Genomic DNA, 41049 nt, shown 5'->3' on the forward strand with positions numbered 1-41049 from the left:
CGTGCGCTCCCGCCGCGCGGGCCTGGTCGGCGGCAACGGCGTTGAGGGTCGTCATGACCTCGATCCCGCGCGCGACCAGGCCGGGCGACGCCAGGCCCCGTTTGAGCGCGGTGGCGATCGTCCCCGCGCCGAGCGGCTTGGTGAGGACGAGGATGTCGCCTGCCCGGCCGCCCGCGTTGGTCAGGATCGCCCGCGGGTCGACGACGCCGGTGACCGCGAGGCCGTACTTCGGCTCCGGGTCGTCGATCGAATGCCCGCCGACGATCGAGGCGCCCGCCGCCGCCACGGCGTCGGCCCCGCCGCGCAGGATCTCGCGCAGCACGTCCGGGCCGAGCGTGTCGAGCGGGTAGGCGACGAGGTTGAGCGCCGAGACCGGGGTCGCGCCCATCGCGTAGACGTCCGAGAGCGCGTTGGTCGCGGCGATCCGCCCGAACGCGTAGGGGTCGTCGACGATCGGCGTGAAGAAGTCGACGGTCTGCACGATCGCCAGCTCAGGCGTGAGCTGGACGACGCCCGCATCGTCGGCCAGGTCGGCCGCGACGAGCACGCGCGGGTCGGTGGGGCGGGGCAAATCGGCCACGATCGGACGCAGTTGCGCCGCCGAGAGCTTGCAGCCACAACCCGCGCCGTGGCTGAGTGAGGTGAGAGGCACGGCCATCGCGTTCGTATGATGGCCGTCAGTGGCTTCTGCCCCCCGCCGGGAATACACCGATGCCGAGATCGACGCGGCCGTTGCCGTCCTCTCCGATCCGGATCGGCTGGCCCAGGCCCAGCGCGTCGTCGAGCTGGGCGCGCCTGCGCTCCAGCGCATCCTCAACCAGGCCTTGCAAGAGGAGAGCTGGATCGACACCGCGCATCAGCAGCAGGTGCTCGAGGCGGCCGGCAAGGCCGACATCGAGGATCGCCTGACGGCGGTGCGGGTCCTGCTCGCCGAGGAGACGCGCGTCGCGATGCTGATCGGCGTCGCGGTCGGGTTCGAGCTGGCCCACGAGCTCATCGACAACGAGGAGACCTGAGACATGGCTGCGGACGTACGTTGGCTCGGACATTCCGCGTTCCACCTCTCCGGAGGCGGCGCGGACGTGCTGATCGACCCCTTCCTGACCGGCAACCCGAAGGCGGCGGTGTCGGCCGAGGACATTGCCGCGGACGTGATCCTGCTCACCCACGGGCACGGCGACCACATCGGCGACACGGTCGCGATCGCCAAGCGCACGGGTGCCAAGGTGCTGGCGATCGTCGAGCTCGCCGCCGAGATCGAGGCGGACGGCGTCGCGGACGTCGTCGGCTTCAACTACGGCGGCACCGTCGCTTTTGACTGGGGCTGGGTGAAGATGGTGCCCGCATGGCACACGGCGGTCTCGCCCAAGGGCACGCCGCACATGCCCGCCGGCCTGCTGATCAGCTACGACGGCCACCTGATCTACCACCTCGGCGACACCGCGCTCTTCAGCGATCTGCAGCTGATCGCGGGCCGTGGGGATCGCGTCGAGCTCGCGCTCGTCCCGATCGGCGGCCACTACACGATGGACCGCTTCGACGCCGTCACCGCCGTGCACTTCGTCAACCCGTTCCAGACGATCCCGATCCACTACGGGACGTTCCCGCTGATCGACACCGACGTCGCGGCCTTCAAGCAGGACGTCGAGCAGGCCGGCTTCAGCGAAGTGCTCGTGCTCGACCCCGGCGACACCCACACCATCCGATGACCCACGCCGTCGTCCTGATCGGCGCCTCGCGCGCCGCGCTGCCGAACCTGGGCGGCAGGCTCGCCGACGTCGAAGGCGTCGCCGAGGCCTACAGCGTCACCGGCGAGTACGACTTCGTGGCGATCCTGCGGGTGCGCAACCCGGAGGAGGTCGCACAGGTGGTCACCCACCGGTTCGCCGAGATCGAGGGCATCGAGCGCACCCAGACCATGGTCGCCTTCGAGGTCTTCTCCCAGCACGACCTCGAGGCGCTCTTCAGCATCGGCAATTGACGCTCGTCGCGCCCGAACATCGCCCGACGCTCCGCGAGGAGCTCGCACCGCTCCCCGCCTCCGCGCGGTGGGCGGTGTTCGGCGTGCTCGGATTGCTCGTGGTCGGCGCCCTCGTGGTCGCATTGGGGGGCTCCTCGACCGCCGACGGCGTGCGGATCGTCCGCGAGCGGCCGATCGCGTTCAACCTGCGCGTCGCTCCCGGCATGAAGCAGCTGGAGCCGGCGGCGGGCGAGTGGGTGCACCTGGAGCGCAAGAACCAGGACTCGATGGTGGTCGGGCCGCTGCAGCTGCCCGCGTACAAGGGCGACGTCGGCGGCATCCTGCCGATCGTCGCCACCCACGAGCTGGACGCCCTCAAGCAGCGCTTTCCGGAGCTCGAGCTGGTCGAGGAGGGCAAGGCGCGCATCAACACGGTGGCCGGCTACACGCTGGCCTTCCGCGTGAGCCGCAAACCGCGGCTGTACGGCCGGCTCACGCTCCTGCCGCAACCGGTGCCCGGCGCTCGCGATGGCGTGCGGCTGCTGCTGCTGTCCACGCCGGCCGGCGGGGCGGGCAAGGCGAGCGACGTCGGCACCAGCGGCCTCTTGAAGACCCCGTACCGCAGCTTCCGCTTCGGGACGGAGGCGCCGTGACCGAGGAGATCACCTTCGACCAGTTCCTCGCCGTCGACCTGCGCGTGGGGCGGATCGTCGCGGTCGAGGACTTCCCGGAGGCGCGCAAGCCGGCCTGGAAGCTGACGATCGACTTCGGCCCGGAAGTGGGTGTGAAGCGGTCGTCGGCGCAGATCACGAACTACTCGCGAGAGGAGCTCGAGGGCCGCCTGATCGTGGCCGTCGTGAACTTCCCGCCGCGGCAGATCGGCCCGGTGCGCTCAGAGGTGCTGACGCTGGGCGCGTCGGACACCGAGGGCCGCGTGATCCTGCTCGCGCCCGACGCCGACGTGCCGCTCGGCTCGCGCATCCACTAGGGGCGAACGCCAACTGCGCTCGCGACGCGAGCGTCGAGTTTCTCGCGCTCTGCTCACGAAAGTCGACGCTCGCTCACCATCCCACGGGTCAGCGTCCCGCTAGTTGCCGGACGGCGGCGCTTCGTCGCCCGAGGGCGTCGACTCGGGCGAGGGCGCCGGAGTGGTGCTCGGCGCCGGGGTCGGCGCGGGGGTGACGACCGGCTGCGGGGTGGGCGTCGGGGCCGGGGGAGCGGACGGGGTCGCGCTCTGCTCCGGTGTGGGCGACGGGGTCGTCGCGGGCTCCGGCGTCGGCTCCGACGGCTGGACGGAGGCGAGGATCGGGCCGGAGGAGGTCGGCGTCGGGGTCGGCTGCTCGTAGGAGCCGCTGCCCGGTTGGGCGGTGCCGAGCGTGTCGGTCGGCAGCGCGGTGGTGTCGCCGCCCTTGGCCTCGGCCGTGGGCGTCGAGGTCGACGTCGGGGTCGCGCTCGCGGCCGGGGTGCCGGTCGGCGTGGCCGTCGGCTTGTCCTTCGCCGCGGCGACCTTGCGCTCGGTCTCCTTGGTCAGCTTGACCTTGTGCGTGTTCGGCTCGCTCGACTGCGGCGCGGAGGCGGCCAGGACCGGCGGGCGCGTCGGGACGGCGGTCGGGGCCGGGGCGGCGGCCTTGTCGGCCGGGCGCAGCTGGGCGACCGCGGTGTGGCGATCCGTCCGCGGCTTGGCGGCATGCTGGACCTCGACGGCGCCCGCGGTGACGATCGCGGCAGCCGCCAGGCCCGCCGCGGCCTTCGTCGCGAACGCCGTGAAGCCGACCTGCAGCGCGGCACCCGCGCCCGCGGAGCTGGCGGCGGCGCCGCCGGCGGCCGCGGCCGAGCCGGTCGCCGCGCCGGTGCCGATGTGGGTGATCAGCAGCTTCTTGAGCAGGATCAGCGGACCGACCGGGTAGAGCGAGGCGAGCGCCTTGTTGGTCGAGCGCAGCTGCTTCTTGAAGGCCGTGCAGCGATCGCAGGTCCGCAGGTGCCGGCGCACCGGCGCGCTCGTGCGGGTGAGGCCCTCGGCGACCTCGCCGAGCTCGAGCCGCACCTCGTCGCAGGAGAGCAGGCGCGCCTCCGCCGCCTCGGCGAGCGACACGCGGGCGCGCACGAGCAGCGACTTCACCGACGGGACCGTGGTCTCCATCGCCTCGGCGATCTGGTCGTAGGAGAGCGCGTCGATCTCGCGCAGGAGCAGCGCGGTCCGCTGGGTCTCCGGCAGATCCTGGACGTCGGCGATGAGGAGCCGGAACTCCTCGCGCTTGTGGACCTTGTCCGCGGTCGTGAGGCCGCCCTCGGACAGGTGGATGTCCATCGAGTCCATGCCGACCGCCTGCGCGCGGCGCAGGTGGTTCAGCGAGCGGTTGCGGGCGATCCGGTACAGCCACGGCCGCACGTTGATCTCGCGCTCGTCGGCCAGCATCGCGTTGAACGCGGCGGCGAAGACCTCCTGCAGCACGTCCTCCGCGTCCTCGCGCGAGGACAGCATGTGCCGGCAGAACGCCAGCAGGCGCGACTGGTAGCGGGCGACCAGCGCCTCGAAGGCGTGATGGTTCCCGCGCCGGATGAGCGCGACGAGCCGCTCGTCGGACTGCAGGCGCAGCAACGGCGAGCGACCGTGGAGGCCGGCGGCGCCGGCGTGCTGTAGGGCGGAGGCTTCCATGCAGGGATCAGGCGCAAGGCCCACACGCGATAACCACCGGCGCGTAGGGAAGTTGCGGCGAATCCCAGGGTAGTCACCCGACCATCTACGATCCTCCGCTAGCCCGGGTGGCGGAACAGGTCAGACGCGATCGGTTTAAACCCGATTGTCCTTTGGGGCGTGTGGGTTCAAGTCCCACCCCGGGCACCTCTTCGAAGATGTCCCCACGATGACCGACGTCTCGGTTCGTTTACAGCCTCGCGCGCGTCGCGACGAAGTCGTCGGCGAGCGGGCCGGCGCGATCGTCATCCGCGTGACCGCGCCGCCGGTCGACGGCAAAGCGAACGCGGCGCTGTGCGCCCTCGTGGCGCGAGCGGCGGGGGTCCCGCCGTCGCGCGTCAGCGTGGTTCGCGGTCAGACATCGCGCGACAAGGTCGTGCGAGTCGAAGGCGTTGACGAAGAACTTCTTAAGAAGGCGCTACTGAGTCAGAGCTCGAACTAGGCGGCGGCCGAAGCTGCACGCGATCTTGCTTGCGAGAAGCCGTCGAGCACGGCGCCCGCCAGGCCTTCACGGCCCGTGATGATCAGTCCTTCGGTCGACCCGTCAGGGCCGAGTGCGCGGACCCAAGCCTGAACGGACCCGCGGACCGACGACGTCGGGGACGCCCCGCCGACCTCGGAGATCTCCGAGCGCCCGCCCGCGAACGTCACGAGGTACTGGCGCTCGGGCTGGTCGCCCTCGGCTTCCACGATCAGCTCGACCGTGCCTTCAAGGCCGGCCGGCGCCTCGAGAATGCCTGGAGCGAGCCGGAAGATGGCGCCGACATTGACGTCTTCACCCGGCCGTGGAGCACTCCACGTCCAGTCGTAACCCCAGCGCGCAAGCGCGCCCAGTACCGGAATCAGCTCCCGAGAGCGCTCCGTCAATTCGTAGTCCACCCGCGGCGGTACCTCCCGGTAGCGCTGGCGCGTCAGGAGGCCATCGGCCACCATCCGGTTCAACCGCGAGCGAAGTTGCTCGGTGGAAATACCGGGTAGTACGCGCTGAAGCTCGACGAACCGGCGCGGGCCGGCAGCGAGATCACGGATGATTAGAAGCGTCCATTTGTCGCCCACGAGATCGAGCGCGCGGGCATCCGGCGACCATTGATCGTAGGGGTGACGTTTGGGCGGTGGGACAGGTGGTATGAGAGGCCTCCCTGGTGCGGCCTGGCGGTTGCCGCAGGATACTCGCTTCTACAGCGGAAGGTTGCTGGTATCGACATATACGGCCGATGACATGGTTGTGATCACGAGCGCAAGTTCCGTACGAGTTGCACGTTGTATGGGTGCGACGCGGGCGAGCGCTCTCGCGTCAAGGGAACGACACGAGACTGAGGATGTTCGGAATGGGTGAGGTCATACGGTTGGAGGAGCGCCGTGCGCGTCTCCGGCCGGATGCAGTGGTGGGGGACCCGGTGCGTGCCGAGTTCTTGTTCGACCTCGCGTCGCCGTTCACGTATCTGGCGGCTGAGCGAGTGGACCGTGCGTTCGACGCGGTCGCGTGGACGCCTGCGTGTTCACGCACGCTGCGCTGCCGCGCGGTGCCGGCGAACGAGCGCGAGGCGGAGCAGATCATCGAGCTGGCCGAGGAGCGCGCCGCCGCGCTGCGCCTGCCGCTCGAATGGCCCGAGCGCTGGCCGATGCCGGTGCCGGCGGCGATGCGCGTCGCGCACTACGCCGCCAACGAGGGCCGCGGCGCGGCGTTCGTGCTGGCCGCGACCCGGCTCGCGTTCGCGGGCGGTTTCGACCTCGACGACCTCGAGATCCTGACCGAGGCCGCGGCCGCCGCCGGCCTGCGCCTCGACCACTGCCTGCGCGCCGCGCGCGAAGAGCGCCGCGACGGCGCGATGGAAGCCGCCGCACGCCGCCTGCTGGGCGCGGGTGCCGACCGGCTGCCCGCGCTGTGGTCGTCGCGCGGGGTGTTCTGGGGCGAGGAACGCGTCGCCGACGCGGCCACGACCGCCCGGCTCGCCGCCGCCGCAAATCGCTGAACCCCGGTCCCGGCGCGCCTTAAGGTCGGATGATCGGGGTGGGGCGGAGGGGCTGCCCGCCTTATTTACGGGGAAACGAGACCGGCGAGGATCAGCGAGTCCAGGGACTCGCGCGGCTCCTCCGCCGTGTCCGGGCGCGGCGCGCTCAGGATCGGGTCGTCGCGATCCGCTTCGCGCAGCAGCAATTCGAGGTCGGCGTCGGTGAACTGCGGTTTCGGTTCAGACATCGGTGATTCCTCTTCTCTCGAGCTGATCCCCGAAGTTAGACCTCGCGCGCGGGGGAGGCACCGGTCGTGGGCGGCGCGACCCCCCGGGCGGGGGGGATAGATTCCGCGCGGTCATGACTGATGAGCCGACCCGCCACCACGGCGGCCGCCTGATCGCCCAGCGTCTGAAGGCGCAGGGCGTGAGCCGCCTGTTCACGTTGTCCGGTGGCCACCTGTTCTCGATCTACGAGGGCTGCCGCCACGAGGGCATCGGGATCGTCGACGTCCGCCACGAGGCCACCGCGACGTTCGCCGCCGAGGGCTGGGCGAAGGTCACCCGCGAGCCCGGCGTGGCCGCGCTGACCGCGGGCCCGGGGATCACGAACGGGATGAGCGGAATGGCGTCCGCGCTGCAGAACCACTCGCCGATCGTCGTGCTCGGCGGGCGTGCGCCGGCGTTCCGCTGGGGTCAGGGCTCGCTGCAGGAGATCGACCACGTGCCGTTCGTGCGCCCGGTCGTCAAGCTCGCCGCCACCGCGGGAGCGACGCCGGAGATCCCCGGCCTCGTGGATGAGGCGTTCGCCGTCGCGCGCCGGCCGCACACCGGCCCGGCGTTCGTGGACTTCCCGCTCGACGTGGTCTTCATGGAGGCCGACGCGCCGGAGATCGTCGAGGTCGCGGCTCCGCGCGCGACGCTGGCCGACGGCGCAGCGGTCGAGCGTGCGCTGGCACTGCTCGACGACGCCGACCGCCCGGTGATCATGGCCGGCACGAACCTCTACTGGGGCCGCGGGGAGAACGCGCTCCAGGCGCTCGCCGAGGCGCGCGGGATCCCGGTGTTCCTGAACGGCCTCGCGCGCGGGTGCGTGCCCGCCGACCATGAACTGGCCTTCTCACGGGCGCGCAAGACCGCGCTGGGCGAGGCCGACGTCGCGCTCGTCGTGGGTGTGCCGATGGACTTCCGGCTCGGCTTCGGCGCGGCCTTCGCGCCCGACTGCGAGATCGTCGCGATCGACGTCGCGGAGCCGGCGCGCGAGCACCCGCGCGAGGTCGCGGCCGAGCTCTACGGCGATCTGACGTCGACGCTTCACGGGTTGAGCGGGACCGGGCCGGACACCAAGGGGTGGGTCGCGAAGCTGCGCGAGCTCGAGACCGCGCGGCGCGAGGCCGAGCGGGCCGAGCTCGAGGACCCGCGCGCGCCGCTGCACCCGATGCGGGTCTACGGCGAGCTCGCGAAGCTGCTGGACCGCGACGCGATCGTGATCGGCGACGGCGGCGACTTCGTGTCCTACGCGGGCCGTGTCGTCGATTCGTACGCACCGGGCTGCTGGCTGGACCCGGGGCCGTACGGGTGCCTCGGGAGCGGGCCGGGATACGCGCTGGCGGCCAAGCTCGCCCATCCCGGCCGGCAGGTCGTGCTGCTGCTCGGCGACGGCGCGTTCGGCTTTCACGGGATGGAGTACGACACGCTCGCGCGCCACGGCGTCGCCGTCGTCGGGGTGATGGGCAACAACGGGATCTGGGCGCTCGAGAAGCACCCGATGGAGTACCTCTACGGCGGGTGGTCGGTCGCCGCCGACCTGCGGCCCGAGACGCGCTACGACGAGGTCGCGGCCGCGCTCGGCGGGCACGGGGAGCTCGTCCGTACGCCGGATGAGCTCCGACCGGCGCTGGAGCGGGCGTTCGCGAGCGGCGCGCCGGCGCTGGTGAACGTCCTCACGGACCCGTCCGTCGCGTACCCACGCTCCTCGAACCTGGCCTGAGAAGATTTCGCCCAACTCGGGCTCGCGTGCTTACCCTCGGTCCTGCGGAGGGGATGCGGGTCAACGGACCCGACCCGGCAGGGCCGGGTCGGGGTCCTTAAAAGGCGCCGCCCGCGGCGGGGGCGGGCGGCTACCAAGTGGCCCCGTCAGGACGGGCAGGGGTACGTGCCTTGAGGGGCCTATTGAGTGGTCCAGGCGGCGGGAGGCGCCGATGATGCGGCATCGCCCGGACCTATGTGTCAGAGGACGGCGGCGGGAGGCACGACCGCCCTTCCGACAGGCGTGATTCTCCACCTTCGGCAGTCAGCGGAGCAATCGAACACATGTCCACCGGCTGACCGCTAAATCCTTGACTTCAGGTTCCCTCTGTGGTTGAGCGTGCGAGACCCCAAAGGATGTCGTGCTCGGAGGCTTCAACCTGATCGAGATCGAAGCAATCGATCACTTCTAGCAGGATCGCGATGCCGGCGACGATCACGGAGGCGCGTTCGGGGTCGAGACCCGTTATTCCACGCCGTTCCGCGAGCTTCAGGCCAGCAGTTTGCACGAGCAGTTCGCGCAGGCGTGACGCCGTCAGGATGTGGCCTTCGACGCGGTTCGGGTCGTACTCGTCCAGGCCGAGATCGATGGCCGCGGACTGGGTCGGCGTTCCCGCCACGGCGATCGCGTTCACCCGGATCTCACGCAAACGCACCGGGACGTGCGCCATGAGAATCTCGTGGACGTCGCGCGTGAGGTTTTCGAGCTCGGCGGCGGTCGGCGGGTCGCTGTGCAGATGTCGTTCGGAATGCCGGACCACGCCGATCTGCGTCGAGACATGGAAGCCGGTGCCGCCGAGGACGAGCTCCGTGGACCCGCCGCCGATGTCGATGACGAGAAAATCGCCGTCGCGGCCGTAGGTCGCGCCGGCGTAGGTCAGGCGGGCCTCCTCGTCGCCGCTGAGGATGCGCGGGGCGAAGCCGAGCGCCTCCTCGACGCGGGCGGCGAAGGCGCCGCCGTTGGCCGCGTCGCGGACGGCGGAGGTCATGGCGGCCGCCGCGTGCTCGCACCGGTGCTCTTCGATGGTGGCCCTGAAGCCGGCCAGCACGTCGAGGACGCGCTGCTGGGCGGCGTCGCTGAGCGTCCCGCTGCGGTCCACGCCCTCGCCGAGGCGGGTGACGATCGAGGCGCGGGCGCGTTCCTGGTCGCCCTCGGCGATCAGCAGGCGGGTGGAATTGGTGCCGATGTCGACCGCGGCGACCCGGCTCACGACGCCGGGTGCGGCATCGGCCGGCCGGCCAGCGCCGCGAGCAGGTTGTCGACCGCCATGTCCGCCATGCGCGAGCGGGTGCGGATCGTCGCGCTGCCGACGTGCGGCACCACGAGCAGGTTCGGTGCGCTGAGCAGCGGGTCGTCGGGCGGGAGCGGCTCGGGCACGGTGACGTCGAGGCCGGCGCCGGCGATCTCCCCGCTCGAGAGCGCCTCGCGCAGCGCCACCTGGTCGACCACGCCGCCGCGCGCGGTGTTGATCAGGTAGGCGCCGGGCTTCATCCGCTTGAACTCGGCCGCGCCCATCAGGTGCCGGGTCTCGGCGGTCAGCGGCGTGTGCAGCGAGACGTAGTCGGCCTCCTCGAGCAGCTCCTCGAGCGGGACGCCCGACGAGCGCGAGCTGTGGATGACGTTCATGCCGAAGCCCTCGCCACGGCGCGCCATCGCCTGGCCGATGCGGCCCCAGCCGACGATGCCGAGCGTCATGCCGGCGGTGTCGCCGCCGATCATGTGCGTCGGGTACCAGGGCGCCCATTCGCCGTCGCGGACCTGGCGCTCGCCCTCGCTGACGCGGCGGGCGAGGTTGAGCAGCAGCGCGAACGCGATGTCCGCCGTCGCGTCGGTCAGCACGCCCGGCGTGTTGCCCACGGCGATGCCGCGCTTCGCCGCTTCCTCGAGGTCGATGTTGTCGGTTCCGACCGCGAGGTTGGCGACGGCCTTGACCGACGGGGCGGCATCGAAGAGCTCCGCGTCGACCTTCTCGGTGATGATCGTCAGCAGCGCGTCGGCGTTCGCGGCGCGCTCGAGCAGGACGTCGCGCGGCGGCGGCGCGTTGTCGTCCCAGAGGTCGACCTCGTGCTCGGCTTCCAGTCGTTTCAGCGCGGCAAAGGGGAATGCGCGCGTGATCAAGACCTTTCCCACAGGGCGAATCATGGCGGTTAGGGTCGGCCAATGACCCTTCGCTCCCTCGCCGGTGTGCTCGTCACCGGCCTCGTGCTCGCGCTTGCCTCCCCGGCGCTCGGTGCGAGCGGCATCACGCCGCTGTCCCCGAAGAGTGGCTCCACCGTCCCGGTCGGGATCTCACCCACGTTCAAGATGCGCGTCAAAGGCGCGGGCCAGGTCTGGGTCCACGTCTGCAAGTCCAAGAAGAAGGACTCCGACGGCGTCATCTGCGACGACGAGTCGATCGGCCAGGCCAAGAAGAAGGGCGGCGTCTTCCAGTACAAGCCCAAGTTCTTCGACTACGACGGCTTCTGGCTCAACACCCCGGGCACCTACTACTGGCAGGCCCACCGCATCCAGTGCGAGAACGGCATCGACGACTGCCTCCAGGAAGGCCCGATCGTGAAGTTCAAGGTCGGGTAGGAGCGCCGAGGTCAGTACATCACCGAGCCGGCGGACACGTTGAGGTCCTCGCCGGTGATTGCCGCAGCTGCGTCCGAGCAGAGAAAGCGCACCGCGTTCGCGACGTCCTCGGGCGTCGCGAACCGGCGCAAGGGCGACGCGGAGAGAAAGCGCTCGCGGCCTTCGGGGCCTTGGGCACGGAGGACGCGCTCGAGGCGCTCGCCGTCGACCGGTCCCGGCGAGACGAGGTTGACGCGCACGCCCGACCCGCCGGCATCCCACGCGAGGGTGCGGACGAGGCCGATCAGCCCGGTCTTGGACGCGGCATACGGCGTGCGGCCGGGCAGCGGGCGCTTGCCGGTCATCGAGCCGATCACGACGACGCTCCCGCTGCCGCGCGCGGTCATCGACGGCAGGAACGCCCGGCAGGTCAGGAACACGCCGGTGAGGTTCGCGCGCACGGTCGCGTCCCAGTCCTCCGGCGCGAGCTCCCACAGCGGGACGGTCGGTCCTGCCACCCCCGCGGCCGTCACGACCGCGTCGGGAGCGCCCCAGCGCTCGACGGCGGTCGTGGCGAGGCGTTCCACGGCCTCGACATCGCCCACGTCGGTCGGCAGCGCGAGCGCCTCTCCTCCCGCGGCGCGCACCTCGGCGGCGACGGCCTCGAGCCGCTCGGGCGTCCGCGCGGCGAGCGTCACGCGCGCGCCCTCGCCGGCGAAGGCCAGCGCGATCGCCCGGCCAAGACCCTGCCCCGCGCCGGTCACGACGACATGGCTCATGCCGCGGCGAAGCATGCCACCTCGGCACACTGGTCCGACGATGGACGACGACATCCGCCACGTCCTGACCGAGTACCGCACATGGGCGGTGGTCGGGTGCTCGCCCTCGCCGTTGCGGGACTCCCATCGGATCGCCGCGCTGCTCAAGGCCCGCGGCTACCGCGTGATCCCCGTGAACCCGGCGTGCGACGAGGTCCTCGGCGAGCGCTGTCACCCCGCCCTGGCGGCCGACGAGGGCATCGAGGTCGTCGACCTGTTCCGCCGCTCCTCCGCCGTCTCGCGCCACGTCGACGAGGCGATCGCGATCGGCGCCAAGGCGGTCTGGATGCAACTCGGGGTGATCGACCACGACGCCGCCGAACGAGCCCGCGCGGCGGGCCTCCGCGTCGTGATGAACCGGTGCCCCGCCATCGAGCTTCCCCGCCTTGAAGGCCGTTAACCCGCTGCTATTGTCTTCTGTCCGCCGCGGGGTGGAGCAGCCAGGTAGCTCGTCGGGCTCATAACCCGAAGGTCGCAGGTTCGAATCCTGCCCCCGCTATTCGAAAGCCGCCTCTCGCCAGGCGGCTTTCGTGTTTCTCGGGACGGGCTACGGAGCCAGAAAGCGCGTTCGCACGCGCGCCGATCACCCCGCCCACGGCAACGCGGCACGTGGGATGGTGAGCGAGCGTCGACTTTCGTGAGCAGAGCGCGAGAAACTCGACGCTCGCGTCGCGAGCGCGAACCTGATCAAGACCCGCGCACGGGCCCTCAAACGCGCACGGTCGGCTATGGCGACGGGAACGAGTACGGGTTCGCCGGGGCGCGGTTCTCCGAGAGGGTGCCGCGGGAGCGCAGGACGAGGTTCTCGATCGCGTCGGCGACGTGGATCGGCAGGATGTTGCGGTCGCCCTGGTCGACGCGGAGCTTGTGCGCCTCGAACAGGACGTCGGCGTGGGTGTGGCCGGCGGGGGGCTCGAAGCGGTAGGAGGCGAGCTCGATCAGCAGGCCGAGCGGGTCCTTGAAGTAGATCGAGTCCATGAACCCGCGGTCCTTGACGCCGCTGTGGTCGATGCCGCGCTCGTCGAGGCGCTCGACCGCCTGGCGGAAGGTCGCGTTGGAGAGGGCGAAGGCGATGTGGTGGACGCAGCCCGGGTCGGTGGGGGTGCGGTCCGGGGTGCCGGTGCGGTCCTCGTTGGTGAAGATCGTGATCAGGCGGCCGTCGCCCGGGTCGAAGTAGAGGTGGCTCTCGGCGGCGTTGTCGAGGTTGGGCTGCTCGAAGATGAACGGCATCCCGAGCACGCCTTCCCAGAAGTCGATCGACGTCTGGCGGTCGGCCCCGACGATCGTGATGTGGTGCACACCCTGGCTCTGGAGCTTGCGCATTTGAGCGCGAAGGTACAGGGTCGGGTGACGCGGTTCACTCCGGAAGGTGGTTGACGACGGCGCCTCGCGCGCCGAGGATCATGGGTATGGGTGAGCGTGACGCGTTCGGACGTGAGAAGGGCGAGGATCCGCTCGCCGGTTTGGGCTGGAGCAGTTCAGCGGGAACCCCGACCCCGACCCCGGTGACGCCGACCCCGCAGCCGGCCTCGGTCTCGACGCCGGGCCCGACGATGACCGCGGGCGAGCCGCTGACCGGCGGCGACGCCGGCACCGGCGGCGCACCCGCCTGGACGCCCGGCCCGCAGGCGAGCTACACGCGCCGCCGCCGGCGCCGTGCGCGCGGGATCATCGTGCCGCTCGTGATCATCGGCTTCGTCGCGGTCGCCATCGGCGGCGCCACCACGGCGTTCAATGCCGGCAACGACGCGCTCAACAACTTCTCGAACTCGATCGAGCAGGCGACCAAGAACGATCCGACGAGCACGAGCAACTCGCCGTCCTCCCCCGGCACGTCGCTGACGCAGTCCGCCGCGCTGAAGGCCGCGCTCGCCAAGCTCCCCGCCGGCGACCTGCAGCTGCTGCGCCTGGCTCCCGACCGCATCAACGCCAACGTGATCGTCAAGGGCAAGCTGCACGTCGTCCAGGTCGACGCCGGCGGTGAGGTCAACGACGTCTCGACGCCGGCCACGGGCGGCGGCACCGGCACGATCAAGGTCAACAGCGTCGCGCCCAGCCGGATCATCAAGACCGCGACCAAGCGCACGGGCCGCAGGCCGTCGAGCGTCAGCTACCTGGTCCTAATCCACATCCTCGGCAAGGACGAGTGGCAGTTGTACTTCGACGACGGCACCCACTTCTCGGCCAGCGCGAACGGCAAGAAGGTCCATCGCGTCGGCTGATCAGCCCGGCGAGAGCGCGGTGAAGGCGCCGAGGCCCAGGTAGGCCACGCCGCTCACCCGCTTCAGCCGCGTTCCCCGCCGGGCCCGCGCCGCCACCGCCGCCGCGAGCAGCGCGTAGGCGCCGTCGCTGAGCGTCGCCAGCATGACGAAGCACAGCCCCAGTACGAGCGTCTGCAGCGCGACCGAGCCCGCGGCCGGGTCGATGAACTGCGGCAGGAACGCGAGGAAGAACATCGCGGTCTTCGGGTTCAGCGCGTCCACCAGGACGCCCTGGCGGAAGAGCCGGCGCGAGGATCCGCGCGTCGCACCCGCCTCCCCGACGCCGCCCCGCAACGCCCGCACACCCAGCACGAGCAGGTACGCCGCGCCCGCGAGCTTGACCGCCAGCAGCGCGTGCGGAGAGGCGGTGACGAGCGCGGAGAGCCCGGCGGTCGCGGCGAGCACGTGCAACAGCGCCCCGCTCTCCACGCCGAGCATCGACACGAGTCCGCCCCGGCGGCCGTGCTCGAGCGTCCGCGCGACGATGAACAGCACCGACGGGCCGGGGATCAACAGCAGCGCCATCGTGGCGGCCGCGAAGAAGGCGAGGGTCGAGGTGGCGGGCATGCGGACGATGCTCCGGTAGCCGCGCGGTCACCACATGAGTGAGGACCCTGAACCCGACCCCTAACCTGACCCCGATGGAGGATCTACTCGCGCTCGCGCGGACCCTTCCGGACGACGGCGACGTCGACCGGTTCCTGGAGGCGCTCGCGACCGCCGACGACGAGCGCTACGACGAGCTGCTGGACGCGCTCGACCGGTCGCGCACCGGAGAGATCGTCGCGCGGGTGATGCCCCGCCTCCCGGACGCTTCGCCGGACGCCCGCGTGGGCGCGGCGGAGCTCTTCGACAACCTCGACATCCCGATCAAGGCCTGCCTGATGGGCGAGGACCTCAACGTGATGCTCGCGTTCGACCTTCCCGGCGGCGTGATGTTCGTCCCGGAGGACTGGGGCGACGAGCGCTCGTTCATCGCCGCGCTCACCCGCGTGCGCACCGAGCCGGGGCTCCAGCTCGACCGTCACGAGGTGCAGCTCGGCGACGACGTCGCCCCGCTCTTCGTGCTGCACGGGCAGTCGTTCTTCACCGCCACCCACGCGCTGTGGGCGGACGAGTTCGACCCGCCGGCGGCGCCCTACGGCACGCTCGTCGCCGTCCCGACCCACCACGCCGTGCTCGCGCACCCGATCCGCGACGCGCGCGTGCGCGGTGTGATCGAGCCGATGCTGGAGCTCACCCGCTCCGCCGCCGAGCAGGGCGAGCCCGTCAGCACCCGCCTGTACTGGCTGCGCGACGGGCGCCTGGAGGCCGTCGACGCGACGGGCGAGTTCGCGGACCTACTCGAACGACTGTCGAACTGAGCGAAAGCGGCCTACCTTTCGGCCCGTGACCGCCTGGGCCACCGATCTCGAGTTCGCGTACGACCACGGTCACCTGTACGTGGTCGACGCGGAGAGCCACTGGAGCGAGGCCGAGGTCGACATGCGGATGCCGCGCAGCGCGAACTTCTTCGTGCCGCTGCGGGTGGAGGGCTGGGGCGGCCGGCCGCCGCTGGACCTCGACGCGTGGGACCACGTCACGGAGTTCTCGCTGACCGTGCCGTCCGGCAAGCTCGCGCTGGCGTCGGCGGGGATCGACGAGGTGACCGTCGGCATCGCGCCCGGCGCCTACCGGGCGCGCTGGAGCGGACGCAACCTGAGCGCCGCGGCCACGTGGGAGCGCCCGGACGAGAACGCGCCGGACGCCTACCGCCTGCAGATCTGGCCCGGGCCGAGCGAGGCGCCGCGCGCCGACATCAAGCACTGGGAGGGCGTGCGGCACAGCGAGCTGGGAGACCTCCCGGCGCTGTTGGCCGACGAGCAGCTCGACGCGCTCGGCGCGATCGTCGGCACCGACCGCACCGGCGACGGGCTCACGCTCAGCGTGCGCCTGGCCGGCTCCGGCCGCCGCGTGTGGGATCGGACGATCCGCGCCGACGGCGTCGTGCGCTGGGTCGCGTCCAGCAGCCGCTTCCACCGCGCCGGGCTGCACACCGAGCATCCCGGCCTGCTGCCCTACACCGACGACTTCGGCGGGCTGTCGTTCCGCGGCCGCGCTGAGGACCCGTCGCGGCTCGCCCACGCGCTGCGCGCCGCGCACGAGGAGCTCGCGGGCCGCTACGTCAGCTTCGAGTCCGTCGTGAACGCGTTCCTCGGCGTCGAGGCGCTGCTCGAGCTGGGCTTCGGCCAGCTCGCCAACGGCCCGGTCACGCTGCTGCGGCGCTACGCCGAGGTGGCGGAGGCGCACGGCGTCTCCACGCGGCTCACGCAGACGGGCCCGGGCCGCGGAGGCCTTTGCCTGCTCGAGCTCGGCGAGACCTACGTGGTCGCCGAGCGGTTCACCGCGTCCTAACTCAGTCCCGGTGCGTGCGCGCGAGGTCGTTCTCGCGCTTCTCGCCCCTGGCCTGGATGATCGCGTAGACGATCAGGCCCTGGACGAGCACGGGGAAGAGCACGACCCAGATGAACAGCGAGACGAGCGTGACGTTCAGCGCGTAATCGGCGAGCAGTGGTGCCATCGGGAGGGAAATCTAGCTCATCCGGCGCGCAGCTAGCGTCTCCTCAACGCGCGGAACTCGTCGAGGGCGATCGTGTCCGTGGACTGATCGGCGGTCTCGAAGCCTGCGGCGGCGGCGTCGGCCGACCAGAAGCCGGGATGGTCGGCGAGCCAGCGCTTGGCGTCGGCGCGTCCGGCCTGCAGCAGGCGCTCGATGAAGACCTCGTCGAAGAGCACGAACGAGAGCAGCTCGCCGCGCGACTGCGCGCGGCCGCCGCCCAGCAGCCGGGCCAGCAGCGCGAAGTCGGGGGAGCGCAACCCGCGCAGACCGCCGTAGCGCTCCTGGAAGACCGCCTCGGCCAGCGCGCCGATCTCCCCGCGACGCGACGGCGCCACCAGCGCGTAGGAGATCCGGCGATACGGCGGACGGCCGTGGGCCTCGCGGTAGGCGCGGGCGGCGCGCGAGGTGCCGGTGGTGGGCGACTCGGCGAAGAAGGCATTGACCGCGAGCATCCGGCGGACGTCGTGGGCGACCTGGTCCAGCAGCAGCCCGTCGAGGGCGTTGGCGGCGACGTCGGCCAGCCGTGGGAGGCGACCCGGCACCGCCGCGGGACGTTCCGCCGCGAGCGGCTCGTAGCCGACGACGATCACCCGCTCCGCGCCGAGCGCGAGAGCAGGGGCGATCGGCGCGTTCAGGCGGGTCGCGCCGTCGACGTAGTGGCCGCTGGCGCCGAGCGGCGCGGTCACCTCGACCGGCGGGAACAGCATCGGAATCGCCGCCGACGCGCGCACGTGCTGGCCCTCCAGGCGGGTGTGCACGTAGTGGATCTCGCGATCCGACCGCGGCGGCGCGGCCGCGCTCTCGACGAACCCGACGGGCAGCCCGCGCTCGAGCGACGTCGCGACGACGCAGACCGCGTGCATCAGGCCGCAGGCGACGTTGGCGTGCAGCGCATCCCAGTCGATCCAGCGCTCCAGGCTGCGCGCCAGCGGCGAGGGATCGAGCACCGACGCCGCGCGCATCCCAGGCAGCTCGAGCACCTCGCCCGCCAGCCGCAGCAGCCCCAGGCCCGTCCCGACGCCGATCACCGGTGAGATCACGCTCGACTTGCGCACCGAGCGCCAGTGCTCGAGGAACGTCTCCGCCTGCTCGGCCGCCGGCTTGGCCGCGACCGCGCCCGCGACCGCCGCGTTGATCCCGCCGACGCTCGTCCCGCACACGATCTCGACCCGCTCGCCGCGCGCCTCCAAGGCGGGGATCAGCACGGACAGCGCGCCCGCCTCATAGGCGCCGCGCGCGCCCCCGCCGGGCAGGACGAGACCGATCTGGGGCACTGCGTGCAAGGGTCGCGCGGCGACGCCGGTGCCCGTGTGGCCAGCGGGCCAAGATGTGCCGGCCGCCGGTCGACTAAGCGGCCAGGTCTTCGAGCGCGGCTTCGCGGCTCGCGTAGAGCGCCAGCAGCCGGTCCACACCGCGGAAGCGGAAGATCGACGGCGGCTCTCCCTGCGCCAGCACCAGCGCGACGCGCCCACCGTGCTTGCGGGCGCGGGCGGACGCGGTGAGCAGCGACGAGAGACCGGAGGAGTCGATGAACGTGACGTCGGTCAGATCGACCACGAGGTTGTGGGCACCCGCGGCGAAGGCCTGGTCGAGCTCGCGGTCGAAGCCGCGCACGTTGGAGAACGTCACCTCGCCGCGCACCGGCACGACGGTCGTGGACTCAGGCGTCATCGGCGCGCTCCAGTTCCAGCCACATCCGGTGGCGCTCTCCCCGCTCCGCGCCCCAGCGCACCGCGCAGCGGTCGACGAGGTAGAGGCCCCAGCCGCCGGGACCCTCGGGCGCGGCGACCGGCCGCTCGGGCAGCTCGAAGCCGGTGCCCTCGTCGAGCACGCTCAGATGGACCCGGTCGGCCGTCAGCCGCAGCTGGATCTCGACCGTTCCGGCGGCGACGCCGGTGTGGCGGACGGCGTTGGCGACCAGCTCCGTCGCCAGCAGCCGCAGGTCCTGCGCGAGGCGCGGGCCGAGCTCCTCGGCGAGCGGCGCGAGCGCGGCGGCGACGTCGCGCGCGGCGTGCGGGGTCGCCGCGAAGCGCTCGGACACGCGCGGCCTGGCGGTGACCTGCACGGCGAGGCAGGCGATGTCGTCGCGGGGGTTGCCGCCCGCGTTGGCGACCGCGGTGGCCTCGAGGTGGGCGACGACCGGGCCGGGGCCGCCGGCGGCGCGCTCGGCGACCAGAGCCCCGAGGTCCTCCTCGGTGAGGATGAGCCGCGGCGCGGCGGCCTCGGTGACGCCGTCGGTGTAAAAGGCCAGCAGGTCGCCGGGAGCGAGCTGGAGCGCCACCTCGGGCAGGTCCGGCCGCTCGATGATGCCCAGCGGCGTGCCGACGTCCCCGAGCGGTGTGGCGTGGCCACCGATCCAGGCGATCGGCAGCGGATGCCCCGCCGTGGTCAGCTCGATCCGCGCCCCTTCGTCGTTGAACTCGAGGCGGGCGAGGGCGACGGTCACGAAGCCGGGGGCGCGCTGGCGCAGGAGCGCGTCGTTGAGGCGGGCGAGCAGGTAGCTCGGGCGCAGCCCGGCGACGGCGTGCGCGCGCAGCGTGTAGCGGGCGAGCGCGGTGACCGCGGCGGCCTGCGGGCCCTTGCCGCAGACGTCCCCGACGACCAGCGCCCAGCTTCCGTCGCTCTGGCGGAAGACGTCGTAGAAGTCGCCGCCGACCTCGTTCCCCTCGCCCGCCGCTCGGTAGCTGGCGGCGAGCTCCAGGCCCGCGATCTGCGGCAGGTGGGGCGGGAGCAGCGCGCGCTGCAGCGTCTGCGCGGTGCGGGTGCGCTCCTGGTACAGGCGCGCGTTCTCGATCGCGATCGCCGACTGCGCCGCGATTCCGGCGACCATGTGCTCGTCCTCGTCGGAGAACATGCCGGGCTCCGGATGGCCGAAGAAGAGCCCGCCCGCGACCTCGCCGTCGGACGTGACGACCGGCACGGCGAGGTAGCTGCGCACGGGCAGGTGACCCTCCGGCATGCCGTGGTACGGCGCGCTGCGGCCGTAGCGGGGGTCCTTGCGCACGTCGTCGAGCCGGACGACGCCCTCACCATTGAACGTGGGGCCGAAGATCTCGGTGTTGCGCGGCATCGGGAAGCGCTCGAAGGCGCTGCGGTCGACGCCCGACAGCGTGTAGAGCATGTACGCCTCGCCGGCGTCGGAGATCACGTTGTAGAAGAAGGCGCCGAACGCGGCGGGGGTGAGCTCGCGGGCCGCATCGGTGGCGAGCTGGACGATCTCGCGCAGGTCCAGTCGCCCTGCGATCGCGCTGCCGACCCGCTGGAGCGCCTCCGCGCGCTGCTTCTCGCGCAGCAGTCGCCGGCCCGTCTCCTCGGCCTCCACGCGCGCCGCGTGCTCGCGCTTGAGCAGCTCCAGCGTCTCGATCGCGTTGGCCGCCATCTGCGCGAGCTGGATCACGATCGCCTCGTCCTCGGGCGTGAAGTCCGTGTCCTTGTCCCACAGCTCGATCATGCCGAGGCTCGTCCCGTCGCGGGCGATCAGCGGCGTGACCAGACGCGGACCCGCCGGACCGCCGTTGGAGTCGCGGCGGGCGACGCCCTGACGCGCGCCGATCACGTCCCGCGCCGCCTTGGCGACGATCGCCAGCACGTCGTCGTCGGTCGCGGCCGCCGTGACCGCGCGGGCGGCATCGGCGAGCGATCGGAGCGGGTCGCTCATCGGTGAGGATCGTAATGATGCCGCCGGCTACTGGGGCTAGCCACCGAACGCCGTCCAGCGCGCGGGTGGGCGTGGCATCATGAAAGAGATGAGCGACCTCGAGCGCCGCGGCGGATCCCGCATGACCCGAAAGCAGCGCGAAAAGCGCGCCTATCGCCTCGTCCTGGCGACGGGGACCTTCGGTTTGATCGGCGTCGCGGGCATTCTGCTCGCGATCGTGACGAGCCTCGGCGCCTTCTGGCCGATCGTCTCGCTGATCATCGCGGCGATCTGCTTCGTGATCCTGCGCCGCTCGGTGCGCTGAGCACGCACCGAGCGGGGGCCTGACGCGACGCGCTACGCCAGGCTCTTGGCGCGGCGTCCGGACATGACGCCGAACACGCCCACGATCAGGCCGAGCGCGCCCACGATCAGCGCCACGATCGCGAGGCCGTTGGACGAGCCGCCATCGTCGCTGCTGGACGCCGCCGGCGTGGCCGTGGCGGCGGCCTGAGTGGCCGCGGGAGTGGCGGCGGGAGCCGCGCCGGACTCGTCGGCCGCGGCGGTGACCGACACGGTCGGGGCCGGGTTGTCGGAGCTCTCCGCGCCGATCCAGCGGACGACTTCCTTGTTGGAGTAGGTCTGCAGGGCCTTGAAGGTCAGCGTGTCGCCGGCCTTGCCGGGGATCTGGACCGAGAGGCCGAAGTCCTCGAAGCCGCCCGGCGGGATCGCGTCGGCGGCGGACTTCGCCGTCCACGTGATCGTGTTGACGCCCTCGGTGACCTCGCCGTCGTCGGTCTGGACCGGTTTGGCGAGCTTCTTCTTGGTCACCTTGATGTCCCACCCCGGATTGGCCTCGAAGGAGGCGTCCGCGAAGCCCTCGGGGAACTGGACGACGATCTTGTTGGTGCTGGCGTCGTCGCGCTCGTTGGGGACGCGGACGTCGAGGCGGGTGAAGCTGCCCGCGGCGGCCGTGTTCGGCTGGACGGTGACGTGGGCGTCGGCTGCAGCCGGGACGACGAGCGCGAGGGCGGCGGTGGTGAGCAGTGCGGTCTTGAGCATGTGGGTCCTCCCTGCGCTCATTGGATCGGAACGGTGAAGCGGGTCTGGTACTGGTCGAAGTCCGACACGCGGTCGGTGACCGAGATGATCCATTTGCCCTTCACGGACAGGGTCGCGCCGTCGACGACGTAGTGGCCGGGGCCGGCGACGTGCGAGTTCAGCGTCAGCGGCGGCACGTTCTTGGACGGCATCGCGGCGGTCACGTCGAGCTCCTTCGTCTGCTCGAACGCGGCGCCGGTCTTGCGATCGAAGAGGTACAGGTGCAGCTGGTTGGGGCCGACCTTCGCGGGGTCGACGGTGACCTCCAGCCGTGCGGGCCCGATGATCGCGGTCGTGGCGTACGGGCCGCTGGACTCCGCGACCGACGGCGCATAACTCGAGAGCGCGCCCGTGACGGCGATCGCCGTCAGGCCGAGCAGGAACTCAAGGCGCAACGTGCGCCGCAGCAGGACGCCCGCCTTGCCGGGCGTGGAGTCATCCGCGGCCGCCTTGCGCAGCTCGGGCAGGATCTCCTGGCGGTTGATGTAGCCCAGCGCGATGATCGCGACCGCGACCATGACCTTGATCAGGACGGCGCGGCCGAAGGCGCTGTCCAGCAGCGCCGGGAAGCTGCGGACCTCGACGATCGCCTGGACGACGCCGGAGAGCAGCAGCACGGGCAGCGCGATGCTGGCGATCGCGCTGAAGCGCCCGACGACGCCCGCGAGCAGCGGCGTCCGCTGATCGGGCTCGAGCTCCGCGGTCGCGGCCCGCAGCGCGAACACGAGCACCGCGATCCCGCCGAGCCACGCGCTCATCGCGAGCACGTGCAGCAGGTTCGCGGGGAGCAGGATCGCCACCGGCGACTGCACGCTCGTGTGGCCGCCGAAGCTCGGCAGCAGCACGAGGGCGAACAGCGGGACCGAGAGGGCGACGAGGTGCGGCGTGGAGACGGGCACGGCCGCGCGGGCCGGCGCGGGGATGGTGGCCGCGGCGCCGCTCGGCGCCGTCCCGCGGGCCGAGGCGGCGCCGCCCGCCAGGACCAGCGCGGGCTCGCCCTCAGGTGGCGGGTCGACGACGCGTGGCTCGCCGCGCGGCCGCAGCGGCTTCGTCGCGAGGACGATCAGCGCGATGATCCAGAGCGCGGCGCCGATGCCCCACGCGCGGCCGAAGCGGGTCCCGAGGACCTCTTTGATCGTGTCCGGGCGGGCGGCGGACCAGAACGTGGCGCCCTCGCCGACGGCGCCCTGAAGCGCGAGCGCGGCGACGGCGGAGACGACACCCAGGATCCCCGCGACCAGCAGGAGTCGCTCGAGCTTGGCGATGAACGGCCGCGAGGTGACGCCGAGGCGGCGCCAGCACGCGAGGAAGAAGATCAGCGTGCCGAGGCCGAGCGCGATCGCGGCGTACTGCAGCGCGCGGGCGACGCCCAGCGCGGCGGTGGTGATCTTGCCCGACTTGCTGCCGGTGGCGAGGAGCTGATCGAGCGACTCCGACGGCGCGGACGCCTCGCCGACGGTGAAGACGAAGCCGGAGGAGACGACGTGGCCGTCGGCGGAGACGACCCGGTAGGTGGCCGTGTAGGTGCCGTCGCCGAGGCCGGGCTTGAGCTTGACCGCGATGTCGGCGCCCTTGCCGCCCGGGTGGAACGCCTTGCCGGTCTGGACCTCCTGGCCTTTGGAGTCGAAGATCCGCAGCGCGCCGAAGCTCGCCTCGACCGATTCGTCGAAGCGGAACGTGACCTCGGCGGGCGGCTTGTCCAGCTTGGCCCCGCGTTGCGGGACGGTCTGTTGCAGCGTCGCGTGGGCGAGGGCGGAGGCGGGCAGCAGCGCGAGCGCGACGAGCGCCAGCGCGATCGCTCTCACCACGCCTCCACGACCTCCTTCTTCTTCTGCGGGGCGCCGCCGTCTCCGCCGCCGTCGCCGTCGCCGTCGGCACGGCGCCGGCGGATGATGAAGACGGCGATCGACAGGGCGATCAGCAGCGCGGCGAAGGCGAAGATCGCGCCGACCGGCAGGCCGCCCTCGTCGAGCGGGACCCACGTCAGCGTGCCGGCGATGGTGCCCTTGTCGCCGGCGACCTGGATCGGCACGGTCCAGTTGTCGATCTTGGTCTTGACGCTCTTGTCCTTGAGGTTGGGCGGGTCGCTCTTGCCCATCCAGTGCGCACGATGGTCGTGCCATTCAAAGCGCGAGCTGCGCGAGAGCTGCTTCCACTTGGGCTCGCTGCCGAGGCCCTTCGGCACCGACGTCTCGCCCAGGCGATCCTCGTTGAGGTAATACGCCTCGGAGTTCGTGTTGACCTGGACCGTGCCGTCCTTGAGCAGCTGCGCGTACGGCTTGTTCTGGTAGTCCAGGATCGTGATGTCCTGACCGCTCGTGTTGTGCATGAGCAGCCGGTCATCGAAGTTCAGGACCGAGACGTCGACGCCCTTGACGGCGGGCGTGACCGACGTGACGAGCGAGCGGTAGTGGGGATTGCCCTGGTGGGCGAGGGCCACGGGCGCGCTGAGCAGGAGCGCGACGACCGCGGCGCCGAAGGCGAGGGTCCGCAAGGGGACCTCCTTACATGTGCTGGGAGGAAAGACGGTCTAGGCGAGGTGAAGCGCCGCGACCGGCGGTCCACGAAGCTGCCGCGTGCTGCGCTCCAGCAGCGAGCCGAGCGGGCGCTCGAGCACGGGCGACCAGCGCCGCGCGAGCGGCCGCAGCCGGACCGGCTCCTTCCGGCGCCGGGCGAGGATCGCGTCCTCGCCGATGAAGCGCCCGCTGAGCAGCAGCCCGAACAACAGCAGGATCGGCCCGCCGTAGAACACGAGCTCCTGCATCCCTGTCAGCCCCTGCACAGCGGCGAGCACCAGCGCGGCGCAGCCGAGAATGACCAGGAGTGCACGGGGCGTGCGCATGCGCTGCCTAATGTAGACGGAGGTTGACGCGAGGTACAGTGCGCGCGTGAAGCTCCGTCTATCCCTTGCTGCGGTCCTCGTCGCCTTCGTCGCCGGGTGCGGCGGCTCGAGCGGGGAATCCAACACGCCCGCGCCCGCCTCCGACTCCGGCGGGAAGCAGCTCTTCACCGACAACTGCTCCAGCTGCCACACCTTGGCCGCCGCGGGCGCCACGGGCCAGGTCGGCCCGAACCTCGACCAGCTGCGGCCGGGCCCGGACCTCGTCACGCGCCAGGTCAACAGCGGCGGCGGTGCGATGCCCTCCTTCAAGGGCAAGCTGACCGACGCGCAGATCAAGCAGATCGCGGACTACGTCTCCGCGAACGCCGGCAAGTCGTAGTAGGGGCGCGGCCGGAGCCGCGCCCGTTCCGCGCTAGCGGGTGGTGCGGGGGCGGCCGCCGTTGCCGCGGGTGCGGCGGCGGCGGGCGCCGGGGCTGGGCGCCGTGGTGTGGGGGCGGGCGGTGGCCGGGGCGAGGCCCGCGCGCTCGAACTGGTGGTGCAGGCTCAGGGCGGCGGCGATCTTGCCGACGTCGCGGGCCTGTTCGGCCTCGACGAACGTGATGCCGATGCCCGTCTTGCCCGCGCGGCCGGTGCGGCCGATGCGGTGGACGTAGGACTCGCGGTCGTCCGGGGCGTCGAAGTTGATCACGTGCGAGATGCCGGTGACGTCGATGCCGCGGGCGGCGACGTCGGTGGCGACGAGGGTGTCGACCTTGCCCGAGCCGAACTCGGCCAGGGCGCGCTCACGCTGGTTCTGGGACTTGTTGCCGTGCATGGCGACGGCGCGGACGCCTTCGTTGCCCAGCCGCTTGACCAACCGGTCGGCGCCGCGCTTGGTGCGCACGAAGACGAGGGCGAGGTCGCGGTCCTCGGCGCGGAGCTCCTCGACCAGCGCGCGGATGCGCGTGTCGCGGTCCACGGCGCGGAAGCGGTGCTCGATCTCGGCCTTGTGCTCGGCCGGCGGGCGGTGCTCGTGGCGGACCGCGTCCTGCGTGTAGTCGGACGCGATGCGGCCGACCTCGCCGTCGAGCGTGGCCGAGAAGAAGAGGGTCTGGCGATCCTGCGGGACCTGGCGGACGATGCGGTCGACGGCGGGGCGGAAGCCCATGTCGAGCATGCGGTCGGCCTCGTCCAGGACGAGGATCTCGACGTTCGAGAGCGAGATCGAGCGGCGCTGGAGCAGGTCCTCGAGGCGACCCGGCGTGGCCACGACGATGTGGGCCGCACGGGCGTTCTTGGTCTGCTTCTCGAAGCCGACGCCGCCGTAGACGGCGGCGACGTTGATGCCGCGGGCCTCGGCCATCGGCCGCGACTCCTCGACGATCTGGCTCACGAGCTCACGCGTCGGCGCGAGGATGAGCGCGGAGATCTTGCGGACCTTCGGGTCGAGCACGTCGATGATCGGCGCGGCGAAGGCGATCGTCTTGCCCGAGCCCGTGGGGCTCTTGGCGAGCACGTCGACCCCATCGAGGACGTCCTCGATGACGAGCGCCTGGATGGCGAAGGGATTGGTGATGCCTCGGTCGGCGAGCGCGCCCACGACAGGCTGCGACAGGCCGAGTTCGGCAAAGGACTTCTGTGACAAAGCTTGGTACTCCTTGGCGGCGCTGAGAGCGGCCGTAAACGATTCGGGAGGCTTGGCTGAACCCGAACCGCCCGGATGGCGGGACTCAAGAGCGCGCGAACCTCGCGGGCAGCCGAATGCCACCCGTTGCAACTACGTTAGCAGCGACTCACTCCGCACACTGCAGGGGTAACAGCACTAAACAATGTCGAGACAGGACCGACGAGAGCAGGCCGGGCGCATCGCGCGGGGCACGAGGGACTGGGCCGGACGGACCGGCGAGGACGTCGCCGACCGCCTCGGCCGGGCCTGGGGAGCGGTGCGCGACCGCAACGCCGGAAAGCCGGAGCTCGAGCCGCCGCAGCGCGACGACGCCGACCTCGACGACGATGCGCTGTTCTCGCGCGACCGCCGGCGCGAGGCGGAGAAGCTCGGCCACGCGAACATCCTCGTCATCGGCCAGACCGGGGTCGGCAAGAGCACGCTGATCAACGCGATCTTCCGCAAGCCGCTGGCCGCCACGGCCACCGGGCGGCCGGTCACCAAGGTCGTCCAGCGCTTCGAGGACCCCGACGTGCCGGTGACGCTCTACGACACCAAGGGCGTCGAGCTGGGGGACTCCAAGCGAACGATCATCCGCGACTACAAGCGGCTGATCGCCAAGCACCGCAAGGGCCCGCCCGAGGAGCACATCCATCTGCTCTGGTACTGCATGGACGCGGGCCAGACGCGGGTCGAGGACTACGACGTCGAGATCATGCGCGAGCTCGCCGAGGAGGTCCCCGTGATCCTCGTGTTCACGCAGGTGATCGACGAGGAGCGCGCCGACGGCCTCGCGGCGGCGGTGCGCGACGCGAACCTCGCACTGGTCGGCAACCACCCGGTCCGCACGCTCGCGCAGCCTCGCACGATCGGCGCGCAGACCCTGCCGACGCGCGGGCTGGAGGAGCTCGTGCGGCTGACGAACGACATCCTCCCCGAGGCGGTGAGGCGGGCGTTCGTAAACGCCCAGGGTGTAGTCATCGAGCTGAAGGTCGATCAGGCGCGGGCGGTCGTCGTCGCCGCATCAGCCGCCGCGGCCGGGGCGGCGGCCGCGCCCGTGCCGATGGCGGACGCCATGCTGCTGCGCCCGATCCAGCTGGGGATGCTCGCGGGCGTGACCGCGATCTTCGGCATCGAGCTCTCCAACCACCAGGCGCGCGACCTCCTGAAGGCCGCGATCGGCCAGGGCAGCATGGAGCGGGCGGGCAAGAAGCTCGTCAGGGAGCTCTCGGCGCGGATGCCGGGCGGGAACGTGATCAACGCCGCCGTGGCCGGGACGCTGACCGGCGCGCTCGGCGAGGCCTATGTGCGGCTCTGCGCCGAGATCCTGCGCCGGCAGGCCGACGGAAGGCCGATGCCCGACCCGGAGATGGTCGACTTCCTGATGGAGATGTACAACCGCTTGCTCAGGCGGGGCGAACGGCCCGGACCTGATACACCGAGATGAAGCCGCTCTCGAAGCCCTGGCGCGACACCCGCAAGTAGATCCGCCAGACCCGTACCCGCTCGTCGCCGCCGAGCTCCCGCGCCCGCTCGATATTGGACTCGAAGCGCTTCTGCCACTCCAGGAGCGTCCGCGCGTAGTCGTCCGGGAAGTCCTCGATGTGCCGCGAGTGGAATCCGGCCCGCTCGAGCGCGAGCTGGATCCGCGAGAGGTGCAGCGGCGCCGCGTCCGGGAACACGTAGCGCTCGGAGAACGGACCCGCCTCGGCCTCCCCGACCCGCAGCCGCGCGATCCCGTGGTTGAGCAGCCGCCCGCCGGGCCGCAGCAGCGAGTAGAGCTTCGCCGCGTACAGGTCGATGTTGGCCGAGCCGACGTGCTCGACCATCCCGATCGAGGCGATCGCGTCGAACGTCTCGCCCGCGATCTCGCGGTAGTCCATGACGCGGATGTCGATCTTGTCGGCCAGGCCGGCCGCCGCGGCGCGCTCGCGGGCGAGCTCCGCCTGGGGCTCTGACAACGTGATCCCGGTGACGTGGACGCCGAACTCGCGGGCGGCGTGCAGGGCGAACGCGCCCCAGCCGCAGCCGACGTCCAGCACCCGCTCGCCCGGCTGCAGCGCGAGCTTGGTGCAGACCAGGTCGAGCTTCGTCCGCTGCGCCTCTTCGAGGGTCGTCGCGCCGCGCGAGAAGACCGCGCACGAGTACGTCATCGACTCGTCCAGGAAGAGCGAGAAGTACTCGTTGGAGAGGCTGTAGTGGTGCGTGACCGCGCGCTTGTCGCGCAGGATCGAGTGGCGCTTGCCCTTCGGGCGCAGCTCCATCTCGGGAACCTTCGGGACGTGCCGCAGCGCGCCCGCCTTCACCGCCGCCAGGGCGATGTCGAGCTTCGCGCGGTTCTCGATCGGCGGCGGCGACCACTTCGCGATCAGCGCCAGCGCCTCGTCGATGTCGTCGACGTCGATGCCGCCGCTCACGTAGGCGCGGCCGAGACCGAGCTGCCCGGGCGCGCGCAGCACGTGGCCGAACGCCTCGGGTGAGGTGATGCGGAACGTGGGTCCGCCTCCGCCATTGGTGGCGGGCAGCGACGTGCCGTCCCAGAGCTCCAACGCGAACGGGCGGTCCGGCAGAGCCTGGGCAAGCGCGGAGCTGAGCTCGCGCGTGCCGCTCACGTCACGAGCTTGGCGGCCTGGCGCTCGGGAGCGATGCGCACGACGTCCCACGCCAGACCGGTCTTCTCGAGCGCCCAGATGACCCACGCGGAGGGGTCGAACTGCCAGCGCTTCAGACCGTGGCGGGCTGAAGTCGGGAAGGCGTGATGGCTGTTGTGCCAGGCCTCCCCGAACGTGAAGAACGAGAGCCACCCGAGGTTGCGCGACTCGTCGTTGGTGTTGAAGGTCCGCTTGCCGAAGAAGTGGCAGAGCGAGTTGATGCTGTAGGTCGAGTGGTGCAGGACCAGCATCCGCACGGCGCCGCCCCACAGCAGGCCGGTGAGGCCCTCGGCGACCGTGCCGCCGATCGCCCACCCGAGCAGGAACGGCACGGCGAGGCCGGCCAGCACCCACACGACGAACGTGCGGCTGATGAAGTTGACGATCGGATCGGCGATCAGATCCGGCGCGTAGCGTGTCTTCAGCCCGCGCTCGGTGTGGATGAACAGCCAGCCCACGTGCGCGTGCAGCAGCCCGCGCAGCGCGCCCTTGACGCCGTGCCCGTGGTCCACGTGCGGCGAGTGCGGATCACCCGGGCGGTCCGAGTACGCGTGGTGCTTGCGGTGGTCGGCGACCCAGGAGATGACCGGGCCCTCGATCGCGGCAGAGCCCAGCGCGGCGAGGATCGCGCGCACGGCCTTGCCGGTCTTGAACGCGCGGTGCGTGAAGAGCCGGTGGAACCCGACGGTGATGCCCAGGCCGGTCGCGACGTACATGATCGCGAACACGATCAGGTCGCTCCAACCCAATAGCTCGGACCAGACCTGCCAGGCCACGAGGCCGAGGGCAAGAATTGGGAGCACTGTGATCGTCCCGGTGAGGAACCGGTCGAGATTCTCGTTGGCGACGGGCTGGACGTCGTCGCGCTCGGTGGCGGTTGCGGCCATCGAGCGCAAGTCTCGCACGTCACCGCAAGTTCACGCCTCAACGAGCGTTCCGGCTCTCATGCAACGCCCCTCCATCGCTCTCTAAGGCTTGCGGCCGGATGCCGCATCGGAGCCGCGGTCGCGCTCCCTCTTCCGCGACCGCGGCTCCACCTTCTTTTTCTTCTTCGGCTTCGGCTTGGGCAGCGTCACGCGGATCGCGCGCTGCTCGACGCCGAGCGGTCCGCTCGGGCCCTGGGCGGTGATCCGCAGCGTGTAGCGGCCGCGGCCGGGCGGACGCCAGGAGAGCGTCTGCACGCCGCGCGAGACCTTCAGGTCACGCGACAGGCTCATCCCGCGCGTGCCCCAGATCCGGACCTTGACGGTCGAGATCTTCGAGATCGAGAACCGGATCGTGCTCGTGCGGTCCCAGCGCACCTTGTGCAACGGCGTGAGGTCGATCTTCGTCGGCTCGTGCTCGTAGCGCTTGAACCGCTTGCCGGCGCTGCAGTAGACCCGCCGGTGGACGCGGTCGCAGAGGTTCGCCAAGAAGCCGGCGATCAGCGAGTGGTAGTTGAGCGTCGCCTCGGCGCCGTGCTCGGAGTACAGCGACCAGGCGCCCGTGTCGTATTCGGCGACCTCGCGCCGCGTCGCCCGCTCGCCGGTCGCGAACAGCTTCTCGGCGCGCTTGGAGTGCAGCAGCGCGGCGGCGTCGCGCAGGCCGATGACCGCCTGCAGGCCGCCGTTGAAGACCAGATGGCCGGGCGCGAAGGAGTACAGGAGGTAGTGGTGGCCGCCGGGCGCGCGCACCGAGATCCCGTTCGGCGGCCCCTTCTCGAACGCGCCGAGGGCGCTGAGCGCGGCGCGCCGCCAGCGCTCCTTCCCCATCGCGCGGTAGCCGCGCGAGAGCGCCTGGATCGCGGTCGCCTGCGTCATCCCGCTCACCCACGGCGGCGAACCGGTCCCGTACGCGAAGTAGTACTCGAACGCGAGATACCCGCTGCGCTGCGCGCCGAGCGCGGACAGCCGGTCCAGCGACTTGGCCATCGCGCCCGGGCGGCACCGGTCCCGCTTGGTGTGGCTGCGCAGCGCCGCCAGGCAGGCGCCGGCAATCGCGTTCGCCCGGCCCCAGCTGGCCAGCGGCTGCAGCTGCAGCCCGTGGCCGGGGTAGTACTGGAAGACCGCGGGGTCGGCGTCGGGGCTCGTCCGGAAGCCCGCCGCGGGCATCGGCGCGGTGGCCCAGAAGTGGGTGTTGGTGCGCAGGATCAGGAAGGTCGGCCGCAGCCGGTCGACCGTGAGCATGTGCGCGGCGGCGAGCGTGCGGATCGTGGCGATCACGTACGCCAGCTCGTCGTGGCGCACGCCGGTCAGCTTTGCGACGGTCGTGTTGGCGTTCGCCCAGTCCTTGCGCAGGCTCGCCTCCAGGCCGGGTGAGATGTGGCCCGTCAGCTGCGCGACGCGCAGCGAGGCCTCGACCGTCGGCGACTTGCGGGTCCTCGCGATCTCCGCGCGCAGCCACTGCTCGTACTGCTGCTGCCGGAACGCCGGGATCGCGTTGTCCTTGGGCGGCAGCGAATCCAGCGGCGAGCCCGGCGGCGCGGGCGACGGCCTCGGGATCCGGGCCAGCGGCTTCACGGCGTCGCTCCCGCAGCCGGCAAGGACGAGAAGGACGAGCAACAGGACGAAGCGGGGCATCCAGCCCGTGTGATCGGCGTCCTGCACGGCTCCTTCAGTGTGCTCGCTGCGGCCGCGCCCAAACACGCCCGAAGGACGAGGATCGTGGGTACGCTTGCCCGATCTGAGTGCAAGGAGAGAGCCGCGATGCAGGGTTTGATGCAGTCCTATCCGCTGACGCTCACCCACGTCTTCCGGCGTGCCGAGCGACTCTTCCCGGAGAAGGAGATCGCGACGGTCCAGGGCGACGGGATCGTGCGCGTCACCTACGGGGAGTGGGCGGAGCGCACGCGCCGCCTGGCAGGGGTCCTGGACGCGCTGGAGATCTCCGCGGACGCCCGCGTCGGCACCTTCGCGTGGAACACGGCGCGCCATCTCGAGCTCTACTTCGCGGCTCCCTGTAGCGGGCGCGTTCTGCACACCCTGAATATTCGGCTCTTCCCGGACGACGTCGTCTACATCGCCGATCACGCCGAGGACGAGATCGTCTTCGTCGACCGATCGCTGCTGAAGGCCTTCTGGCCGCTGGTCGATCGCTTCGAGACCGTCAAGCACGTCGTGGTGATGGACGACGGGGGCGACAACGAGGTGCCCGACGATCCGCGGGTCCACGACTACGAGGATCTCCTCGCCAAGGCCGATCCGGTTGAGTTCCCGGTGATCGAGGACGAGAACCAGGCCGCGGCGATGTGTTACACGAGCGGTACGACCGGCCACCCGAAGGGCGTCGTCTACTCGCACCGCTCGACCGTCCTGCACTCGATGGGCTCGCTCGTGGCCGACGCCGCGGGCGTCAGCGAGCGCGACACGATCATGCCGGTGGTGCCGATGTTCCACGCCAACGCGTGGGGCCTGTGCCAGGCGGCGGTGATGGCCGGTTCAGCGCTCGCGATGCCGGGGTCGAACATGCAGCCGAAGGCGATCGCCTCGCTGATGGAGGCCGAGAAGGTCACGCTGGCGGCGGGCGTGCCGACGATCTGGATGGGCGTGTTGCCCGAGCTCGAGGGCCGCGACCTGTCGTCGCTGCGCGAGATCCTCTGCGGCGGGTCGGCGGTGCCGAAGTCTTTGAGCGAGGCCTACCGGGAGCAGGTCGGGCTGCCGATCCTGCAGGCCTGGGGGATGACCGAGACGTCGCCGGTGGCGACCACCGGGCGGGTGAAGTCGACGCTGGCGGACCGCTCCGACGAGGAGCTCGCCGACCTGCGCGCGGCGCAGGGCCTCGCGATCCCGCTGGTGGACCTGCGGATCGTCGAGCCCGGAACCGACGACGAGCTGCCCTGGGACGGCGAGGCGCGCGGCGAGCTGCAGGCGCGCGGCCCGTGGATCGCGGCCGGCTATTACAACGACGAGCGCTCGTCGGAGTCCTTCACCGCGGACGGCTGGCTGCGGACCGGGGACGTCGCGACGATCAGCTCCAACGGCTACGTCCGGCTGGTGGACCGCACGAAGGACCTCGTCAAGTCCGGCGGCGAATGGATCTCCAGCGTCGAGCTCGAGAACGCGATCATGGCGCACCCGAAGGTGGCCGAGGCCGCGGTGATCGGGATTCCCGACGAGAAGTGGAGCGAGCGCCCGCTCGCCTGCGTCGTCCCCGAGGGCGACGCGGAGATCACGCTGGACGAGCTGAAGGCGTTCCTCGCCGAGCGCGTGCCGAAGTGGTGGATCCCGAACGATTTGGAGATCATCGACGAGGTTCCGAAGACCTCAGTGGGCAAGTTCTCCAAGAAAACGCTGCGTGAGCAGTTCGCGCACCGACAGACCGCCGCCTAAACAGGTCCGATTGCGTTAGGGCGCGGCTAGGTTTGGCGCGCCATGATGAGAACGTCGCTCATCGCGGTGGTCGGCCTGACCGCCGCTGCCGCACCTGCCACGGCCGGTGCGGCTGAGCTCACGCCGGCCGGTCCGGCGACGCTGCTTTCCCAGTGGACCGGCCCAGTCACGCTGGAAGGCCGCCCGCCTGAGGTCCTGGTCGCCGCGCGGATCGAGGTCGGCGCCGGCGGCAGCGCGGGGACGGTGCGCGTCCGTGCGCGCTATCGCGACGCGAACGCGGTCGGCGACCCGGTGCAGATCCCTGCCGAGCCCGGGACCTACACGTTTCCGGCGCCGCACATCCGCTGGGACTATCGAGGCAGCCAGATCGGCCTCGACCAGGAGACCGGTGGGCACGCGATCTTGCAGCAGAGCACGTGCGTCCCGTCGGCCTTTCCCGGCGGCGACCCGTGCGAGAACACGCGCGTGAACGTCTTCAACCCGCCCGGTGGCGAGGGCGCCCCGTCGGAGGTTCGCAAGGGCGCGAAGCTCGCGATGGAGGGCGTCTATGAGCCCGACCTCGATCAGGACCTCGTCGGCGACACGACCGAGGACCGGACCGACCTGCGGATCTCCAGCGCTCCGGCGCGCGAGGTCGACGGCCGCTTGCGGATCGAAGTCACCGTCACCAACGCCGGTCCGCTCAGCGCCGACCGGCCGGTGCTCACCGCGCCGGTTCTCGCCGGCGGGCGCTGGGAGGGCAGTTGCACCCCGATCGTCGGCTATCCGACGTGCGTGACGCCGGCGCTGGCGGCGGGTGAGACGCGCGTGTTCGTCTTCCGCGCCGACGCGCCGGAGGCCGTCGGGGCGACGTTCACGATCGCGTCGGAAGGGCCGGATCTCGTGCCGCTCGACAACACGTCGGGTGCCGCGTTCCTCGCCGCGCCCGCGTTCGACCTCGCAGCCGCCGACCGGCAGCGACTCGGCAAGGGCGTCAAGGTCCAGGTACGCGGCGTTCGTGCCGGGCGGGCGCGCGTGACGGTGGCATTCACGGTGCGCGGCCGCGCGGTCAAGGTCGCCAGGATCGTCACGTTGAAGCCATACACGGCGCGGCCGGTCACGGTGAGGGCGACGGGTGCGAAGCTGCGCTCGCTCCGGCGCGCGGCCGCGAAGGGCCCGCTGAGCGCCGAGATCACGGTGCGCACGATCAGCGGCAAGACGCCCGTCACGGCGAAGACCACGGTGCTGTGATGAGCGCGCTGTCGGCGATCGCCGTGGGTGCCACGCTCGCCGCCTTCCCAGTGGGCGCCGGGCTGGAGCGCACCCCGAGCGGGCCGGCGACGCTGACCAGCACCAAGACCGAAACCGTCGCGATGGTTGGCGCCGTGCCTGCGGCGCCGTACGACTCGTCCTCGCGAGTGGTGATGAACTGGACGGTCACGGTCGGACCCGGCGGCCGCGCAGGTGTCGTGGGGCCGGTGGTCGGTGGGGTCGCGTACGACCCGGTCGACCTTCCGTCGACGCCCGGGACCTACACGTTCCCCGCGCCCCGCGTGCGCCTGGCGCTACCGCTCGGCCTGGTGCAGGAGACCGGGGAGCACGCGATCGTGACCCGCGAGGCGTGCCGGCCGCAGATCGACCGCGCCAGCGATCCGTGCGAGACGTCCTGGCTGGACATCCAGCGCGCGGGCCAGCCGGACCTCCGCGATCGCGGCGCCCAGCTCGCGCTGGCGTGGACCTCTGAGCCGGACGTCGACGGAGACCTGCGCGGCGATCTGACCGAGGACCGCACCGACCTGCGCGTCAGCGCGCTGCCCACGCGCGAGCCCGACGGCCGCCTGCGGCTCGACGTGACCCTGACCAACGCCGGCGCGCTCACGGCCGACCTGCCCTCGCTCGACACCTCCTGGCTCGCGGGCGCGCGCTGGGAGGGCGGGTGCTTGCCGAGCAGCGCCGGGGCGCGCTGCGTGTCACCGCCGCTCGCCCCAGGCGAAACGCGCGTGTTCTCGGTCCACGCCGAGGATCCGGACGCCACCACCGCGACGATCACCGCCCGCGCCGAGGGCGAGGACCTCGCGCCGGGAGACAACTCGACCGCGCTTGCCTTCGCACCCGCCGCGCCCTTCGCGGTCGTGACGGCCAAGGCACAGTCGCTCAGCCGCGGGATCAAGGTGCGCCTGAGCGCCGTCCGCCCAGGCCCCGCGCGCGTGACGGTGGCGTTCACCGTGCGCGGGCATCTGGTCAAGCTCGCCCGCACCGTCACGCTCGCGCCCTACGTCCCGCGCACCATCACCCTCCGCGCCACGGGGGCGAAGCTGCGCTCCCTGCGCCGCCACGCGCCGGTCAAGGGCGAGATCACCGTCCGCACACCCGGCGCGGTGAACGCCGTTTCGGCGGCGACGAGGGTCAGCTAGCTGTGGGACGAAAGTCAACTGCGCCGGGTGGGGGAGGGCGCCCTCCGGGTCTGCCTGCCGCCGTCCGCCGCCACGACCGAGCAAACCACCACCGGTCGCGAGGGGGTGCTGCACAAACGTTCCCCCTGTGGGCACAAACGTGAAGCACCCCCATCGACGCGCCAACTCGACCAGTGCGAACCTGATCGAAACGCGCGAACCGGCCGCCAAACGCGCGCGGTCAACCATGGCGACTGGGACAGGGCGTGCGGGGGCCGCACTTTCGTTCCTCCGTGGCGGGCACCAACGGATTGGGCTAGGCCGGCCGTCGAAGACGCGGTTAGGGGCGGAACTCGCGCTCGCCGATCCCGATCGCGCGCACGGCGGGCTCGCCCTCGACGACGCGGATCGGCAGCTCCTCGCCGCCGAGCCACGCGCGCAGGCGCTCGGCGTCGCCGGCGACCTCGACCCACGTGAGGCCTCCCGCGCCGCCCTCGGCGCCGGGCCGCGGCCCGGTGCGGTTGGCGCCGATGAAGAACGGCAGGGTCGGCTCGCGCAGCGCCTCGACGACGCCGGTCACGTACGCCTCGAGCGTGTCGCGTTTGACGGTCAACAGCGGCGTGCCGTTACGCTCCGCGACCGCGTGGATGTCGTCGACCTGCACGGCGTAGCCGACCAGGCCTTCGACCTCGAGCACGTCGAGCAGCACTTCCCCGAACGGGTTCCCCGCCGCTTCCTCGCGATCGTGGATCGCCATCAGCTCGAGGTAGCCGCCCCCGAGCGGGACGATGCGGTTGTGCGAACCCTGCCCGACGTGACGCCCGCCGGGCCGGACCTCCAGACCGAGCTCCTGCTCGATCCGCCGCTGGGCGACGTCGAGGTCCGCGGTGCCGTAGATCACGTGGTCGAGGCGCATTCGCGACAACCTACATGGAGCGCCGACGCGCCAACTCGGGACGGGTGTGTCGGGTCCCGGAGGCCCGGCGCGTCGTCGCACTGAAACCAACCCTGACGGAGGACGATGACCATGCAGTACCTGCTGACGATGACGTACCGCGACGGCGAGGGCCCGGAGGAGGGCACGCCCGCCTATGACGCCGAGATGGAGGTCTGGGGCGCGATCAACCGCGAGCTGCGCGAGTCGGGCCAGGTGCTCGGGGCGAGCGGGCTCAAGCCCGAGACGGCGACGACCGTCCGCTCCCGCGACGGCGAGGCCGTGATCACCGACGGGCCGTACGCCGAGACCAAGGAGATCCTGTTCTCCTTCTACATGCTCGACGTCGAGGACCTCGACGCCGCGATCGCCATCGCGCGCAGGCTGCCGGCCACGGCGTACGGCTCGGTGACCATCACGGCGATGGTCGGGCTCGAGCTGCGGTGAGCGCGAGCTCGCTCGAGCGGGCGTTCCGCGACGAGCGCGCGACGGTTCTGGCGACGATCACGCGCCGCCTGGACGGCAACCTGGCGCTCGCCGAGGACGCCGTCCAGGACGCGTTCGTCGCCGCGGCGATCGAGTGGGACCGCCGCGGCGTGCCGGAGCGACCCGGCGCGTGGCTGACGACCGCCGCGTGGCGCAAGGCGCTGGACCGGCTCCGCCACGAGAAGGTCGTCGCCGCGTACGCCCCCGAGCTGGTGGCCGACGTGCACCACGACGAATTCGACTTCGACGCCTCCGCGCTGGACGACGACCAGCTGCGGATGCTCTTCACCTGCTGCCACCCGGCGCTGGCGCCCGAGGCGCGGATGGCGCTCACCCTGCGCAGCGTCGCCGGGCTGACCGTGCCCGAGATCGCGCGCGCCTTCCTCTCCACCGACAGCGCGATGGAGCGGCGGCTGACGCGGGCGCGCGACAAGGTCACCGACGCGCGGATCCCGTTCCGGGTGCCGGCCGACGATGTGCTGCCGGAGCGCCTCGCGGGCGTGTTGCGGGTCGTCTATCTGGTGTTCAACGAGGGCCACGCGGCAACGCGCGCCGAGCTACGGACCGAGGCGCTGCGCCTCGCCCGCCTGCTCGTGCGGCTGATGCCCGACGAGGCCGAGGCCCACGGCCTGCTGGCGCTGCTGCTCCTGACCGATGCGCGGTCCGCGGCGCGGGTGGACGAGCGCGGGCTCGTGTCCCTGATCGAGCAGGACCGCTCGCTCTGGGACGGAGCGGCGATCGCCGAGGGCGTCGCCGTGCTGGAGCGCGCGCTGCGGCTGCCGCGGCCGAGCGCGTACGCGATCCAGGCGGCGATCGCCGCGTTGCACGACCAGGCGCCGGCGTTCGCCGACACCGATTGGGCCCAGATCGCCGGGCTCTACGGCGAGCTGGCGCGTCACGATCGCTCGCCGGTGGTCACAGTCAACCGGGCCGTGGCGATCGGCTTCGCCGCAGGGCCGGAGGCGGGCCTGGCCGCGCTGCCCGACGACCCCCGGCTCGCCCGCTACCAGCCGCTGCACGCCGCCCGCGCGGAGCTGTTGCGCCGCGCGGGCGACGTGGCGGGGGCGGAGGCAGCACGGCAGGTCGCGATTGAGCTCTCGTCGAGTGAGGCGGAACGCGAGGCGCTGCGCCGGGTTGGCCGCCGTGGTTGACGGTGCGCGTTTGAGGGTCTGAGCGCGGGTTTCGATCAGAGTCGCACTGGTCGAGTTGGCGCGCGGGTGGGGGTGCGGAACGAGAGCTGCCTGCGAGGCAGCTCTGGTTACACACCCCCTCGCGGCCCGTGGATCGGCGCGCGTGAGAACGCACTTTCTGTCTCCGTGGCCCGTACCTTGACGGTCAGTCTCGACCACGCGCGAGGTGGGGAGCCCGGCCACCAAGCGAGATCACGGCAGCCAGGAACGGGTGGCACCAAGAAGCGGCCCCCTCCCCACCCGGAGCAGTTGACGTTCGTCCCACTAAACGGCCGCCGAGCCCTCCGCGAGCGGCGCCGACCGTGTCGCACGGCTGCGCGCCGGCAGCGCCGCCGCGCACAGGGCGCCGGCGAGGGAGAACGCCGAGGCGACCAGCAGGGCGCGCTGGAACCCGTCCGCGAACGACGTGTACCCGCCCGCTCCCGCGAACACCGCGACGGTGATCGCGATCCCGAACACGCCGCCGAGCTCGCGCAGGGTGCTATTGACGCCCGCGGCCTTGCCCACGTGCTCGGCGGACACCGCGTTGACCGCGGAGCTGATCGTCGCCGGGATCGCCATCGAGACACCCGCGCCCGCAATCATCAGCGGCGGGATCATCTGCACGTAGCTCGCGTTGTCCGAGACGAGCGCGACCCACGAGAACCCGATCGCCTGCAGCGCGAGCCCGGCGCCCATGAACCGGCGCGGGCCGTAGCGGTCGACGAGCGTCCCCGCCACCGGCGCGACGAAGAACAGCGTCGCCGTCCACGGCAACAGCCGCAGCCCGGCGCCGAGCGGCCCGAGCCCGAGCACGGTCTGCAGGTACTGGGCGAGGAAGAAGACCGCGCTGAACAGCGCCGCGATCATCAGGAAGCTCGCGCCGTTGCCCGCGCTGAAGGCCCGCTCGCGGAACAGCGAGGGCGGGAGCATCGGCGTGGTGGCGCGCCGCTCCCAGCCGACGAACGCGGCGAGCAGGACAACGCCCGCGGCGATCGAGGCGACCACCTCGGCGCTGCCCCACCCGGCGCCGTTGCCGCGCACCAGCCCCCACACGATGCCGAATCCGGCGCCGGTGATCAGTGCCAGGCCGGGGAAGTCGAGCGCGTCGTCGCTGCCGCGCGACTCGGGGATCCGGAGCAGGACGAGCGGGATCGCGAGCAGGCCGATCGGCACATTGATCCAGAAGATCCACTGCCAGGCGAGGCCTTGGGCGACGGCCCCGCCGATCACGGGACCGGACGCGACCGCCAGCCCGGTCAGGCCCTGCAGCGCGCCCATCGCCGACCCGCGCTTCTCGGGCGGGAACGCGGCGCCGACGAGGGTCAGCGCGAGCGGCATGACCGCCGCCGCGCCCATGCCCTGGATGGCGCGGGCGACGATCAGCGTGCCCGCGTCCGGCGCGAGCGCGCAGGCCGCGCTCGCGAGTGAGAAGAGCGCCAGGCCGGCGGTGAACAGGCGGCGCCGCCCGAAGCGGTCCCCGAGCGCCGACGCCGTCATCAGCAGCACCGCGAAGCTCAGGTTGTAGGCGTTGACCGTCCATTCGAGCTGTTCGACGCTTGCCTTGAGGTCAAGGCGGATGGTGGTCAACGCGGTCGAGACGACGAGGGTGTCGAGCGCGACCATGAAGGAGGCCACGGCGGCGAGCGCCAGGACCCAGGAGCGTTGTGTCATGGTCCGGTTAGACGGGAGCGCCGCCCGGAATCCACCGATGAGTTTGGGTCGCGCCGCCCGTCTAACCGTTCATGAGCTCCCTGCTCCTCGCTCAAGCCCAGGCCGGGGACGAGCGCGCCTTCCGCGCCCTGGTCGCGCCCTACCGTCGCGCGCTGGAAGTCCACTGCTATCGCATGCTCGGCTCGATCCACGACGCCGAGGACGTCACCCAGGACACCCTGCTGCGGGCGTGGCGCGCGTTCAGTCGCTTCGAGCGGCGCTCGTCGGTCGAGACCTGGCTCTACCGGATCGCGACCAACGCCTGCCTCGACGAGCTCGAGAAGCGCCCGCGCCGCGAGGTCGAGCCGTACCCGGACTCACGGCTCCAGGACGCTGACACCTCGATCGCCGATCCGGCCGCGCGCTACGCCCTGCACGAGGGCATGGAGCTCGCGTTCCTGACCGCGATCCAGCGCCTGCCCGGCCGCCAGCGCGCGGTCCTGATCCTGCGCGACGTCCTCGGCTGGTCCGCCGCCGAGACGTCCGAGCTGCTCGACACCACGAACACCGCCGTCAACAGCGCGCTGCAGCGCGCGCGGGCGACGATCGAGGCCGAGGCGCCCGCGCACCGCGTCGCCCCCGGCCGCGGCTTCCAGCGCGAGCTCCTGCGCCGCTACGTCGACGCGTGGGAACGGGCGGACATGAGCGCGCTGGTCAAGCTGATCCGCGAGGACGCCGTGATGACGATGCCGCCGCAGCCCGCTGTGATCGGCGCGCGCGCGATCGTCGCCTTCTTCGACGACAAGTGCGGCGCGGTCTACGCCCCGACGCCGACGTGGGTCAACGGCCACCCGGCGATCGAGCTCCGCGAACCCTCGGGCGAGCTGCACCGCCTGCTGATCCTCACACTCGACGACGAGGCCGTGACCGCCATCTACGCGTACTCACCGGGCTAGCTGGTCGGCGCGCTCGACGGCGCGGGCGACGTCGACCCGGGATGACACGCCGAGCTTGTGGAAGAGGTTGCGGAGGTGGGTCTCGACCGTCTTCGTGCTCAGGTAGAGCTCGGCGGCGATCTCGGCGTTCGTGCGCCGGTCGACGACGAGGCGGGCGATCTGCAGCTCGCGCTCGGTGAGCGAGCCGATCAGCGACCCGTCCCCCGCCGCCCGCGTGCGCCGGTAGCGGGTGCGCCGGCCGAGCCGTCGCAGCTCGCGCTCGCAGGCGTCCCGATGGCCGAGGGCCTCGCAGCGCTCGAACTCCTCCGCGGCGCGCTCGAGCTCCGCCGCCGCCCGCTCGGCCTCGCCCGCGGCGGCGAGCGCGCGCCCGGCGAGCGCGCGGGAGAGCGCGGCCTCCACCGGCGCGCCGACCTCGGCGAACGCCGCGGC

At 71.8% G+C, this 41049-nt stretch carries 46 protein-coding genes and 2 tRNA genes (1 of these 48 only partly in view); 24 read left to right on the top strand and 24 right to left on the bottom strand.

Annotation, left to right across the window (positions count from 1 at the left end; translation table 11 throughout):
- Positions 1–658 carry the 5' portion of a selenide, water dikinase SelD gene (gene selD, locus OM076_RS24050; RefSeq protein ID WP_270042631.1) on the bottom strand. The gene continues 347 nt to the left of window position 1, outside the view, so 658 of the gene's 1005 nt are visible here — the first part of the coding sequence; it begins with the start codon at positions 656–658; its stop codon lies beyond the left edge, outside the window.
- 22 nt (positions 659–680) lie between these two features.
- On the opposite strand from selD, the gene OM076_RS24055 reads away from it, so the two are divergent.
- From OM076_RS24055 to OM076_RS24075, 5 genes are read left to right on the top strand one after another with little or no spacing between them, the layout of a single operon-like run.
- Positions 681–1016: a nitrogenase component 1 family protein gene (locus OM076_RS24055; RefSeq protein WP_270042632.1), complete on the top strand. Its 336-nt coding sequence runs from the start codon at positions 681–683 to the stop codon at positions 1014–1016.
- Between the two features lie 3 nt (positions 1017–1019).
- Positions 1020–1709: a metal-dependent hydrolase gene (locus OM076_RS24060; RefSeq protein WP_270042633.1), complete on the top strand. Its 690-nt coding sequence runs from the start codon at positions 1020–1022 to the stop codon at positions 1707–1709.
- Positions 1706–1981, top strand: a complete 276-nt coding sequence (locus OM076_RS24065; protein ID WP_270042634.1) for an Lrp/AsnC family transcriptional regulator — start codon at positions 1706–1708, stop codon at positions 1979–1981. Before OM076_RS24060 ends, OM076_RS24065 begins: the two co-directional genes overlap by 4 nt.
- The gene (locus OM076_RS24070) at positions 1978–2613 is read left to right on the top strand and encodes a hypothetical protein (RefSeq protein WP_270042635.1); all 636 of its coding nucleotides are present in this window, start codon (positions 1978–1980) and stop codon (positions 2611–2613) included. Before OM076_RS24065 ends, OM076_RS24070 begins: the two co-directional genes overlap by 4 nt.
- On the top strand, positions 2610–2948 hold the full coding sequence (locus tag OM076_RS24075) for a tRNA-binding protein (RefSeq protein WP_270042636.1): 339 nt from the start codon (positions 2610–2612) through the stop codon (positions 2946–2948). Before OM076_RS24070 ends, OM076_RS24075 begins: the two co-directional genes overlap by 4 nt.
- Before the next feature lie 99 nt (positions 2949–3047).
- On the opposite strand, the gene OM076_RS24080 is transcribed toward OM076_RS24075, so the two are convergent.
- Entirely contained in the window at positions 3048–4616 is a 1569-nt protein-coding gene (locus tag OM076_RS24080; protein ID WP_270042637.1) for an RNA polymerase sigma factor, read from the bottom strand.
- A gap of 101 nt (positions 4617–4717) precedes the next feature.
- Between OM076_RS24080 and OM076_RS24085 the strand changes: the two genes are divergently transcribed.
- Together OM076_RS24085 and OM076_RS24090 are read left to right on the top strand one after the other, a co-directional pair.
- Positions 4718–4802: transfer RNA gene (locus OM076_RS24085), tRNA-Leu, on the top strand.
- A 22-nt stretch (positions 4803–4824) separates the two neighbouring features.
- Positions 4825–5097, top strand: coding sequence for a DUF167 domain-containing protein (locus OM076_RS24090; RefSeq protein WP_270042638.1), 273 nt, complete (start codon positions 4825–4827; stop codon positions 5095–5097).
- Here OM076_RS24090 and OM076_RS24095 read toward each other — a convergent pair.
- Complete coding sequence (locus OM076_RS24095) at positions 5094–5711, bottom strand: winged helix-turn-helix transcriptional regulator (protein ID WP_270042639.1); 618 nt, start codon at positions 5709–5711, stop codon at positions 5094–5096. The genes OM076_RS24090 and OM076_RS24095 overlap by 4 nt on opposite strands.
- Positions 5712–5983: 272 nt before the next feature.
- On the opposite strand from OM076_RS24095, the gene OM076_RS24100 reads away from it, so the two are divergent.
- Positions 5984–6628, top strand: coding sequence for a DsbA family protein (locus OM076_RS24100; protein ID WP_270042640.1), 645 nt, complete (start codon positions 5984–5986; stop codon positions 6626–6628).
- Between the two features lie 65 nt (positions 6629–6693).
- Here the strand turns inward: OM076_RS24100 and OM076_RS24105 are convergent, their stop codons facing one another.
- Positions 6694–6855: a hypothetical protein gene (locus OM076_RS24105; protein ID WP_270042641.1), complete on the bottom strand. Its 162-nt coding sequence runs from the start codon at positions 6853–6855 to the stop codon at positions 6694–6696.
- Positions 6856–6968: 113 nt separating this feature from the next.
- Between OM076_RS24105 and OM076_RS24110 the strand changes: the two genes are divergently transcribed.
- The gene (locus tag OM076_RS24110) at positions 6969–8597 is read left to right on the top strand and encodes an acetolactate synthase (protein ID WP_270042642.1); all 1629 of its coding nucleotides are present in this window, start codon (positions 6969–6971) and stop codon (positions 8595–8597) included.
- Positions 8598–8952: 355 nt separating this feature from the next.
- Here OM076_RS24110 and OM076_RS24115 read toward each other — a convergent pair whose 3' ends face one another.
- Positions 8953–9846, bottom strand: a complete 894-nt coding sequence (locus OM076_RS24115; protein ID WP_270042643.1) for a Ppx/GppA phosphatase family protein — start codon at positions 9844–9846, stop codon at positions 8953–8955.
- Positions 9843–10766: a 2-hydroxyacid dehydrogenase gene (locus OM076_RS24120; protein WP_270042644.1), complete on the bottom strand. Its 924-nt coding sequence runs from the start codon at positions 10764–10766 to the stop codon at positions 9843–9845. Before OM076_RS24120 ends, OM076_RS24115 begins: the two co-directional genes overlap by 4 nt.
- 30 nt (positions 10767–10796) lie before the next feature.
- Here OM076_RS24120 and OM076_RS24125 point away from each other — a divergent pair, with 30 nt between their 5' ends.
- Positions 10797–11210: a hypothetical protein gene (locus tag OM076_RS24125; protein WP_270042645.1), complete on the top strand. Its 414-nt coding sequence runs from the start codon at positions 10797–10799 to the stop codon at positions 11208–11210.
- Between the two features lie 11 nt (positions 11211–11221).
- On the opposite strand, the gene OM076_RS24130 is transcribed toward OM076_RS24125, so the two are convergent.
- On the bottom strand, positions 11222–11968 hold the full coding sequence (locus tag OM076_RS24130; RefSeq protein ID WP_270042646.1) for an SDR family NAD(P)-dependent oxidoreductase: 747 nt from the start codon (positions 11966–11968) through the stop codon (positions 11222–11224).
- Between the two features lie 40 nt (positions 11969–12008).
- Here OM076_RS24130 and OM076_RS24135 point away from each other — a divergent pair, with 40 nt between their 5' ends.
- Positions 12009–12407 carry a CoA-binding protein gene (locus OM076_RS24135; protein WP_270042647.1) on the top strand — a complete coding sequence of 133 codons (399 nt, stop codon included), beginning with the start codon at positions 12009–12011 and terminating at the stop codon, positions 12405–12407.
- A gap of 25 nt (positions 12408–12432) precedes the next feature.
- A tRNA-Met gene (locus tag OM076_RS24140) sits at positions 12433–12506 on the top strand.
- Positions 12507–12733: 227 nt separating this feature from the next.
- Here OM076_RS24140 and OM076_RS24145 read toward each other — a convergent pair.
- Positions 12734–13330: a VOC family protein gene (locus OM076_RS24145; protein ID WP_270042648.1), complete on the bottom strand. Its 597-nt coding sequence runs from the start codon at positions 13328–13330 to the stop codon at positions 12734–12736.
- An 86-nt stretch (positions 13331–13416) separates the two neighbouring features.
- Between OM076_RS24145 and OM076_RS24150 the strand changes: the two genes are divergently transcribed.
- The gene (locus OM076_RS24150; RefSeq protein WP_270042649.1) at positions 13417–14229 is read left to right on the top strand and encodes a hypothetical protein; all 813 of its coding nucleotides are present in this window, start codon (positions 13417–13419) and stop codon (positions 14227–14229) included.
- Here OM076_RS24150 and OM076_RS24155 read toward each other — a convergent pair whose 3' ends face one another.
- On the bottom strand, positions 14230–14835 hold the full coding sequence (locus OM076_RS24155; RefSeq protein WP_270042650.1) for a LysE family translocator: 606 nt from the start codon (positions 14833–14835) through the stop codon (positions 14230–14232).
- A 74-nt stretch (positions 14836–14909) separates the two neighbouring features.
- Between OM076_RS24155 and OM076_RS24160 the strand changes: the two genes are divergently transcribed.
- Both OM076_RS24160 and OM076_RS24165 read left to right on the top strand, forming a co-directional pair.
- The gene (locus OM076_RS24160) at positions 14910–15632 is read left to right on the top strand and encodes a hypothetical protein (RefSeq protein ID WP_270042651.1); all 723 of its coding nucleotides are present in this window, start codon (positions 14910–14912) and stop codon (positions 15630–15632) included.
- A 25-nt stretch (positions 15633–15657) separates the two neighbouring features.
- Positions 15658–16662 (top strand): hypothetical protein, encoded by a 1005-nt coding sequence (locus tag OM076_RS24165; protein WP_270042652.1) that lies wholly within the window; start codon positions 15658–15660, stop codon positions 16660–16662.
- Between the two features lies 1 nt (position 16663).
- On the opposite strand, the gene OM076_RS24170 is transcribed toward OM076_RS24165, so the two are convergent.
- The 4 genes from OM076_RS24170 to OM076_RS24185 form a co-directional block, all read right to left on the bottom strand.
- Entirely contained in the window at positions 16664–16828 is a 165-nt protein-coding gene (locus OM076_RS24170; protein ID WP_270042653.1) for a hypothetical protein, read from the bottom strand.
- A gap of 32 nt (positions 16829–16860) precedes the next feature.
- Entirely contained in the window at positions 16861–18141 is a 1281-nt protein-coding gene (locus tag OM076_RS24175) for a patatin-like phospholipase family protein (RefSeq protein WP_270042654.1), read from the bottom strand.
- Positions 18142–18214: 73 nt separating this feature from the next.
- On the bottom strand, positions 18215–18538 hold the full coding sequence (locus OM076_RS24180) for an STAS domain-containing protein (RefSeq protein ID WP_270042655.1): 324 nt from the start codon (positions 18536–18538) through the stop codon (positions 18215–18217).
- A complete protein-coding gene (locus OM076_RS24185) occupies positions 18528–20525 on the bottom strand; it encodes an ATP-binding SpoIIE family protein phosphatase (protein WP_270042656.1) in 1998 nt (665 codons plus the stop codon). Before OM076_RS24185 ends, OM076_RS24180 begins: the two co-directional genes overlap by 11 nt.
- Before the next feature lie 88 nt (positions 20526–20613).
- Here OM076_RS24185 and OM076_RS24190 point away from each other — a divergent pair, with 88 nt between their 5' ends.
- Positions 20614–20829 carry a hypothetical protein gene (locus OM076_RS24190; RefSeq protein ID WP_270042657.1) on the top strand — a complete coding sequence of 72 codons (216 nt, stop codon included), beginning with the start codon at positions 20614–20616 and terminating at the stop codon, positions 20827–20829.
- A 32-nt stretch (positions 20830–20861) separates the two neighbouring features.
- On the opposite strand, the gene OM076_RS24195 is transcribed toward OM076_RS24190, so the two are convergent.
- Genes OM076_RS24195 through OM076_RS24210 form a run of 4 tightly spaced genes read right to left on the bottom strand, consistent with a single transcriptional unit; the run spans position 20862 to position 24447 of the window.
- Positions 20862–21587 carry a YcnI family protein gene (locus OM076_RS24195; RefSeq protein ID WP_270042658.1) on the bottom strand — a complete coding sequence of 242 codons (726 nt, stop codon included), beginning with the start codon at positions 21585–21587 and terminating at the stop codon, positions 20862–20864.
- Positions 21584–23410 carry a copper resistance CopC/CopD family protein gene (locus tag OM076_RS24200; RefSeq protein WP_270042659.1) on the bottom strand — a complete coding sequence of 609 codons (1827 nt, stop codon included), beginning with the start codon at positions 23408–23410 and terminating at the stop codon, positions 21584–21586. The genes OM076_RS24195 and OM076_RS24200 overlap by 4 nt, the downstream gene beginning before the upstream one ends.
- Positions 23407–24099, bottom strand: coding sequence for a hypothetical protein (locus OM076_RS24205; protein ID WP_270042661.1), 693 nt, complete (start codon positions 24097–24099; stop codon positions 23407–23409). Before OM076_RS24205 ends, OM076_RS24200 begins: the two co-directional genes overlap by 4 nt.
- Before the next feature lie 36 nt (positions 24100–24135).
- The gene (locus OM076_RS24210) at positions 24136–24447 is read right to left on the bottom strand and encodes a hypothetical protein (protein ID WP_270042662.1); all 312 of its coding nucleotides are present in this window, start codon (positions 24445–24447) and stop codon (positions 24136–24138) included.
- Positions 24448–24493: 46 nt separating this feature from the next.
- On the opposite strand from OM076_RS24210, the gene OM076_RS24215 reads away from it, so the two are divergent.
- Positions 24494–24826, top strand: coding sequence for a c-type cytochrome (locus OM076_RS24215; protein ID WP_270042663.1), 333 nt, complete (start codon positions 24494–24496; stop codon positions 24824–24826).
- A 33-nt stretch (positions 24827–24859) separates the two neighbouring features.
- Here the strand turns inward: OM076_RS24215 and OM076_RS24220 are convergent, their stop codons facing one another.
- The gene (locus OM076_RS24220) at positions 24860–26071 is read right to left on the bottom strand and encodes a DEAD/DEAH box helicase (RefSeq protein ID WP_270042664.1); all 1212 of its coding nucleotides are present in this window, start codon (positions 26069–26071) and stop codon (positions 24860–24862) included.
- A gap of 184 nt (positions 26072–26255) precedes the next feature.
- Here OM076_RS24220 and OM076_RS24225 point away from each other — a divergent pair, with 184 nt between their 5' ends.
- Positions 26256–27539: a GTPase gene (locus OM076_RS24225; protein WP_270042665.1), complete on the top strand. Its 1284-nt coding sequence runs from the start codon at positions 26256–26258 to the stop codon at positions 27537–27539.
- Here the strand turns inward: OM076_RS24225 and OM076_RS24230 are convergent.
- The 3 genes from OM076_RS24230 to OM076_RS46290 form a co-directional block, all read right to left on the bottom strand.
- On the bottom strand, positions 27499–28704 hold the full coding sequence (locus OM076_RS24230) for an SAM-dependent methyltransferase (RefSeq protein ID WP_270042666.1): 1206 nt from the start codon (positions 28702–28704) through the stop codon (positions 27499–27501). The two genes, OM076_RS24225 and OM076_RS24230, sit on opposite strands and share 41 nt — an antisense overlap.
- Positions 28701–29630: an acyl-CoA desaturase gene (locus OM076_RS24235; RefSeq protein ID WP_270042667.1), complete on the bottom strand. Its 930-nt coding sequence runs from the start codon at positions 29628–29630 to the stop codon at positions 28701–28703. The genes OM076_RS24230 and OM076_RS24235 overlap by 4 nt, the downstream gene beginning before the upstream one ends.
- A gap of 81 nt (positions 29631–29711) precedes the next feature.
- Positions 29712–31328 (bottom strand): D-glucuronyl C5-epimerase family protein, encoded by a 1617-nt coding sequence (locus tag OM076_RS46290; RefSeq protein ID WP_270042668.1) that lies wholly within the window; start codon positions 31326–31328, stop codon positions 29712–29714.
- Between the two features lie 99 nt (positions 31329–31427).
- Between OM076_RS46290 and OM076_RS24245 the strand changes: the two genes are divergently transcribed.
- Genes OM076_RS24245 through OM076_RS24255 form a run of 3 tightly spaced genes read left to right on the top strand, consistent with a single transcriptional unit; the run spans position 31428 to position 35443 of the window.
- Complete coding sequence (locus OM076_RS24245; RefSeq protein WP_270042669.1) at positions 31428–33050, top strand: long-chain fatty acid--CoA ligase; 1623 nt, start codon at positions 31428–31430, stop codon at positions 33048–33050.
- A 42-nt stretch (positions 33051–33092) separates the two neighbouring features.
- The gene (locus OM076_RS24250; protein ID WP_270042670.1) at positions 33093–34280 is read left to right on the top strand and encodes a hypothetical protein; all 1188 of its coding nucleotides are present in this window, start codon (positions 33093–33095) and stop codon (positions 34278–34280) included.
- Positions 34280–35443 carry a hypothetical protein gene (locus tag OM076_RS24255; protein WP_270042671.1) on the top strand — a complete coding sequence of 388 codons (1164 nt, stop codon included), beginning with the start codon at positions 34280–34282 and terminating at the stop codon, positions 35441–35443. The genes OM076_RS24250 and OM076_RS24255 overlap by 1 nt, the downstream gene beginning before the upstream one ends.
- Before the next feature lie 319 nt (positions 35444–35762).
- Here the strand turns inward: OM076_RS24255 and OM076_RS24260 are convergent, their stop codons facing one another.
- Positions 35763–36338, bottom strand: a complete 576-nt coding sequence (locus OM076_RS24260) for a VOC family protein (RefSeq protein WP_270042672.1) — start codon at positions 36336–36338, stop codon at positions 35763–35765.
- Positions 36339–36449: 111 nt separating this feature from the next.
- Here OM076_RS24260 and OM076_RS24265 point away from each other — a divergent pair, with 111 nt between their 5' ends.
- Positions 36450–36803 (top strand): YciI family protein, encoded by a 354-nt coding sequence (locus OM076_RS24265; RefSeq protein ID WP_270042673.1) that lies wholly within the window; start codon positions 36450–36452, stop codon positions 36801–36803.
- Positions 36800–37993 (top strand): RNA polymerase sigma factor, encoded by a 1194-nt coding sequence (locus OM076_RS24270; protein WP_270042674.1) that lies wholly within the window; start codon positions 36800–36802, stop codon positions 37991–37993. Before OM076_RS24265 ends, OM076_RS24270 begins: the two co-directional genes overlap by 4 nt.
- A 303-nt stretch (positions 37994–38296) precedes the next feature.
- Here OM076_RS24270 and OM076_RS24275 read toward each other — a convergent pair whose 3' ends face one another.
- A complete protein-coding gene (locus OM076_RS24275; RefSeq protein ID WP_270042675.1) occupies positions 38297–39685 on the bottom strand; it encodes an MFS transporter in 1389 nt (462 codons plus the stop codon).
- A gap of 71 nt (positions 39686–39756) precedes the next feature.
- On the opposite strand from OM076_RS24275, the gene OM076_RS24280 reads away from it, so the two are divergent.
- Positions 39757–40620, top strand: a complete 864-nt coding sequence (locus OM076_RS24280) for a sigma-70 family RNA polymerase sigma factor (RefSeq protein ID WP_270042676.1) — start codon at positions 39757–39759, stop codon at positions 40618–40620.
- On the opposite strand, the gene OM076_RS24285 is transcribed toward OM076_RS24280, so the two are convergent.
- Positions 40609–41049 (bottom strand): response regulator transcription factor (locus tag OM076_RS24285; protein WP_270042677.1); only part of this gene is annotated, 441 nt, incomplete at its 5' end. The two genes, OM076_RS24280 and OM076_RS24285, sit on opposite strands and share 12 nt — an antisense overlap.

The sequence above is a fragment of the Solirubrobacter ginsenosidimutans genome (assembly GCF_027587205.1).

What these genes read in the sequence shown, in the direction of transcription:
- OM076_RS24135 (WP_270042647.1), top strand. Translation starts at nt 12,009, where the DNA reads ATGGACGACGACATCCGCCACGTCCTGACCGAGTACCGCACATGGGCG.
- OM076_RS24125 (WP_270042645.1), top strand. Translation starts at nt 10,797, where the DNA reads ATGACCCTTCGCTCCCTCGCCGGTGTGCTCGTCACCGGCCTCGTGCTC.
- OM076_RS24265 (WP_270042673.1), top strand. Translation starts at nt 36,450, where the DNA reads ATGCAGTACCTGCTGACGATGACGTACCGCGACGGCGAGGGCCCGGAG.
- OM076_RS24060 (WP_270042633.1), top strand. Translation starts at nt 1,020, where the DNA reads ATGGCTGCGGACGTACGTTGGCTCGGACATTCCGCGTTCCACCTCTCC.
- OM076_RS24255 (WP_270042671.1), top strand. Translation starts at nt 34,280, where the DNA reads ATGAGCGCGCTGTCGGCGATCGCCGTGGGTGCCACGCTCGCCGCCTTC.
- OM076_RS24145 (WP_270042648.1), bottom strand. Translation starts at nt 13,330, where the DNA reads ATGCGCAAGCTCCAGAGCCAGGGTGTGCACCACATCACGATCGTCGGG.
- OM076_RS24090 (WP_270042638.1), top strand. Translation starts at nt 4,825, where the DNA reads ATGACCGACGTCTCGGTTCGTTTACAGCCTCGCGCGCGTCGCGACGAA.
- OM076_RS24260 (WP_270042672.1), bottom strand. Translation starts at nt 36,338, where the DNA reads ATGCGCCTCGACCACGTGATCTACGGCACCGCGGACCTCGACGTCGCC.
- OM076_RS24180 (WP_270042655.1), bottom strand. Translation starts at nt 18,538, where the DNA reads ATGACGCCTGAGTCCACGACCGTCGTGCCGGTGCGCGGCGAGGTGACG.
- OM076_RS24190 (WP_270042657.1), top strand. Translation starts at nt 20,614, where the DNA reads ATGAGCGACCTCGAGCGCCGCGGCGGATCCCGCATGACCCGAAAGCAG.
- OM076_RS24160 (WP_270042651.1), top strand. Translation starts at nt 14,910, where the DNA reads ATGGAGGATCTACTCGCGCTCGCGCGGACCCTTCCGGACGACGGCGAC.
- OM076_RS24195 (WP_270042658.1), bottom strand. Translation starts at nt 21,587, where the DNA reads ATGAGCGCAGGGAGGACCCACATGCTCAAGACCGCACTGCTCACCACC.
- OM076_RS24210 (WP_270042662.1), bottom strand. Translation starts at nt 24,447, where the DNA reads ATGCGCACGCCCCGTGCACTCCTGGTCATTCTCGGCTGCGCCGCGCTG.
- OM076_RS24105 (WP_270042641.1), bottom strand. Translation starts at nt 6,855, where the DNA reads ATGTCTGAACCGAAACCGCAGTTCACCGACGCCGACCTCGAATTGCTG.
- OM076_RS24155 (WP_270042650.1), bottom strand. Translation starts at nt 14,835, where the DNA reads ATGCCCGCCACCTCGACCCTCGCCTTCTTCGCGGCCGCCACGATGGCG.
- OM076_RS24235 (WP_270042667.1), bottom strand. Translation starts at nt 29,630, where the DNA reads ATGGCCGCAACCGCCACCGAGCGCGACGACGTCCAGCCCGTCGCCAAC.
- OM076_RS24225 (WP_270042665.1), top strand. Translation starts at nt 26,256, where the DNA reads ATGTCGAGACAGGACCGACGAGAGCAGGCCGGGCGCATCGCGCGGGGC.
- OM076_RS24065 (WP_270042634.1), top strand. Translation starts at nt 1,706, where the DNA reads ATGACCCACGCCGTCGTCCTGATCGGCGCCTCGCGCGCCGCGCTGCCG.
- OM076_RS24185 (WP_270042656.1), bottom strand. Translation starts at nt 20,525, where the DNA reads ATGAGCGACCCGCTCCGATCGCTCGCCGATGCCGCCCGCGCGGTCACG.
- OM076_RS24100 (WP_270042640.1), top strand. Translation starts at nt 5,984, where the DNA reads ATGGGTGAGGTCATACGGTTGGAGGAGCGCCGTGCGCGTCTCCGGCCG.
- OM076_RS24110 (WP_270042642.1), top strand. Translation starts at nt 6,969, where the DNA reads ATGACTGATGAGCCGACCCGCCACCACGGCGGCCGCCTGATCGCCCAG.
- OM076_RS24080 (WP_270042637.1), bottom strand. Translation starts at nt 4,616, where the DNA reads ATGGAAGCCTCCGCCCTACAGCACGCCGGCGCCGCCGGCCTCCACGGT.
- OM076_RS24245 (WP_270042669.1), top strand. Translation starts at nt 31,428, where the DNA reads ATGCAGGGTTTGATGCAGTCCTATCCGCTGACGCTCACCCACGTCTTC.
- OM076_RS24150 (WP_270042649.1), top strand. Translation starts at nt 13,417, where the DNA reads ATGGGTGAGCGTGACGCGTTCGGACGTGAGAAGGGCGAGGATCCGCTC.
- OM076_RS24280 (WP_270042676.1), top strand. Translation starts at nt 39,757, where the DNA reads ATGAGCTCCCTGCTCCTCGCTCAAGCCCAGGCCGGGGACGAGCGCGCC.
- OM076_RS24250 (WP_270042670.1), top strand. Translation starts at nt 33,093, where the DNA reads ATGATGAGAACGTCGCTCATCGCGGTGGTCGGCCTGACCGCCGCTGCC.
- OM076_RS24170 (WP_270042653.1), bottom strand. Translation starts at nt 16,828, where the DNA reads ATGGCACCACTGCTCGCCGATTACGCGCTGAACGTCACGCTCGTCTCG.
- OM076_RS24130 (WP_270042646.1), bottom strand. Translation starts at nt 11,968, where the DNA reads ATGAGCCATGTCGTCGTGACCGGCGCGGGGCAGGGTCTTGGCCGGGCG.
- OM076_RS24275 (WP_270042675.1), bottom strand. Translation starts at nt 39,685, where the DNA reads ATGACACAACGCTCCTGGGTCCTGGCGCTCGCCGCCGTGGCCTCCTTC.